General features: G+C 64.1%; 48 protein-coding genes and 1 riboswitch (1 of these 49 running past the window's edge). Of the genes, 18 read left to right on the top strand and 30 right to left on the bottom strand.

Translation table 11 applies throughout. From position 1 onward, the window contains the following. The 4 genes from chvE to araD1 form a co-directional block, all read left to right on the top strand. A protein-coding gene (gene chvE / locus ACFX5Q_RS17760; RefSeq protein ID WP_404280085.1) for a multiple monosaccharide ABC transporter substrate-binding protein crosses the window boundary here: on the top strand, positions 1-367 show its end. Its footprint begins 698 nt before the window's first position; 367 of the gene's 1065 nt are visible here — the last part of the coding sequence; the start codon falls outside the window, past its left edge; its stop codon occupies positions 365-367. A 96-nt stretch (positions 368-463) separates the two neighbouring features. Continuing rightward, on the top strand, positions 464-1996 hold the full coding sequence (gene mmsA / locus ACFX5Q_RS17755) for a multiple monosaccharide ABC transporter ATP-binding protein (RefSeq protein ID WP_404280082.1): 1533 nt from the start codon (positions 464-466) through the stop codon (positions 1994-1996). Further along, on the top strand, positions 1993-3285 hold the full coding sequence (gene mmsB, locus ACFX5Q_RS17750) for a multiple monosaccharide ABC transporter permease (protein ID WP_404280080.1): 1293 nt from the start codon (positions 1993-1995) through the stop codon (positions 3283-3285). Before mmsA ends, mmsB begins: the two co-directional genes overlap by 4 nt. A gap of 201 nt (positions 3286-3486) precedes the next feature. Continuing rightward, entirely contained in the window at positions 3487-4479 is a 993-nt protein-coding gene (gene araD1 / locus ACFX5Q_RS17745; protein WP_404280078.1) for an AraD1 family protein, read from the top strand. A 182-nt stretch (positions 4480-4661) separates the two neighbouring features. On the opposite strand, the gene ACFX5Q_RS17740 is transcribed toward araD1, so the two are convergent. Together ACFX5Q_RS17740 and ACFX5Q_RS17735 are read right to left on the bottom strand one after the other, a co-directional pair. Next, positions 4662-5435, bottom strand: coding sequence for an ABC transporter substrate-binding protein (locus ACFX5Q_RS17740; protein ID WP_404280076.1), 774 nt, complete (start codon positions 5433-5435; stop codon positions 4662-4664). A gap of 96 nt (positions 5436-5531) precedes the next feature. Next, positions 5532-6626, bottom strand: a complete 1095-nt coding sequence (locus ACFX5Q_RS17735) for a 2'-deoxycytidine 5'-triphosphate deaminase (RefSeq protein WP_404280074.1) — start codon at positions 6624-6626, stop codon at positions 5532-5534. 83 nt (positions 6627-6709) lie between these two features. After that, positions 6710-6787: riboswitch (SAM riboswitch) on the top strand. 55 nt (positions 6788-6842) lie between these two features. Here ACFX5Q_RS17735 and ACFX5Q_RS17730 point away from each other — a divergent pair. Continuing rightward, on the top strand, positions 6843-8030 hold the full coding sequence (locus tag ACFX5Q_RS17730) for an O-succinylhomoserine sulfhydrylase (protein WP_192179205.1): 1188 nt from the start codon (positions 6843-6845) through the stop codon (positions 8028-8030). Positions 8031-8070: 40 nt separating this feature from the next. On the opposite strand, the gene ACFX5Q_RS17725 is transcribed toward ACFX5Q_RS17730, so the two are convergent. Beyond that, positions 8071-9219: a ceramide glucosyltransferase gene (locus ACFX5Q_RS17725; protein WP_404280071.1), complete on the bottom strand. Its 1149-nt coding sequence runs from the start codon at positions 9217-9219 to the stop codon at positions 8071-8073. Between the two features lie 230 nt (positions 9220-9449). Here ACFX5Q_RS17725 and apaG point away from each other — a divergent pair, with 230 nt between their 5' ends. Beyond that, on the top strand, positions 9450-9842 hold the full coding sequence (apaG, locus tag ACFX5Q_RS17720) for a Co2+/Mg2+ efflux protein ApaG (RefSeq protein ID WP_006199938.1): 393 nt from the start codon (positions 9450-9452) through the stop codon (positions 9840-9842). 87 nt (positions 9843-9929) lie between these two features. Here the strand turns inward: apaG and ACFX5Q_RS17715 are convergent, their stop codons facing one another. The 3 genes from ACFX5Q_RS17715 to ACFX5Q_RS17705 form a co-directional block, all read right to left on the bottom strand. Then, positions 9930-10964: an Hsp33 family molecular chaperone gene (locus ACFX5Q_RS17715; RefSeq protein ID WP_404280068.1), complete on the bottom strand. Its 1035-nt coding sequence runs from the start codon at positions 10962-10964 to the stop codon at positions 9930-9932. 78 nt (positions 10965-11042) lie between these two features. Then, positions 11043-11954: an ornithine carbamoyltransferase gene (gene argF, locus ACFX5Q_RS17710; protein WP_404280067.1), complete on the bottom strand. Its 912-nt coding sequence runs from the start codon at positions 11952-11954 to the stop codon at positions 11043-11045. A gap of 17 nt (positions 11955-11971) precedes the next feature. Beyond that, positions 11972-13171: an aspartate aminotransferase family protein gene (locus ACFX5Q_RS17705; RefSeq protein WP_404280065.1), complete on the bottom strand. Its 1200-nt coding sequence runs from the start codon at positions 13169-13171 to the stop codon at positions 11972-11974. A 358-nt stretch (positions 13172-13529) separates the two neighbouring features. Here ACFX5Q_RS17705 and ACFX5Q_RS17700 point away from each other — a divergent pair, with 358 nt between their 5' ends. Further along, complete coding sequence (locus ACFX5Q_RS17700) at positions 13530-14048, top strand: GcrA family cell cycle regulator (RefSeq protein ID WP_192179200.1); 519 nt, start codon at positions 13530-13532, stop codon at positions 14046-14048. A 67-nt stretch (positions 14049-14115) separates the two neighbouring features. On the opposite strand, the gene ACFX5Q_RS17695 is transcribed toward ACFX5Q_RS17700, so the two are convergent. The 3 genes from ACFX5Q_RS17695 to ACFX5Q_RS17685 form a co-directional block, all read right to left on the bottom strand. Then, positions 14116-15126 (bottom strand): magnesium and cobalt transport protein CorA, encoded by a 1011-nt coding sequence (locus tag ACFX5Q_RS17695; RefSeq protein WP_404280063.1) that lies wholly within the window; start codon positions 15124-15126, stop codon positions 14116-14118. Between the two features lie 91 nt (positions 15127-15217). Further along, positions 15218-15943, bottom strand: coding sequence for a phosphate signaling complex protein PhoU (gene phoU / locus ACFX5Q_RS17690; RefSeq protein ID WP_006199951.1), 726 nt, complete (start codon positions 15941-15943; stop codon positions 15218-15220). A 114-nt stretch (positions 15944-16057) separates the two neighbouring features. After that, entirely contained in the window at positions 16058-17323 is a 1266-nt protein-coding gene (locus tag ACFX5Q_RS17685; RefSeq protein ID WP_404280061.1) for an ATP-binding protein, read from the bottom strand. A 103-nt stretch (positions 17324-17426) separates the two neighbouring features. On the opposite strand from ACFX5Q_RS17685, the gene ppk2 reads away from it, so the two are divergent. Next, a complete protein-coding gene (gene ppk2, locus ACFX5Q_RS17680; protein ID WP_404280059.1) occupies positions 17427-18332 on the top strand; it encodes a polyphosphate kinase 2 in 906 nt (301 codons plus the stop codon). A gap of 194 nt (positions 18333-18526) precedes the next feature. Here the strand turns inward: ppk2 and ACFX5Q_RS17675 are convergent, their stop codons facing one another. The 3 genes from ACFX5Q_RS17675 to ACFX5Q_RS17665 all read right to left on the bottom strand — a co-directional run bounded on the left by ACFX5Q_RS17675 (position 18527) and on the right by ACFX5Q_RS17665 (position 20760). Further along, a complete protein-coding gene (locus ACFX5Q_RS17675; protein ID WP_404280056.1) occupies positions 18527-19276 on the bottom strand; it encodes an enoyl-CoA hydratase-related protein in 750 nt (249 codons plus the stop codon). A 16-nt stretch (positions 19277-19292) separates the two neighbouring features. After that, the gene (locus tag ACFX5Q_RS17670) at positions 19293-19931 is read right to left on the bottom strand and encodes an acyl-homoserine-lactone synthase (protein WP_192179194.1); all 639 of its coding nucleotides are present in this window, start codon (positions 19929-19931) and stop codon (positions 19293-19295) included. Between the two features lie 97 nt (positions 19932-20028). Next, complete coding sequence (locus ACFX5Q_RS17665) at positions 20029-20760, bottom strand: LuxR family transcriptional regulator (protein WP_404280053.1); 732 nt, start codon at positions 20758-20760, stop codon at positions 20029-20031. A gap of 263 nt (positions 20761-21023) precedes the next feature. On the opposite strand from ACFX5Q_RS17665, the gene ACFX5Q_RS17660 reads away from it, so the two are divergent. After that, positions 21024-21869 (top strand): transporter substrate-binding domain-containing protein, encoded by an 846-nt coding sequence (locus ACFX5Q_RS17660; protein ID WP_404280260.1) that lies wholly within the window; start codon positions 21024-21026, stop codon positions 21867-21869. A gap of 16 nt (positions 21870-21885) precedes the next feature. Here ACFX5Q_RS17660 and ACFX5Q_RS17655 read toward each other — a convergent pair whose 3' ends face one another. Continuing rightward, the gene (locus ACFX5Q_RS17655; protein WP_404280050.1) at positions 21886-22299 is read right to left on the bottom strand and encodes a tellurite resistance TerB family protein; all 414 of its coding nucleotides are present in this window, start codon (positions 22297-22299) and stop codon (positions 21886-21888) included. 156 nt (positions 22300-22455) lie between these two features. Here ACFX5Q_RS17655 and ACFX5Q_RS17650 point away from each other — a divergent pair, with 156 nt between their 5' ends. After that, complete coding sequence (locus tag ACFX5Q_RS17650) at positions 22456-24105, top strand: lysine--tRNA ligase (protein WP_404280048.1); 1650 nt, start codon at positions 22456-22458, stop codon at positions 24103-24105. On the opposite strand, the gene ACFX5Q_RS17645 is transcribed toward ACFX5Q_RS17650, so the two are convergent. From ACFX5Q_RS17645 to ACFX5Q_RS17610, 8 genes are all read right to left on the bottom strand, one after another. Next, complete coding sequence (locus ACFX5Q_RS17645) at positions 24068-24913, bottom strand: thermonuclease family protein (protein ID WP_404280046.1); 846 nt, start codon at positions 24911-24913, stop codon at positions 24068-24070. The two genes, ACFX5Q_RS17650 and ACFX5Q_RS17645, sit on opposite strands and share 38 nt — an antisense overlap. Continuing rightward, positions 24914-25558, bottom strand: coding sequence for a helix-turn-helix transcriptional regulator (locus ACFX5Q_RS17640; protein WP_404280043.1), 645 nt, complete (start codon positions 25556-25558; stop codon positions 24914-24916). It lies immediately after the preceding gene. 136 nt (positions 25559-25694) lie between these two features. Beyond that, the gene (locus ACFX5Q_RS17635) at positions 25695-26240 is read right to left on the bottom strand and encodes a thioesterase family protein (RefSeq protein WP_404280040.1); all 546 of its coding nucleotides are present in this window, start codon (positions 26238-26240) and stop codon (positions 25695-25697) included. A gap of 9 nt (positions 26241-26249) precedes the next feature. Then, the gene (locus ACFX5Q_RS17630) at positions 26250-28469 is read right to left on the bottom strand and encodes a 3-hydroxyacyl-CoA dehydrogenase NAD-binding domain-containing protein (protein WP_404280037.1); all 2220 of its coding nucleotides are present in this window, start codon (positions 28467-28469) and stop codon (positions 26250-26252) included. A gap of 23 nt (positions 28470-28492) precedes the next feature. Then, positions 28493-29701, bottom strand: a complete 1209-nt coding sequence (locus ACFX5Q_RS17625; RefSeq protein ID WP_404280034.1) for an acetyl-CoA C-acetyltransferase — start codon at positions 29699-29701, stop codon at positions 28493-28495. Positions 29702-29732: 31 nt separating this feature from the next. Further along, entirely contained in the window at positions 29733-30905 is a 1173-nt protein-coding gene (locus ACFX5Q_RS17620) for an acyl-CoA dehydrogenase family protein (RefSeq protein WP_404280032.1), read from the bottom strand. Between the two features lie 51 nt (positions 30906-30956). Beyond that, positions 30957-32753: an acyl-CoA dehydrogenase gene (locus ACFX5Q_RS17615; protein ID WP_404280029.1), complete on the bottom strand. Its 1797-nt coding sequence runs from the start codon at positions 32751-32753 to the stop codon at positions 30957-30959. A gap of 279 nt (positions 32754-33032) precedes the next feature. After that, the gene (locus ACFX5Q_RS17610; protein ID WP_404280258.1) at positions 33033-33494 is read right to left on the bottom strand and encodes a MerR family DNA-binding transcriptional regulator; all 462 of its coding nucleotides are present in this window, start codon (positions 33492-33494) and stop codon (positions 33033-33035) included. Between the two features lie 458 nt (positions 33495-33952). On the opposite strand from ACFX5Q_RS17610, the gene ACFX5Q_RS17605 reads away from it, so the two are divergent. The 4 genes from ACFX5Q_RS17605 (at position 33953) to ACFX5Q_RS17590 (ending at position 41264) form a co-directional block, all read left to right on the top strand. Continuing rightward, positions 33953-37924 carry a peptidoglycan-binding protein gene (locus ACFX5Q_RS17605; protein WP_404280027.1) on the top strand — a complete coding sequence of 1324 codons (3972 nt, stop codon included), beginning with the start codon at positions 33953-33955 and terminating at the stop codon, positions 37922-37924. Between the two features lie 195 nt (positions 37925-38119). Beyond that, on the top strand, positions 38120-39043 hold the full coding sequence (locus ACFX5Q_RS17600; RefSeq protein ID WP_192179184.1) for a sulfite exporter TauE/SafE family protein: 924 nt from the start codon (positions 38120-38122) through the stop codon (positions 39041-39043). Continuing rightward, positions 39043-39834, top strand: a complete 792-nt coding sequence (locus ACFX5Q_RS17595; RefSeq protein ID WP_404280024.1) for a TIGR02186 family protein — start codon at positions 39043-39045, stop codon at positions 39832-39834. Before ACFX5Q_RS17600 ends, ACFX5Q_RS17595 begins: the two co-directional genes overlap by 1 nt. A 173-nt stretch (positions 39835-40007) precedes the next feature. Then, complete coding sequence (locus ACFX5Q_RS17590) at positions 40008-41264, top strand: Hsp70 family protein (protein ID WP_404280021.1); 1257 nt, start codon at positions 40008-40010, stop codon at positions 41262-41264. 5 nt (positions 41265-41269) lie between these two features. Here the strand turns inward: ACFX5Q_RS17590 and ACFX5Q_RS17585 are convergent, their stop codons facing one another. Then, positions 41270-42166 carry a LysR substrate-binding domain-containing protein gene (locus ACFX5Q_RS17585; RefSeq protein ID WP_404280256.1) on the bottom strand — a complete coding sequence of 299 codons (897 nt, stop codon included), beginning with the start codon at positions 42164-42166 and terminating at the stop codon, positions 41270-41272. A 280-nt stretch (positions 42167-42446) separates the two neighbouring features. On the opposite strand from ACFX5Q_RS17585, the gene ACFX5Q_RS17580 reads away from it, so the two are divergent. Genes ACFX5Q_RS17580 through ACFX5Q_RS17570 form a run of 3 tightly spaced genes read left to right on the top strand, consistent with a single transcriptional unit; the run spans position 42447 to position 47048 of the window. Further along, positions 42447-45377, top strand: a complete 2931-nt coding sequence (locus tag ACFX5Q_RS17580; RefSeq protein WP_404280018.1) for a molybdopterin oxidoreductase family protein — start codon at positions 42447-42449, stop codon at positions 45375-45377. Beyond that, on the top strand, positions 45374-46108 hold the full coding sequence (locus ACFX5Q_RS17575) for a 4Fe-4S dicluster domain-containing protein (protein ID WP_404280016.1): 735 nt from the start codon (positions 45374-45376) through the stop codon (positions 46106-46108). Before ACFX5Q_RS17580 ends, ACFX5Q_RS17575 begins: the two co-directional genes overlap by 4 nt. A 4-nt stretch (positions 46109-46112) precedes the next feature. Then, the gene (locus ACFX5Q_RS17570) at positions 46113-47048 is read left to right on the top strand and encodes a dimethyl sulfoxide reductase anchor subunit family protein (protein ID WP_404280013.1); all 936 of its coding nucleotides are present in this window, start codon (positions 46113-46115) and stop codon (positions 47046-47048) included. Positions 47049-47051: 3 nt separating this feature from the next. Here ACFX5Q_RS17570 and pdeM read toward each other — a convergent pair whose 3' ends face one another. The 5 genes from pdeM to ACFX5Q_RS17545 form a co-directional block, all read right to left on the bottom strand. Next, the gene (pdeM, locus tag ACFX5Q_RS17565) at positions 47052-47768 is read right to left on the bottom strand and encodes a ligase-associated DNA damage response endonuclease PdeM (RefSeq protein WP_404280010.1); all 717 of its coding nucleotides are present in this window, start codon (positions 47766-47768) and stop codon (positions 47052-47054) included. A 21-nt stretch (positions 47769-47789) separates the two neighbouring features. Further along, a complete protein-coding gene (locus ACFX5Q_RS17560) occupies positions 47790-50309 on the bottom strand; it encodes a ligase-associated DNA damage response DEXH box helicase (RefSeq protein WP_404280007.1) in 2520 nt (839 codons plus the stop codon). Positions 50310-50378: 69 nt separating this feature from the next. Continuing rightward, positions 50379-51239, bottom strand: a complete 861-nt coding sequence (locus tag ACFX5Q_RS17555) for an NlpC/P60 family protein (RefSeq protein ID WP_404280005.1) — start codon at positions 51237-51239, stop codon at positions 50379-50381. Positions 51240-51285: 46 nt separating this feature from the next. Then, a complete protein-coding gene (locus tag ACFX5Q_RS17550) occupies positions 51286-51636 on the bottom strand; it encodes a MarR family winged helix-turn-helix transcriptional regulator (RefSeq protein WP_404280002.1) in 351 nt (116 codons plus the stop codon). A gap of 70 nt (positions 51637-51706) precedes the next feature. Next, on the bottom strand, positions 51707-53065 hold the full coding sequence (locus ACFX5Q_RS17545; RefSeq protein WP_404280000.1) for a leucyl aminopeptidase family protein: 1359 nt from the start codon (positions 53063-53065) through the stop codon (positions 51707-51709). A gap of 125 nt (positions 53066-53190) precedes the next feature. Here ACFX5Q_RS17545 and ACFX5Q_RS17540 point away from each other — a divergent pair, with 125 nt between their 5' ends. Then, positions 53191-54012 carry a tetratricopeptide repeat protein gene (locus ACFX5Q_RS17540; RefSeq protein WP_404279997.1) on the top strand — a complete coding sequence of 274 codons (822 nt, stop codon included), beginning with the start codon at positions 53191-53193 and terminating at the stop codon, positions 54010-54012. Between the two features lie 160 nt (positions 54013-54172). Here ACFX5Q_RS17540 and ACFX5Q_RS17535 read toward each other — a convergent pair whose 3' ends face one another. The 3 genes from ACFX5Q_RS17535 to ACFX5Q_RS17525 form a co-directional block, all read right to left on the bottom strand. After that, positions 54173-55189, bottom strand: a complete 1017-nt coding sequence (locus ACFX5Q_RS17535) for a type II secretion system F family protein (RefSeq protein ID WP_404279995.1) — start codon at positions 55187-55189, stop codon at positions 54173-54175. Positions 55190-55257: 68 nt separating this feature from the next. Continuing rightward, positions 55258-56271: a type II secretion system F family protein gene (locus tag ACFX5Q_RS17530; RefSeq protein ID WP_404279992.1), complete on the bottom strand. Its 1014-nt coding sequence runs from the start codon at positions 56269-56271 to the stop codon at positions 55258-55260. A gap of 29 nt (positions 56272-56300) precedes the next feature. Beyond that, positions 56301-57671: CpaF family protein (locus tag ACFX5Q_RS17525; RefSeq protein WP_404279990.1), on the bottom strand; the 1371-nt coding region annotated here is incomplete at its 5' end.

Here is a 57671-nt window from a genome sequence, read left to right as displayed (position 1 = left end):
GTCGCCGTATGACGGCCTGTCGCGCGGCATCATCGCCTCGCTGCGCGCCGTCGGCTACGGCACCGCCGACCAGCCGTGGCCGGTCGTGACCGGCCAGGACGCCGAGACCGCTTCGGTCAAGGCGATCATCGCCGGCGAGCAGTACTCGACCGTGTTCAAGGACACCCGCGAACTGGCCAAGTCGACCGTCGAACTCGTCGACAAGGTGCTGTCGGGCGGCAAGCCGGACGGTCTCGACACCAAGACCTATAACAACGACGTCAAGGTCGTCCCCTCGATCCTCTTGACGCCGCATGAGGTCGACAAGTCGAACTACCAGGCGCTGGTCGTCGACTCCGGCTACATCAAGGCCGACGAACTGAAGTAATCTCGGTTGCAAAGACAGGGGTCCTGCGCAACGCAGGGCCCCTTTTCGTTAACCAGCGAGCCCGGTATTGTTTGCCGGCCTCGGAGGGAATTCCTGATGACCTCGACGATTTTGGAGATGCGCGACATCACCAAGACGTTCCCCGGCGTAAAGGCGCTGTCGAACGTCAACCTCAGCGTCGAGGAAGGCGAGATACATGCCGTGGTCGGAGAGAACGGCGCCGGCAAGTCAACGCTGATGAAGGTGCTGTCGGGCGTGTACGCGTCCGGCACCTATGACGGCGCGATCGTCTACCGCGGTGAGGAATGCCATTTCAAAGGCATCCACGACAGCGAGCACAAGGGCATCGTCATCATCCACCAGGAACTTGCGCTGGTGCCGATGCTGTCGATCGCAGAGAACATTTTCCTTGGCAACGAGCACGCCAAATTCGGCGTCATCGACTGGAATGCCAACGAGACGCGCACCAGCGCCCTGCTCAAGAAGGTGGGCCTCAAGGAGGACCCCAAGACGCTGATCACCAATATCGGTGTCGGCAAGCAGCAATTGGTCGAGATCGCCAAGGCGCTGAGCAAGGAAGTGAAGCTGCTGATCCTGGACGAGCCGACGGCGTCGCTCAGCGAAAAGGACAGCCAGGCGCTGCTCGACCTTTTGCTTGAATTCAAGCGCCAAGGCATGACCTCGATCCTGATCTCGCACAAGCTCAACGAGGTGAACCGGGTCGCCGACAAGGTCACGGTCATCCGCGACGGGCGCACGATCGAGACGCTTGCCAAGAAGGATATCAGCGAAGACCGCATCATCACCTCGATGGTCGGCCGCTCGCTCGACGACCGTTATCCGCCGCGCGAGCCCAAGATCGGCGAGACCGTGCTCCAGGTGAAGAACTGGTCGGTCTATCACCCGCTCCATGCCGAGCGGCAGGTGATCAAGGGTATCGATATCGACGTCCGCAAGGGCGAGGTGGTCGGCATTGCCGGGCTGATGGGCGCCGGACGCACCGAATTCGCCATGAGCCTGTTCGGCCGCTCCTACGGCCGCCGCATCACCGGCGAGGTGATGCTCAAGGGCAAGCCGATCGACGTCTCCTCGGTGAGCAAGGCGGTTGAACACGGCATCGCCTATGTCACCGAGGACCGCAAGACCTACGGCCTCAACCTGATCGACCATATCAAGCACAATATCACGCTGGCCAATCTCAGCGGCGTGTCGCGTCATAGCGTGATCGACGATATGCGCGAGCTGGCCGTCGCCAACGACTACAAGGCCAAGACCAACATCCGCTCGTCCAGCGTCTATCAGATGACGGGCAATCTGTCGGGTGGCAACCAGCAGAAGGTGGTGCTGTCGAAATGGCTGTTCGCCAATCCGGAGGTGCTGATCCTCGATGAGCCGACGCGCGGCATCGACGTCGGCGCCAAGTATGAAATCTACACCATCATCGCGCGTCTCGCCTCCGAGGGTAAGGCGATCATCGTCATCTCATCGGAGATGCCCGAACTGCTCGGCATCACCGACCGCATCTACGTCATGAACGAAGGGCGCATCGTAGGCGAAATGGCGGCAAGCGACGCAAGCCAGGAAAAGATAATGCGTGCCATCGTCCGGGGAGAAGGAAAAGCATCATGAGCACCGAAAGCGCTCCCGCGCCGAAAAGCGGCGTCGCCGAAGATGTGCAGCAGGGGCCCCGCGTGGCCGTCTCTGCGCTAATCACCAATTTGCGCGAGTACGGCCTGATCCTGGCGCTGATCGCCATCATGGTGTTCTTCCAGTTCACCACGTCCGGAACACTGTTCAAGCCGGTGAACCTGAGCAACCTGGTCCAGCAGAACTCCTTCATCATCGTGATGGCGCTGGGCATGCTGCTGGTGATCGTCTCCGGCCATATCGACCTCAGCGTCGGCTCCGTCGCCGGCTTCATCGGCGCGCTGGCGGCGATGATGATGGTCATCTGGCCGCTTGGCCCCTTAAGCAATCCGCTGGTGGTGTCGATCGTCTGCCTGATCATCGGCGGCCTGATCGGCGCGGGGCAAGGCTACTGGATCGCCTATCACCGAATACCGAGCTTCATCGTCACGCTGGCGGGCATGCTGATCTTCCGCGGCATCTGCCAGGCGCTGCTGGGTGGCGGATCGTCCGTGGGGCCGCTTCCGGCTGGCTTCAAGGCGCTCAGCTCCGGCTTCATCCCGGATTTGATCGGCCCCTTGGTGCTGATCCCGCCGACGGTGAACGCCGCCGGCAAGACCATCGTCGGCAGCGGCCTGACGCTGCACATGACGACGATCGTGATCGGTCTCATCGCCGTGCTCGCCTATGCCTATTTCGGGCTCAAGGCACGGCGCACGCGCGAGCAGCACGGCTATGAAGCCGAGCCCTTCACGCTGTTCGTCGTCAAGACCCTGGTGACCAGCGCGCTCGCGCTGCTCCTGGTCTACCAGTTCGCCACCTACAAGGGCCTGCCAATCGTTCTCATGGTTATGGGCGTGCTGATCGCACTGTTCGTCTTCGTCACCAAACGCATGACGATCGGCCGCCGCATCTATGCGATGGGCGGCAATGCCAAGGCAGCACAGCTGTCGGGCATCAAGACCGAACGGCTGACGCTGATGGTGTTCGTCAATATGGGCGTATTGTCGGCGCTTGGCGGCCTGATCATCGCGGCGCGGCTCGGACAAGCGGTTCCGGCGGCGGGCCTCGGCAGCGAGCTCGACGTCATCGCAGCGGTGTTCATCGGCGGCGCTTCAGCCATGGGCGGCGTCGGCCAGGTGATCGGCGCGGTGGTCGGCGGCTTCATCATGGGCGTCATGAACAACGGCATGTCGATCATGGGCGTTAATGTCGACTGGCAGCAGGTCGTGAAAGGCCTGGTGCTGCTCGGCGCCGTGGTCTTCGACGTCTACAACAAGAACAAGGGTTAAGGGCGAGGCAAGCAGGAAGGCATACGGGTCACATCGCGGCCGTCGGCAACCCGCCGATGCACAGAAGTCCCCCGAGGGACCAGGCCTGCGAGCGCAATCCGGACGAAGAATTTCACCCGCGGCGCGGATTGGTCCCGAGCCGTGCAGGTCAGGGTTTGCCATGCAGGCGGCCGGGCCAAGGCACCAGAGAGAGGGTATATCATGCTGATCTCCCAGATCCTCGACGACGCAGAGACGATCCGCGTCGTCGCCCGCAAAGGCGGCAAGACCCGGATCATCAACGGCGCCCGCAGCGTCTATTCGCTGGCCATGGAAGCCGCGCGCACGGGCACCGGGCTCGCCGCGCTGATCGAGCGCAAGGGTTTTGGCGAGGCCGTCGACCTCGACGCCGCCTACAAGAAGGGGCGCCTGCTGTCGCCGATCAACCATCCCGATCCCGCGCATCTCCACCTCACCGGCACGGGGCTCACCCATCTTGGCTCGGCGGCGACGCGCGATTCCATGCACAAGAAGCTCAGCACCGACGGCGAGGAGCAGCTCACTGATTCCATGAAGATGTTCCGCATGGGGCTGGAGGGCGGCAAGCCGGCGAAGGGCCAGACCGGCGTGCAGCCGGAATGGTTCTACAAGGGCAACGGCACGATGGCGGTAGCGCCGGGCGCGGCACTGATGTCGCCGGCGTTTGCCCAGGATGCCGGCGAGGAGCCGGAGATCGCCGGCATCTACGTCATCGGCGACGACGGCGCGCCGTTCCGTGTCGGCTTCACGCTGTCGAACGAGTTTTCAGACCATGTCACCGAGCGTGTGAACTATCTTTTCCTGGCGCATTCGAAGCTGCGCAACGCCTCGTTCGGGCCAGAGATCCTGATCGGTGACCTGCCGTCCGACGTCAGGGGCTCATCGCGCATCGTTCGCGACGGCAAGCTGCTTTGGGAAAAGCCGTTCCTGTCGGGCGAGGCGAACATGTCGCACACCATCGCCAATCTCGAGCACCACCATTTCAAATATTCGGCCTTCCGCCAGCCCGGCGACGTGCATGTGCACATGTTCGGCACGGCAACATTGTCCTTCGCCGACGGCATCAGGACCGAGGCCGGCGATATTTTCGAGATCGAAGCCGGGGATTTCGGCCTGCCGCTGCGCAACCCGCTCGAGATCGAAAAGCCGGTGAAGGTGGCGGTGAAGGCGCTGTGAAGGCGTGATCTCCCCCCTCGTGGGGGAGATGGCCGGCAGGCCAGAGGGGGGCGCTGTCCCTCCAGCGTCTCAATCGAGAGCACCTGCCCTTCAGCTGTCGTGGGCGAGGGCGATCCTTCGCGCCCCCCTCTGCCCTGCCGGGCATCTCCCCCACGAGGGGGGAGATTGGCAGTTTCAACCTCTCAATAAATATCGAAGTCGAAATACTTGGCCTGGATCTTCTTGTAGGTGCCGTCGGCGACGATGGCGTCTATGGCCGCGTTGAGCTTGTCGCGCAGTGCGGTGTCGTCGAGGCGCACGGCGATGCCGGCCTGCGTCTCGGTGCCCTTGACGTCGCCGACCATCTTGCAGCAGCCGTCGCTCGCCTTCTTCATCCAGTCGACCAGCACAAACTTGTCAGAGATCACCGCGTCGAGGCGGCCGTTCTGCAGGTCGGTGATCGCCTCTTCCTGGGTCGGGTAGAGCTTGGCTTCGGCGCCGGCCTTGCCGTAGACATCCTGGGCGAAATCGGCCTGGGTGGTCGATGCCTGGGCGCCCACCGTCTTGCCGGCAAGGGCTGCCGGGTCGGTCGAGGTCAGCTCGCTGTCCTTCGGCGCGACCAGCGCAAGCGGCGTCGTATAGTATTTGTTGGTGAAGGCGACCTGCTTCTTGCGTTCCTCGGTGATGCTCATAGAGGCGATGATGGCGTCGAACTTCTTGGCCTGGAGGGCGGGAATGATGCCGTCCCAGTCCTGGGTGACGATTTCGCATTCGACCTTCATCTGCGCGCACAGCGCATCGGCGATGTCGACGTCGAAGCCGACGACCTTGCCGTCCGGAGTGATGGTGTTGAACGGCGGATAGGCGCCCTCGGTGCCGATCTTCAGTTTCTCCGCTGCCTGCACCGGCAACGAACCGGCGCCGAGCGTCAGCAGGGCAGTTGCGGCTGCCGACAGGATCCATCTCGAGATTTGCATGGTCTTCCCCTTTATTTCCGTCACCTCGACGGGCTGAGGCACAGCCAAGCATGGCACGCCCGGTCAGGCAAGCACGGTCTGGCGGTGGCGGAAAGATCAGCGCGCGGCGCGGAAATGCTTGGATAGTTTCAGGCCCTGGGCCTGGTAATTCGAGCCGAGATCGGTGCCGTAGAGCGCCTGCGGCCGTTTCAGCATGTGCTCGTAGACCAGCCGCCCGACGATCTGGCCGTGATCGAGGATGAAGGGCACTTCATGGCTGCGCACTTCGAGCACCGCCCGGCTGCCGGTGCCGCCGGCCGCCGAATGGCCGAAGCCCGGATCGAAGAAGCCGGCATAGTGGACGCGAAATTCGCCGACCAGCGGGTCGAAAGGCGTCATCTCGGCGGCATAGAGAGGCGGCACATGCACCGCCTCGCGCGACACGAGGATGTAGAACTCGTCCGGATCGAGCACAAGTTCGCCGGCGCCGCTCTTGTAGAGCGGCTCCCAGAAATCGACGACGTCCTGCGCGGCACGCTTGTCGACATCGATCAGGCCGGTGTGGTGCTTGCCGCGATAGCCGACCAACCCGTCCTTGTCGCCATCGAGATCGATCGACAGTGCAATGCCGCCGCCGGAAATGTTGGGCGGCTCGGTGGCCACCAGCATCTCGGCATGATGCAGGTCGCGCAATTCGCTTTCCGACAGCAGCGCGTTGCCGGTGCGGAAACGGATCTGCGACAGCCGCGAGCCGGCGCGTACGACGATCGGAAAGGTGCGCGGACTGACCTCGAGATAGAGCGGACCATGATAGCCGGCGGCGATCTTGTCGAACTCGTGGCCGCGATCGGTCATCACTCGGGTGAAGATATCGAGCCGTCCGGTCGAGCTCTTCGGATTGGCGGAAGCAGAAATGTCCGACGGCAGCGCCAGGCTTTCCAGCAGCGGCACGATGTAGACGCAGCCCGTTTCCAGCACCGCGCCCTCAGCGAGGCTGATCTCGTGCAGCTGCAGCCGCGCGAGCTTGTCGGCGACCTGATGATCGGGGCCGGGTAGGAAGGAGGCGCGCACGCGCCAGGCCTTATCGCCGAGCCTGAGATCGAGGCTGGCCGGCTGGATCTGGTCCGCGTCGAGAGCGCGCGGCGACTTCAGCGCGCCTGACTGGAAGAGCGCGGAAATGTCCTGATCGGGAAGAATGCCTGTTCGCCGCAAAGGCTGGCTCCGCTGCAACACCGCTGGTACAAACCTCTTAATCAAGCCGGCAATTGACGCAAGCGCGGTGCGGGTCTAAAGGGTCGTTATCCCGTGGTGATTTGGCCGGTCGGCTTGCAGCCACGTTAAACAAGTCGCTAAAGGACCGTTGGCCGCAAGGCCGTATGGACCGGTTGCGACTTTCGCGGCCGGTTTTTTTGTGTTTGGGACAGAGCAATGACCAAGAAGCGCGACTGGAAACCTCAGACGGCACTCGTGCATGGCGGGACCTTGCGTTCCGGCTTCGGCGAGACCTCCGAGGCGATGTACCTCACCCAGGGCTATGTCTACGAGACGGCACAGGCGGCGGAAGCCCGCTTCAAGGGCGAGGAACCCGGCTTCATTTATTCGCGCTATGCCAATCCGACCGTCGACATGTTCGAAAAGCGCATGTGCGCGCTGGAAGGTGCGGAGGACGCGCGCGCCACCGCCTCCGGCATGGCGGCGGTGACGGCAGCCCTTCTGTGCAGCGCCAGGGCCGGCGACCATATCGTGGCGGCGCGTGCCTTGTTCGGCTCCTGCCGCTGGGTGGTCGAGACGCTGGCGCCGAAATACGGCATCGAGGCGACGCTGGTCGACGGCACCGACATCGCCAACTGGGAAAAGGCGGTCAAGCCGAACACCAAACTTTTCTTCCTCGAAAGCCCGACCAACCCGACGCTGGAAGTGGTCGACATCGCCGCCGTCGCTGCGCTCGCCAATTCGATCGGCGCCAGGCTGATCGTCGACAACGTCTTCGCCACGCCCTTGCAGCAGAAGCCGCTGCAGCTCGGCGCCCACATTGTCGTCTATTCGGCGACCAAGCATATTGACGGCCAGGGCCGCTGCCTCGGCGGCGTCATCCTGTCGGACAAGAAGTGGATCGATGAGAATCTGCACGACTATTTCCGCCACACCGGCCCCAGCCTGTCGCCGTTCAATGCCTGGACGCTGCTCAAGGGCCTGGAGACGCTGCCGCTGCGCGTGCGCCAGCAGACGGAAAGCGCCGGCAAGATCGCCGATTTCCTCGCGGAACGCCCGGAAATCGCCCGTGTGATTTATCCGGGCCGTGCCGACCATCCGCAGGCCGATATCGTCAGGAAGCAGATGACGGGCGGCTCGACGCTGATCTGCCTTGATGTCAAGGGCGGCAAGCAGGCGGCGTTCGCCTTCCAGAACGCTTTGGACATCGTGCTGATCTCCAACAATCTCGGCGACGCCAAGAGCCTGATAACCCATCCGGCGACGACGACGCACAAGAACCTCAGCGACGAGGCGCGCGCCGAACTCGGCATCGGCCCGGGCACGCTGAGGCTTTCGGTCGGGCTTGAGGATGCGGACGATCTGCTCGCCGATGTCGAGCAGGCGCTCAAATCAGCCAAGTAAAGGGTTCAGACTGCGATTTGGACAAACGCCTGAGCGTTGCTCAGGCGCCCTCTTCCAGTTCGGTCATCGCCTTGGTGCGGATGGTCATCGCATTGCCGCGCCAGTCGACGGCGCCGCCGAGCCAGCCGCGCGCCCAGATCGCCGGCAGCATCACGTCGCGCACCATCATCGCCGGGATGGTGCGCGGCGACAGGTACCAGCCCTTGGCCCAGGCCAACGCGCATTCCGGCACATAGGCGAGCGCCAGGACGCAGAGCGCGGTGAGCGGCAGACTGATGCCGGCACCGGCGGCCGCGACCAGCGCCAGCACCAATGGCACGGCCACGCCGGTCAGGATTTCGGGGGCGAAGAACAGCGGAAAGGTGACGCGGCGCAGGCGCGCCCAACGGGCCTGGCGCGACCAGATTTCGCCGAGACGGCGCTCACCCAGCGGCTGCTCGAAAGGCGAAGCGACAAGATTGACGCGCAGCCCCAGCCCGTTGACCAGCTTGGTCGCGGCGGCGTCCTCGGCGATCTCGGCGGCCAGCGCGCGGATGCCGCCATTGGCGTCGAGCACAGGCTTCTTCCACAGCATGCTCTTGCCCTGGGCGAAGCCGAGGCCGAGCGCCTCGCCGGTATACTGCCAGCGCGCCTGCAGCGTGTTGAGGAAGGCGCATTCGACCTCGGCCCAGAAGCCGTCCGGCCGTGAGCCGACCGGCGTCGAGCAGACAAGGCCGGTGTCGGGCCGCCACGCCGCCATCAAGTGCTGGATATAGTCCCTGGGCATCAGCACGTTGGAATCGGCAAGGATGACCCAGTGGTGGCGCGCCGCTTCCCAACCCTTGACGCAATTGTTGAGCTTGGGATTGGCGCTGATGCGGTCGTCACCGACCAGCAGCCGGGCCGGCACCTTCGAAAACCGGACGATCGCCCTGTTTATCAGCTTGACCACCGGATCGTCGGCGTGGGCGACGCAGAAGATCAGCTCGTAGCGCGGCCAGTCGAGCGAGAAGGCGCGCTGAAGCGTTTCTTCGGTGAACGGCTCGACGCCGCGCGAGGGGATGACGATCGACACCGGCGGCGCCTTGCCGGGTGGCCGCGCAAGCGTGCGCGGCCACTTCAGCCTGAAGGCCGCAAGCAGGATGCCGGCGAGATTTGAAAGAATGAGGGCTGTCGAAAGCACGGCGGCGGCGATGACGATCAGTTCCATCGAGATCTGGTCACTCCGGAAAAGCCGGCCGGAAGATGGCCGTTTTGAACAGGTCGACAGAGCGCTTGAGTCGCCCGGCACGGTCCGTGCACACCATCATTGTCATGTGTCACTCAAATGACATTGTTTGGCGGCAGGTGCGCACAAAGACGGAAGAGACAGGCGCCGCGCTCCGTTGACCTAGTCAAAGAGTGCACCGAGACTTCCGCCAGGACTGTTTGGAGTAGCTCATGTACCGCGCCATTACGCGCAACATCGAAGTGCAGGTCAGGCCGTTCTATCTCGAGGATCGCTCGGATCCGTCGGAGAACCGCTATGTCTGGGGCTACCACGTGACCATCGACAACCAGTCGGACGAGTTCGTGCAGCTGATGTCGCGCTATTGGCACATCACCGATGGCACTGGCCGGGTCGAGGAGGTACGCGGCGCCGGCGTCGTCGGCGATCAGCCCGAACTCAACCCCGGCGACAGCTACCAATATACGTCCGGCTGCCCGCTCTCAACGCCGTCCGGCATCATGGTCGGCCATTACACGATGCGCAACAAGCGGGGAGAGACGTTCGACATCGCCATCCCCGCCTTCTCGCTCGATCTGCCGGGCACGCGCAGGACGGTGAATTAAGGGAGCAAGCGGTCTAAAGTTCGCGCCGCCCCTCATCCGCCTGCCCGGCACCTTCTCCCCGTATAGTGACGGGGAGAAGGAGTTACGTCACTGAGCCGCCGCGAATTCCGCCGGGTCGAAGTCGTACTGCGTCGAGCAGAACTCGCAGGCGACATGGATGCCGCCATCCTCGGTGCTGTCCTTGATCTCCTGCGCCGAGAAGCCTTCGAGGATGCCGCGGATCTTCTCGCGCGAGCAGGAGCATTGGTCGGCCACCGGCACGCCGCCGAAGACACGTACGCCATGCTCGTGGAACAGCCGGTAAAGCAGCCGCTCGGCGCCGACCGTCGGATCGATAAGCTCGGTCGGCTCGATGGTGCCGAGCAGGGCCAGCAGCTCCTGCCAGGAATTATCGACCGGGTCATGGACCTCGTCGCGCGGATCGCCGTCGCCGCCGGAAATGTCCGGCACGCGCATGCGCTCCGGCGACTGCGGCAGGAATTGCGCCAACAGACCGCCGGCGCGCCATTGCTCGCGGGGACCACCGATGCCCGGCGTCACCAGCTTGGCAACCGAAAGCCTGAGATCGGTCGGGATCTGCTCCGACTGGCGGAAATAGGTGCGCGCGGCCTCTTCCAGCGTCTCGCCGTCGAGCTGGACGATGCCCTGATAGCGCTGCGTGTGTGCGCCCTGATCGATGGTCAGCGCCAGCACGCCGTTGCCGAGCAGCGTCTGTTGCGAGATTTCGCCGGCAGCCGTCAGCGCCTCGAGCCTATCGGGGTCGAAGCGTGCATAGGCCCGCAACGCGGATGGCGTCGAAAAATCCGCCACCAGCATGTCGACCGGCCCGTCGGTGCGGGTCTGCAGGATGAACTTGCCCTCGAATTTGAGCGAGGTGCCGAACAGCACCGTCAGCACGCAGGCTTCCGCCAGCAGGCGGGCGACCGGCTCGGGATATTCGTGGCGTCCAAGGATGGCGTCGAGCATCGGCCCGAGCTGGACGGTCCGGCCGCGCACGTCGAGCGGGGCGACCTCGAACGGCACGACGTGATCGTCGCCGGCATAGCCGAATTCGCCGAGTTGAGGGTGGTGTTCAGTCACTTGACGGGTTTCCAACATGACAAAGCTCCGGCGGGCGGCCATGCGGCCCGGAGGGGCACATGCACCGAAACGCGCTCAATTTGCGTGATGGCCCGCAGATAGGCATCACACCTCCGGAGATCAAGCGCCCAGGCACCAGGCCAAAACCGCCTTCTGGGCGTGCAGCCGGTTCTCGGCTTCGTCGAACACCACCGAATGCGGCCCGTCGATCACCTCGTCGGTGACCTCCTCGCCGCGATGCGCCGGCAGGCAGTGCATGAACAGCGCGTCGGGCTTCGCCTTGGCCATCAGCGCCGCATTGACCTGATAGGGCAGGAAGACGTTGTGGCCACGGGCACGGTGCTCCTGACCCATCGACACCCAGCAGTCGGTGACGATGCAATCGGCCTGATCGACGGCTTCCTCGGGCGAGCGGGTGAAGGTCAGCTTGCCGCCATTGGCCTTCGACCAGTCGACATGCTTTTCGTCGGGCTCGCTGCCTTCCGGCACCGCGACATTGAGGTTGAAGCGGAAGCGTGCGGAGGCTTCGAGCAGCGAATGCAGCACGTTGTTGCCGTCGCCGGTCCAGGCGATGGTCTTGCCGGCGACCGGACCGCGATGCTCCTCGAAGGTCATGATGTCGGCCATCAGCTGGCAGGGATGGGTGTCGTCGGTCAGCCCATTGATGACTGGAACGGTGGCGTTCTCGGTCAGTTCGAGCAGGCGCTCATGCGATGTGGTGCGGATCATGATGGCGTCGACATAGCGCGACAGAACCTTGGCCGTGTCGGCGATGGTCTCGGAACGGCCGAGCTGCATCTCGGTGCCGGTCAGCATGATGGTTTCGCCGCCGAGCTGGCGCATGCCGACGTCGAAGGATACGCGCGTGCGCGTCGACGGCTTGTCGAAGATCATCGCCAGCACCTTGCCCTCGAGCGGCTTAGTCCGCTCGCCGGCCTTGAGCCTGGCCTTTCGCACCACCGCATCGTCCAGCATGAAGCGCAGATCGCCTTCGGAAACGGCGGACAGGTCGGTGAAGTGGCGAACGCTCATCGGGAATGGTTCCAGGATTACTTCGCGGCGGCCGCGGCGATGGCATCGGCCAGGCCCTTGGCGCCGGCGCGGATGCGGTCGAGCGCCTCGCTGATCTCGGCGTCGGTGACGGTGAGCGGCGGCAAAAGGCGGATGACGTTGTCGCCGGCCGGAACCGCCAGGAAATGCTGGTCGCGCAGCGCCATGTTGACCTTGGTGTTGGGCATCACGCATTTCAGGCCGAGCATCAGCCCGGTTCCCCGGATGCCCTCGATGACATCGGGGAATTCGTCGGCGACGCCGGCCAGCCCCTGTTTCAGCAGCAGCGCCTTGCGTTGCACATCCTCGAGGAAACCGCCTTCCAGCACCACGTCGAGCACGGCGTTGCCGACCGCCATCGCCAGCGGATTGCCACCGAAGGTGGTGCCGTGAACGCCGGCGGTCATGCCGACCGCGGCTTCGTCGGTGGCGAGGCAGGCGCCCATCGGGAACCCGCCGCCGATGCCCTTGGCGATCGCCATGATGTCGGGTGTCACACCCGTCCATTCATGCGCGAACAGCTTTCCGGTACGGCCGATGCCGCATTGGACCTCGTCGAAGATCAACAGCAGGCCGTGCTGGTCGCAAAGCTGCCGCAACCGCTTCAGGGATTGCGTCGGCACCGGGCGGATGCCGCCTTCGCCCTGCACCGGCTCGATCAGGATGGCTGCGGTCTCCGATGTGATCGCCTTTTCCGCCGCGTCAATGTCGTCGAAACCGACCTGGTCGAAACCCTCGACCTTGGGGCCGAAGCCTTCGAGGTATTTGTACTGGCCGCCGGCGGCGATGGTCGCCAGCGTGCGGCCGTGGAAGGCGCCTTCGAAGGTGATGACGCGGAAGCGCTCGGGATGACCCTTGACGAACTGGTAGCGCCGCGCCGTCTTGATGGCGCATTCCAGCGCCTCGGCGCCGGAATTGGTGAAGAACACCTTGTCGGCGAAAGTGGCGTCCGCCAGCCGTTCGCCCAGCCGCCTCTGCTGCGGAATCTCATAGAGATTGGAGACGTGCCACAGCTTGCCCGCCTGCTCGGTGAGCGCGGCGACCAAATGCGGATGGCTGTGGCCTAGCGAATTGACCGCGATGCCGCCGGCAAAATCGAGATATCGCTCGCCCTTGTCGGTGACCAGCCATGTCCCCTCCCCGTGGTCGAAGGCCAAGGGTGCGCGAGCAAAGGTCTCGAAAAGCGCCGAACCGCTCATTCTATGCGTCTCCGGTACCGGAAAATCAAAAAAGCCGCCAAAGCGGCGGCCTTCGCGGCTTATCGTGTTTTTCGGCCATGAAGTCAACGAAAACGTCGCGCATAGGCGCGCGGCACGCCCCCCGACAGGACGCCGGCTCATCAGCGACCGGGCAAGTTGGGGAAAACCGTAAAAACTGATTCGTGTTGCCTTTGGGACTCTTGTCACAGAGTCAGCGCATGAGGTATTTGTAGTCGAGAAATAACTAGATTTCGTGCGGCGGACCCAATCACCCGGTATATGTGGTGTTGTCTGCCCGGCGGGAGCCGGGACGGGAAAGGATTCCGATCGCCGCACTTTGCAGCAGGAGCGCGGTCACATGAACTGGACTGACGAGCGGGTCGAACTTCTCAGGAAACTGTGGTCGGAGGGGCTGAGCGCCAGCCAGATTGCCGCACAGCTCGGAGGCGTCAGCCGCAATGCGGTCATCGGCAAGGTGCACCGCCTGAAGCTGTCGGGCCGCGGACGCGCGACGGCCAGCCCGGCGCGCCAGAAGAAGGCAGTGCAAGGATCATCCGTCCAGAAATCGGTGTCACGCGCAGCAAGCACGCAGCGCCACGTCACTACGTCGATCGGTGCAAACGCGCTGCAAGTGCAGTTCGATGCCGAACCGGTGGCGCGCCACTACATCCGCCCGGTCGAGAACGTCGTCGTGCCGATCTCGCGGCACCTGCAGCTGGTCGAACTGACCGAGCGCACCTGCAAATGGCCGAATGGCGACCCACTTTCGGAAGACTTCAACTTCTGCGGCAACGATGCCGCCGAAACCGGCCCCTACTGCAAGTATCACGCGAGGGTGGCGTTCCAGCCGGCGTCGGAGCGGCGGCGTAGTCGGTGAGTAGTGAGGGAATAGGCGGCGAGCGCCGCTGCCACCAATCACTACTGACTACTCGCTACTCACTCCTTCACAGCCAGCCATTCTTGCGAAACCGCCAGTACAGGAACGAGCAGATCAGCGCGATCGTCACCAGCACGACCGGATAGCCGTATACCATCTTAAGTTCCGGCATATCGTCGAAATTCATGCCATAGATGCCGGCGAGCGCCGTCGGAACCGCCAGGATGGCAGCCCATGAGGCGAGCTTCTTGGTGTTCGCCGTTTCCTGGCTCTGGCCGACCAGAAGGCTGGCCTCGAAGGCAAAGGCGAGCACCTCGCGCAGGCTGTCGATCTTCTCCTGGACGGTGCGGATATGATCGGTGACGTCGCGAAACAGCGGGTGCATTGCGGCATGGATCTGCGGCAGCTCGGCGCTGGTCAGCCGGCGGCAAACCTCCACCAGCGGAAGAGCTGCATTGCGCAGGCGCAACAGATCACGGCGCAGCATATAGAGCCGTTCGATGTCGGGGCCGGTCATCGGCTGCAGCAGCACCTTGTCCTCGATCGCCTCGACCTCGTCCTCGATCTGCTCGAGCACCGGCATGTAATTGTCGACGATGAAATCGAGAATGGCATAGAGGACGAAATCCTCGCCCTTGGCCAATGAATGCGGGCAGCTTTCCCAGTGCTGGCGAACGGCGGCATAGGAGGTCGAAGGGCCGTGCCTGACGCTGACGATGTAGCCGGCGCCGACGAACAGATGCGTCTCGCCGAAGGTGACGCGGCCGTCGATCAGCTGCGCGGTGCGGGCGACGATGAACAGGGCGTCGCCATATTGCTCGATCTTTGGCCGCTGGTGCGGATGTTCGGCATCCTCGATGGCCAGTTCATGCAAATGGAATTGCGCCTGGACGCGCAGCAAAAGGTTGCGGTCCGGTTCCAGGAGCCCGATCCAGACGACGTGGCCGGGCTTGGCCGCCCATTCGCCGGCCTCCTCGATCGGAATGTCGGCGATGCGCCGGCCGGCCGTATAGACGCTGGACGCGATAATGCCGGATGTCGGCGGCGGGGCCGGAGTCAGGTTCCGAACGTTTTCCATCGCTACCTCCTCAAGGCATGGCCTCGGGTCAGGACCAGGTACGTTCGGGGAAGCTTAGCCTAAATTAGCCAAGGGTTCGAGGGGACGTCGTTCACTTAGCCGGAACGGTACCGGGAAGGACGATCTTGTCGGTCTTGTCGCCCTTCGGGCGCTCGGCCGGCATCTGGTCGCCGGTGACGATGTAATAGATCGTCTCGGCGATGTTGGTGGCGTGGTCGCCGATGCGCTCGATGTTCTTGGCGCAGAACAGGAGATGCGTGCAGGGCGTGATGTTGCGCGGATCTTCCATCATGTAGGTCAGGAGCTCGCGAAAAAGCGAGGTGTACATGGCGTCGATCTGGTCGTCGCGGTCGCGCACGAAGCCGATCTTCTCGACCGAGCGCGAGGCATAGACGTCGAGCACTTCCTTGAGCTGCGTCAGCGCCAAATTGGCCAAGGCCTCAAGACCGCGAAACAGGCTGGTCGGCTGGCGCCCGTCGGTGACGGCCGCCACCCGCTTGGCGACGTTCTTGCCGAGGTCGCCGACGCGCTCGATGTCGGCCGAGATACGGATCGCGCCGACGATCTCGCGCAGGTCCGTCGCCATCGGCTGGCGCTTGGCGATGATGACGATCGCCTTGTCGTCGATCTCGCGCTGGCCCTCATCGAGGACGATATCGTCGTGGATGACCTTCTGGGCGAGACCGGGATCGGCATTGACCAGGGCGGTGATCGCCTGCTCGACCATGCGCTCGGCATGGCCACCCATCGCAGCGATCCGCTTCGACAGGTATTTCAGCTCTTCGTCATAGGCACTGACGATGTGAACGGACTGCATGGGACGAAATGCCTTCCCCGGATCTTCTGGCCCGAGTCGTTTCCTCGAATCCTGTGCTGATACGCCAGCCGGATGACAGAAAGAAGAAACGGCCAGTTGGTAAATAGTACAGCCCTAGCGCGCCGGCAAATGGACCGAGAACGTCGCGCCCTTGCCGACTTCCGACTTGATCGACAGCCTGGCGTTGTGGCGTGTCAGGATGTGTTTGACGATCGACAGTCCCAGGCCCGTGCCTTTCTGAGTGCGGCTGTTCTCGACATCGACGCGGTAGAAGCGCTCGGTGATGCGCGGGATATGCTCTTCGGGAATACCGGGGCCATAGTCCCTGATGGTGACGTCGATGCCGGCTTCAGGCTCAGCTTCGGTGCGGGCGATCGACACCGTGACGCGCCCGCCCGACTGGCCGTATTTGCAGGCGTTTTCCAACAGGTTCTCGAAGACCTGAAAGAGTTCGTCGCGGTCTCCCGGCACCTCGAGCGCTCCCTCGACGAAATCGCGTTCGATGACGACGCCGGTTTCCCGGGCCAGCGGTCCAAGCGAGTCGATGACACTGTCTATGGTCTGGCGCAGATCGACCTCGGTTCCCGGCATCAGATAAGGCTTCATCTCCAGCCGCGACAATGACAGGAGGTCGTCGATCAGACGTGCCATGCGGCCGGTCTGGTTCTGCATGATCTGCAAGAACTGGTCGCGCGCCGCCGGATCGCCACGGGCCGGTCCTCTCAACGTTTCGATGAAGCCGGATATCGAGGCAAGCGGGGTGCGCAGCTCGTGGCTGGCATTGGCGATGAAGTCTGCGCGCATCCTGTCGATCCGGCGCGCCTCGCTCTGGTCCTTGAACACCAACACGTAGAGATCGGTGGCATGGCCGACGGAGGATGCGCTGACCCGGTAGGCCCGTTCGACCGGCAGCTTTTCGATGTAGTCGACCACATCCGAAGCGACCGTTCCGGACAGCACGCTGTCCAGCAAGGCCTGCATTTCGGGTGCGCGGAATTTCAGCGACAGCGACATGCCGGGCGCGATGCCGCCGAAGGCAGCGAAAGCGGCGGCATTGGCATGGACGATGGTGGCGGTGCGATCGAATATGATAAGCGGATCGGCAACCGCCGCGGCGAGATATTCGCCGGAAAGTCTCTGCAGCCCGCTCGCCTCGATCGCCGCCGCATCCTCGGCGGACTGGCGCGAGGCACCGGACGGCAGCAGCGCCGCCGCAAGCAGTAGCGCCAAGGCGGCCAGGACGACATAGGCGGACATGCCGGCAAAGCCATAGACGGCAAGGACCGCGACGATGCCGGCGGCCAGCAGCCAGCGGCTCTCCCACAGCCGTGCCGCGACAGCTTGCGCCCTGGTTTGCCGCTCTGCGCCGATGTCAGCCATTCGCGCGTCCCGTGCCCTTGCTCCGGTCGGTTGGAAAACTTCCGCTGGACCGGATTTGAGGCTCCCCATAGCATGAGTCCGCAAGCTGAAAAGGTTCGTCTCGATGAAAAAACCGAAGGAAAGTCCCGCTCCGGCACCAGCACAGGGCCCGCTGAAGATCAGGATCGGAGGCAAGGAGCGGGAGTTCGACATCGAGGACCCCGTGCTCCCGGACTGGATCGAGGACAACAAGCTGACCGCCGGCGGCTATCCCTACGACAAGAAAATGAAGGGCGCCGAATATGACGAGATGCTCGAGCGGCTGCAGATCGAGCTGGTCAAGGCGCAGGCCTGGCTGCAGGCCTCCGGCAAGCGGGTGATGGCGCTGTTCGAGGGACGCGATGCCGCCGGCAAGGGCGGCACGATCTTCGTGCTGCGCCAGTACATGAACCCGCGCACGGCGCGCAACGTAGCCCTGACCAAGCCGACGCCGACCGAGGTTGGACAGTGGTACTACCAGCGCTATGTCGACCACTTCCCGACGGCGGGAGAGTTCGTCACCTTCGACCGCTCCTGGTACAACCGCGCCGGTGTCGAGCCGATCATGGGCTTCTGCACCCCCGAGCAGCACGAGAAATTCCTCGACGAGACGCCGCATTTCGAGCGGATGATCTGCAATGAGGGCATCCATTTCTTCAAATTCTGGCTCGACATCGGCCGGGAAACCCAGCTCGAACGGTTCCACGACCGCCGCTACAGTCCCCTGAAGAACTGGAAGTTCTCGCCGATCGATATCGCCGGCATCAGCAAATGGGACGACTACACCAAGGCGCGCGACCTCATGGTCGAACGCACGCACAAGGCGTTCGCGCCCTGGATCATCGTGCGGGCCAACGACAAGCGGCGGGCGCGGCTGGCCATCATCCGCCGCATTCTTTTGTCGCTGCCCTATGACGGTCGCGATCTCGATGTTGTCGGCAAGGAAGACAAGAAGATCATCGGCGAAGGGCCATCATTCCTGGAAAAATGACTGACCTGGAAAAATAGCGGGTCTGGAAAACGCACCTAGAGCGGTTCAGCTTTTGACGGAATCGCCGACCCGCTCTAAGTAGTTGTTTTTACGCAATTCCGGACGGAAAACCGCTACGCACTTTTCCTGGATTGCTCTAGCCTTTCTCCGGATCGGCCCATTTCGCCGACGATCAACTTACCGGCGAGGCGGCTTTATGCCGCCAGCCGGGCAATCCGCTGCAGCCGCTTCAGGGTGGTGTCATCCTGCAGCGCCTGCTGGAACAGCGATATCTCCTGATCAATGCGGTCGCAGAGCGCGTTGGTGTCGCCTTTGAGCAGGCCGCGCGTCTGCAGGAGTGCCGCGACCGGTTTTTTGGCGAGTTGCCTCGCCCGGCCGAGAGCCGCTTCCTCGGCACCGCCGTCCGCCACAATCTCGCCGACCAGGCCGAGCGCTCTGGCATCTTCGGCATGAAGCGTGTCACCGAGGCAGAAGAAGCGGAAGGCGCCGGCATAGCCCAGCTTCTGCGGCGCCAGGATGCTGGTTGCCGCGTCCGGCACCAGGCCGAAATCGACAAACGGCACCCGGAACGTGCTGCCGCGCGAAGCGATCACCATGTCGCAATGGAACAAGATGGTGCAGCCGACGCCGACGGCATCGCCATCCACGCAGGCAAGGACCGGTTTGGGAAAGGTCGCCAGCGTGCGGAACATGTCGGTGACCGCGGCGATAAGCTGCTGATGCTTGGTGGCGTCCAGAAATTCGGAAAAGTCGCCGCCGAGGCAGAAGCAGCCTGCCAGGCCGCGCAGCACCACGACGCGGACGTCGTCGTCGACGGCGGCCTCATGGAAGGTCTTTGCCAGGCTCGCATAGGCGCGCCTGTCGAGGACGGGCCGGCCGTCGTCCGAGGAAACCGTGACGATCAGCGTATGGCCACGCAATTCGGGTTGCGGGTGGGTATTCATGGCGGGTCTCCAAATCTCACGAGGCCTGTTTCATTCCGAGCCTGTCGGGGTATCCCCTGGCCAGCACCGGCGCATGATGATTGCGGCGCGAACGCACGACATCGAGTGTATGTTCGTTGAAGGTGAGCAGCGTGGCGACGACCTGCTGGTTGCCGTAGGTGCGCTGGTAGCCTAGCGGCGTTGCCAGGAAGTGCAGCTGCAGCGCCCGGAGGACCCACATCGGCTCGAATTCGATGATGACCTGGTTGATGCTGCGCGGCAGCCCCCACTCGACGAAACCGGCGATCAGCTCGGTGCCGACCGTCGACACGCCGCGCTTGCCGTCACGAAAGCCCGGCGCCACAGCATAGCGGGTCAGTTCCCAGACATTCGGCCCCGAGGGCGGCGTCCCTTCATAGAGGTCCGCCAGCACTTCGGTCAGAAGATGTGCCCGCGTCGTCGGCAGCATCCGCTGATAGCCGGCGACCTCCCCGTTGCGGATGACGATCTGGTGCACCGCCTCGTCATGGTCGAACTGGTCGATCTCGAGGCCATCGGGGCGCTGAAGATCGGTCCACCCCATTTCCTCGACGAAGATCTTGTAGCGCAAACGATGGACGGCCTCCCAGAGGTCGGGACGATCCATCAATTCCTGTGTGGTAAGGGAAAAAAGCATTAGCCGTCTCCTGGTTTCAAGAGGAAGATACGGCCGGGCTTTCCCGAAAAAATTACGCGATCACGTAGGCAAGAATTTCTAGGCCGGCACGGCCGACCTAACTAATATAGCCGCGCCTAATGGCTTCCGCGACCGCCTGCACCCGATTGACGGCACCAAGTTTGCTTTTGGCGTTAAGGAGATGTTTCTCGGACGTGTGCTCCGAGATGCCTAGAATTTGAGATATCTCCCACTCGGACTTGCCGACGGCGGCCCACTGCAGGCATTCGCGCTCGCGCGGCGTCAATTCGATGTGATCGATGGTCTTGCCCGCCATCGTGTGGATTTGCATGGCGCGGCCGATCGCATAGGTCGACACCAGCGACACGATTCCGAACTCGGCCTCCGAAAGTTCAACGGCCTCGCCGCCCAGCGACACCATGACGATCAGGCCGTCGAGGGTGATCAGCGGGAAGGCCAGGCCGTCGCGCAGCTTGAACTCCCTGGCGTCGCCCATGACTTCGCCGCTGCTCTTGTCGACGCGGATGCTTTCGGACGCTTCGCGCCATTGGAACGGCGCCTGAAGCTGCTTCATGTGGCTGACGACGGGGTCATGATCGACATAGTTGCGCGCCACGTAGCGCTCCAGCCATTCGCCCGGCCAGTCGCACAGCAGCACATGGTCCTTCTGCTGGCCGCGCGGCGTGCCTGGCTGCGGAACGGTTCCCGCCATCAGCGCCGTCAGGCCGAAATCCGACGTGACCCCAAGCAGCCTTTCACAGACCGCCGCAGCCGTGTTGGCGTGCTGCAGCTGATCGATGTATTCCAGCGTGCGATCGAAATGTCCCATCGCAACATCTACCCTATGTTGCCTGCCGCCTCAGAGATCGATGGTAGATGCCCGAGACGCGCCTCGCCATCAACCCCGGATTGCAAAGCTGCACCGCTTTCGTGACGCTGGCGAATGCCTCCCTTTCGGCCGGCGCCGCGCTGCTACTTGCAAACCCGCTAAACCATACGCCTAAATCGGTAAGTTGAAATCAAAAACCATTGTGCCTGCGCCATTTTCGTACGAAAAGCCGAAAGCATGACGGGCGGAGCTCTATTGTGACATTGCGGTGGATACTCCTCGCTCTGGTATCGATACTGGTCGGGGCGCAGTCGTTTGCCGGCATCGCCGCCGCCGCCCAGCCGCAGGTGCCGGTGCTGTGGGACGCCAAGGAGCGGCTGCCGAAGCCCGATCTTTCCGCGCTGCCGCGGTTGAGATTCCTCACCACCACCGATTTTCCGCCGTTCAACTTTCTCGACGGCGCCGGCCGGTTGTCCGGTTTCCACGTCGATCTGGCACGGGCGATCTGCGCCGAACTCGGCATCGCCGAAAAGTGCCAGATCCAGGCGCTGCCCTGGGGCGAGCTCGACGCGGCGCTTCAGAAGGGCGAAGGCGAAGCCATCATTGCCGGCATCGCCGCCACGCCGGAGAGCCGATCCAAATATGCCTTCTCGCGCTCCTATCTGCAGTTTCCGGCGCGCTTCATCATGCCGAAAACAACGGCCTTCGCGGAACCGATCTTCGACAAGTTGCGCAGCAAGCGCGTCGGCGTCATCGCCGGCTCGGCGCATGAGCGCATGCTGCGCGCCTATTTCGGCGCCGTTCAGGTCGTCCCTCTCGACAGCCCGGAAAAGCTCTACGGCGACCTCAAGGCCGGCAAGATAGACGCCGCCTTCGGCGACGGGATGCGCTTCGCCTTCTGGCTGGGCGGCACGGACGCGGCGGGCTGCTGCCGTTTCGCCGGGGGGCCGTATCTGGCGCCGGAATATCTGGGATCGGGCATGGCCATCGCCACCAGGGCCGGCGATCCGGCACTGGCCGCGGCCATGGACTACGCGCTGCAGGAGATCTCGGTGAAAGGTACGTTTGCCGAATTCTATCTGCGCTATTTCCCGGTCAGTTTCTTCTGATGCGCAGAACCTCTCGCTAAGTGAGGGTCCTAAGCCGGGCCTTCGCCGCACGCGCGATGGCTGCGACGGTCAGCGTGTCGAGATCGAGCTTCAGGCGGATAAGCTGCAGCACCCGCACTTCCTCCAGGCGCATTTCGAGATCGACGGCGGCGACCTCGAAGGCGGCGGCATAGGCGGTGTCGCGCAGCCTTTCGGGCAGCGCTTCGGCGACACGCGCGAGAACACCTTCCAGGCCGCCCTTTTCGTGCAGGCTCTTCTGGCAATCCTGGGCGATGCCGACAAGCCTGTCGTGGCTGAAATCCTCGAACACGGGCCAGGTGCGGACGACGTCGCCGATGCGCGCCAGTTCGACATCGGTCATGTCGCGATCGGAAGCCGAGGTGATGACCATCAGGTAGATCAGCGCTTCATGCGGGGACGGCAACGGCATTCGGTAACTCCTTGAAAGGGCCTCGTAGTTAGGAACAGGATATCGGTGCCGCAAGGAAAAACAGCCGCCATCGTTGACGCCCAAGGCAGGCACGCCTAGAGACCGGTTGAAAAACTCCCTTCCGGCGGCGCCGGCGAACGACTTGGAAACAGTGACATGGCGGGATCAAACATCATCGATCTCAATCCCGAGATGCTTGTGGCGGCGGCCGAAAGCAAGGCCTGGCCGTTCGAGGAAGCCAAAAAGATCATCGAGCGCTACAAGAACACGGACTTTCCGGAAACCGTCCTGTTCGAGACCGGCTACGGGCCGTCCGGCCTGCCGCATATCGGCACCTTCGGCGAAGTCGCGCGCACCTCGATGGTGCGCCACGCCTTTCGCGTGCTGACCAGGGACGCGGTCAAGACCAAGCTGCTGTGCTTCTCCGACGACATGGACGGCATGCGCAAGATCCCCGACAGCGTGCCGGATCGCGCCGCGCTCGAGCCGTATCTGCATATGCCGCTGTCGTCGGTGCCCAATCCGTTCGGCGGCGACTTTGCGAGCTTCGCGGACCACAACAACGTGATGCTTTGCCGCTTCCTGGACACGTTCGGGTTCGACTACGAGTTCGCCAGCGCGACCGAGTATTACAAGGCCGGCCGTTTCGACGCGGTGCTGCTGCGCGCGGCCGAACGCTATGACGAGATCATGGCGGTGATGCTGCCGACGCTTGGGCCGGAGCGCCAGGCCACCTACAGCCCGTTCCTGCCGATCTCGCCGAAGAGCGGCCGCGTGCTCTACGTCCCGATGAAGCATGTCGACGCCAAGGCCGGCACCATCACCTTCGACGACGAAGGCACCGAGACCACGCTTTCGATCAGGGGCGGCAAGGTGAAGCTGCAGTGGAAGCCTGACTTCGGCATGCGCTGGGCGGCGCTGGGCGTCGATTTCGAAATGTTCGGCAAGGACCACCAGACGAACGCGGTGGTCTACGACCGCATCTGCAACATTCTGGGCGGACGGGCGCCGGAGCATTTCGTCTACGAACTGTTCCTGGATGAGAACGGCCAGAAGATCTCGAAGTCGAAGGGCAACGGCATCACCATCGATCAGTGGCTGGCCTATGCGCCGACGGAAAGCCTCGGGCTCTACATGTACCAGCGGCCGCGGCAGGCCAAGAAGCTCTATTTCGACGTCATCCCGCGGGCCGTGGACGAGTATTACACCTTCCTTGCCGCCTATCCCCGGCAGGACTGGAAGGAGCGGCTGGGCAACCCGGTCTGGCATATGCATTACGGCAACCCTCCGGCAATCGACCTGCCGGTGCCGTTCTCACTGCTGCTCAACCTGGTCAGCGCCTCCAACGCGCAGAACAAGGATGTGCTGTGGGGCTTCATCTCGCGCCACGCGCCGGGCGTGACCCCGAAGACGCATCCCGAGCTCGACAGGCTGACGGGCTATGCGATCCGCTACTTCGACGATTTCGTGAAGCCGGCCAAGGTCTACCGGGCCGCCGACGCGGTGGAGCGCGAAGCGCTGGGCAAGCTCTCGGAGGCGCTGGCCTCGCTTCCCGCCGCAGCCGATGGCGAGGCGATCCAGAACGCGGCCCTCAACGTTGCGCGCCGGATCGAGCGCTACCAGGACCATTCCAAGCAGAGCCCGGAAGGTGGTCCCGGCGTTTCCGTTGCCTTCTTCCAGATGATCTACCAGGTGCTGATCGGGCAGGAGCGCGGGCCGCGCTTCGGGTCGTTCGCCGCGCTCTACGGCATTGCCGAAACGCGCGCGCTCATTGAGCGGGCGCTGGCTGGTCAACTGGCGGCGTAAGAACGCCGTCCTCTTCCTGCAATATGGAGCCCGGCGCCTGAGGCGCGGAGCTCGGTGCCGGCGGAACCGGCGGCAGGCCGGTAAGGATCGGCGCTGATCCGAAGATGCCCTTTTTCGCCGCGCGCGCCTTCTCGCCGGCCTCGACATAGGGGCCGCCCTCGGCGGCGCGGGCCCAGCCGTTCTCGACCAGCCATTGCCCCACATCCTGCTTGCCGATGCGGCATTCGGCGGTGATCACGTCGCGGCCGCCCTCGGGCGGCACCGTGCAGACCACCGCCCGGCCGCGCAGGAAAGCCCGGAACGCCGTGCGCGCCCGGATGCCGCAGGCCCAGTCCTTGCCGTCATCGGTGCAGGTCTCGTCCTGCCCGACGACATCGACGCCCGAAAGCGCGACCGAATAGCCCTTCGCCTCGATCACGCCGGCGGCTGACGCCACCGGCTGGAACAGTTTTGTGCCGTTCCAGTCGTCGGGCATCTTCAGCTTGGGCGGCTTGGGCGGGCCGGCCAGCGCAAGGTCGCTCAACGGCGCGCGCGGTTCGACCCGCTGAAGCTCTTCGGGGGTGAGCGGGGGCGGCGCCACCATTTCGGGATCGATCGACCTGGAATGGGGTGCCGGCTTTATCGGCTGCGGCCCGGGAATGGCCGAGGTGGCCGGCTCTTGGGGCGCAGCGTCGACGTCTGCCTGGATCTGGTCGACAGTGACAGTACCGCTGCCTTCGCCACGCTGCACGGTGCGACCGCCGGCGACGACCAGGGCCGCCATCGCCGGGACCGCCAGGGCGGCTATGGCGAGATGGAACAGCCGCACCTACTGGCTTGCCCAGACGATCCGCGCCACCCATTCGACATCGCGCATCGGGATATCGCGATCCGGATGCTCGGGATTGAGCGAGATCAGCACGATCGACTTCGTCGTCTGGCGATCCAACACCTTGGCCATCACCTCGCCGGCGTTGGTCTTCACGACGACGCGGTCGCCCTTGCGGGTGGCGGCGCCCGGCTCGACGATCAGCACGTCGCCATTGCGGTAGAGCGGCAGCATGGAATCGCCCTGGACCTGCAGCGCATAGGAGGTTTCGGTCGCCTGGGCAGGCAGCTCGATCAGATCCCAGCCCTGCCCCGCCGGAAAGCCGGCATCGTCGAAGAAGCCACCGGCGCCGGCCTGGGCGAAGCCGAGCAGCGGCACCGAAGACCGCTGCGCCGGCGCATGGCCGGTCTTGTCGCGGCCTTCGACCAGGCCGGTGAATTCGTCGAGCGAAGCACCAGTCGCCTCGATGATCTTGGCCAGCGATTCGGTCGAGGGCCAGCGCGGCCGCCCATCCGAAGACAGTCGCTTTGACTTGTTGAAGGCGGTCGAATCGAGCCCTGCACGCCTTGCCAGGCCCGAAGCCGACAGCGAATAGCGCTCGGCGAGAGCATCGATGGCGGCCCAGACACGGTCATGCGAGAGCACTTCGCTCTCCCCCGGAACAGGAAAAAATACCTTTCCTTTCTAGTCCGCAACCGCTCGATTGTCCACCCGCGAGGTGGCGGATCGTCAACAAAGCGGCAGCGCCGCGCGTCGCTCGCCACACGCGCGGCCAGCCTGATCAGGCCGGTCCCTTGGCCAGGCCGCGCAGGCCCTGATGGGAGGCCATGAACTTCCGCTCGGCCTCGGTGGGTGGGCGTGGTTGAGCAGAACGGCCAAGCGCAGCCACAACCTCGTCAATGTCGAGAAAGCGGCGACCGCGACGATCGTAAACGCCGCCCGTGGTCATGATAAGCGCAGCCGTTTCGCCATTGTCGAGCACGAAACGATGCTTGCCGATGACCTGCGTGCCTTCCCAGGTCTCGATCGAGGACACCACTTCGAAGTGCCGCCACAGCCGGATCTCGCGTACATAGGTCGATTGCAGCCCGCCGATCATCGGCGCCCAGCCATTCTTGCGCGCCAGTGCGATCAGGCCGGCGCGCAGGAATATGTCGATGCGGCCGAGGTCGGCCAGCATCATGTAGCGCGCATTGTTGAGATGGTTGTTGAAGTCGATATCGGTCGGCAGGCAGCGAAAGGCCAGCCGGCTCTCGCCACCTATCCGGTAAGGGCCACGGCCAGACGCCGTGGCCATCATGCGCGCCATACGCGCCCAGACATACATATCCGCGGATCAGGCGGCCTTCTTTACCTCGCCCTTGGCATAGGGGTCGAAGCGGCCGTAGAAGGTCTCGCCTTTCTCGGCCATGTCGAGCAGCAGCTTGGGCGCCTTGAACTCGGCGCCGTATTTCTTCTGCAGACCCTTGGCGATCTTGACGAACTGCCTGGCGCCGATGCCGTCGATATAGGACAGCGCGCCGCCGGTGAAGGGCGCGAAGCCGAAGGCGAGGATCGATCCGACATCGGCCTCGCGCGGATCGGTGACGATGCCCTCTTCCATCACCCTTGCGGCTTCCAGGGCGATGGTGACCAGCAGGCGCTGCTGCAGCTCCTCATAATCGACCTTTTCCGGCTTGAGCTGCGGATAGAGGTCCTTCAGGCCAGGCCATAGCTTCTTCTTGGCTGGCTTCGCCGGATAGTCGTAGAAGCCCTTGCCATTCTTGCGACCGGCGCGGCCATGGGTATCGACCATGGTGTTGATGAGCGCCATCTGCCTGGGATCGACGGCCTTGTCGCCGAGATCCCTGATGGTCTGCTTCATGATCTTCTGGGCAAGGTCGATGGCCGTCTCGTCGGTCAGCGCCAGCGGGCCGACCGGCATGCCGGCCGCCTTGGCGGCATTCTCGATCATCGGCGCCGGGACGCCCTCGATCAGCATCTTGTAGGCTTCCGACATGTAGCGGAGCACGCAGCGGTTGACGTAGAAGCCGCGCGTGTCGTTGACGACGATCGGCGTCTTCTTGATGGCGCGCACGAAGTCGATCGCGGTGGCCAAAGCCTTGTCGCCGGTCTTCTTGCCGAGGATGATCTCGACCAGCATCATCTTGTCGACCGGCGAGAAGAAGTGGATGCCGATGAAGTTCTTCGCCCGTCCCGAGTTCTTGGCCAGCGCGGTGATCGGAATGGTCGAGGTGTTCGAAGCGAAGATCGCAGCCGGCTTCAGCACGGCTTCCGCCTGTTCGGTGGCGGCCTTCTTGACGGCCGAATCCTCGAACACCGCCTCGACGACGAGGTCGCAGCCGGCAAGGTCGGCATAGTCGGCCGTCGGCGTGATCAGCGACAGGAGCTTGTCCTTCTCCTCGGGCTTGGCGCGGCCCTTCTTCACCTGGTCCGACACCAGGCTCTCGGAATGCGCCTTGCCCTTGGCGGCCGACTCCATGTCGCGGTCGAGCAGCACCACCGGAATGCCGGCCTTGGCTGTGACATAGGCGATGCCGGCGCCCATGAAACCGGCGCCGAGAATGCCGATCTTCTTGAACTTCGTCTCCGGCACGCCGGCCGGGCGGCGGGCGCCCTTGTTCAGCTCCTGCAGCGACACGAACAGCGAGCGGATCATCGCCGCCGCTTCCTTGCTCTGCATGATCTCGGTGAAATAGCGCTGCTCGATGCGCAGGCCGGTATCAAACGGCACCAGCAGACCTTCATAGACGCATTTCAGGATGGCGGCCGCGGCCGGATAATTGCCATAGGTCTCGCGGCGCAGGATGGCGATGGCCGGCGGCCACAGGTTGAAGCCGGCGGGCGAGTAGATCTGGCCGCCGGGCAGCTTGAAACCCTTCTCGTCCCAGGGCTGGACGGCCTTCAGGCCGTTCCTGATCATCGCCTTGGCGGTCTCGACCAGCTTCTTGGGTTCGGCGATCTCATGGATCAGGCCCATCGACTTCGCCTTCTGCGGCGAAAGCGTCTGGCCAGTGGTGAGCATCTGCAGCGCCTGCTGCTGGTCAGTCAGCCGCGGCACGCGCTGCGTACCGCCGGCGCCTGGGAAGATGCCGACCTTGACTTCCGGCAGGGCCATCTTGACCTTGTCCGAGTCGGCGGCAACGCGGCCATGGCAGGCAAGTGACAGCTCGAAGGCGCCACCCATGCAGGTGCCGTTGATCGCCGAAACCCAGGGCTTGCCCGACATTTCCAGCTTGCGGAACAGGCCGGTCATGCGGCCGGCACTGTCGAACAGCAGCCTGGCCGCCTTCTCCGGATCCTTGGACTTCTCCTTGGCAAAGACCGTCAGCATCTTCTGCAGCATGGTCAGGTCGGCGCCGCCCGAGAAACTGTCCTTGCCCGAGGTGATCACCGCGCCCTTGATACCGGCATCGGCCACCACCTGGTCGATGATCTTGTCGAGTTCGTTCATCACCTCTTCGGTGAAGACGTTCATCGAGCGGTCGGGCATATTCCAGGTGACCAGCGCGATGCCGTCGGCGTCGGTGTCGACCGTGAAGTTTGTGTAGGTCATGTCTTTCTCCTTCCGGCCGAAAATCAGACGCGTTCGATGATCGTTGCGGTGCCCATGCCGGCACCGATGCACAGCGTCACCAGCGCGGTGTTGAGGTCGCGGCGCTCCAGCTCGTCCAGGACGGTGCCGAAGATCATCGCGCCGGTGGCACCAAGCGGATGGCCCATGGCGATCGCCCCGCCATTGACGTTGATCTTGTCGTGCGGGATGTCGAAAGCCTGCATGTAGCGCAGCACCACCGAGGCGAAGGCCTCGTTGAGCTCGAACAGGTCGATGTCCGACAGCTTCATCTTGGCGCGCTGCAAAAGCTTCTCGGTGACGTCGACCGGGCCGGTCAGCATCAGCACCGGCTCGGAGCCGATATTGGCGAAGGCGCGGATGCGGGCGCGCGGCTTCAGCCCCATCGCCTTGCCGGCCTTCTTGGAACCGAGCAGCACGGCGGCGGCGCCGTCGACGATGCCGGACGAATTGCCGGCATGGTGGACGTGGTTGACCTCTTCGACCTCGGGGTGCTTCTGCACCGCGACGGCATCGAAGCCGCCCATTTCGCCGGGCATGACGAAGGACGGGTTGAGCGAGGCCAGCGACTGCATGTCGGTCGAGGGCCGCATGTGCTCGTCATGGTCGAGGATGGTGAGGCCGTTCTGGTCCTTGATCGGGATCACCGAATTCTTGAAGCGGCCGTCGGCCCAGGACTTGGCGGCGCGCTTCTGGCTCTCGACCGCATAGGCGTCGACGTCATCGCGCGAAAAACCGTATTTGGTGGCGATCAGGTCGGCCGAGATGCCTTGCGGCACGAACCAGCCGGGCAGCCCGACCGAAGGGTCCATGAACCAGGCGCCGCCTGACGCGCCCATGCCGACGCGCGACATCGATTCGACGCCCCCGGCAATGACGATCTCGTCGGCGCCCTGCGCGATCTTGGCGGCGCCGAAATTGATGGCGTCAAGGCCGGACGCGCAGAAGCGCGAGAGCTGCATGCCGGGTGCCTTGGTGTCGTAGCCGGCCTCGAAAGCGGCGGCGCGCGGAATGACGGAACCGGCCTCGCCGACCGGGTCGACGCAGCCGAAGATGATGTCGTCGACGGCGCCGGTGTCGAGCCCGTTGCGGTCGCGTAACGCCTCCAGCACCTTGGCGCCCAGCCTTACCGCCGGCACCTCGTGCAGCGAGCCATCCTTCTTGCCCTTGCCGCGCGGCGTGCGCACGGCGTCGTAGACATAAGCTTCGGCCATTTTCATGCTCCTTGGGTTCGCTGAAAGCTGCTCAGAGAGAGCGTCCGATCAGCAATTTCATGATCTCGTTGGTGCCGCCGTAGATGCGCTGGACGCGGGCGTCGCGGTACATGCGGGCGATCGGGTATTCATTCATGTAGCCATAGCCGCCATGCAATTGAAGGCATTCGTCGACGACTTTGCCCTGCAGGTCGGACAGCCAGTATTTGGCCATCGAGGCGGTCACCGGGTCGAGGCCGCCATCGATGTGGCGGGCAACGCAGTCATTGTAGAAGACGCGGCCGATGGTCGCCTCGGTCTTCAGCTCGGCCAGCTTGAACTGGGTGTTCTGGAAGTCGATGATCGCCTTGCCGAAGGCCTTGCGCTCCTTGACGTAGTCGATGGTCAGCGCCAGCGCGCGCTCGATCATGGCAATCGCCCCGGTGCCGATCTGCAGCCGCTCCTGCGGCAATTGCTGCATCAGCTGGATGAAGCCCTGCCCTTCCTCATGGCCGAGAAGGTTGGCGGTCGGCACGCGCATGTCGTTGAAGAACAGCTCCGACGTGTCGTTGGCCTTGAGCCCGATCTTGTCGAGGTTGCGGCCGCGCTCGAAGCCATCGACCTCGTCGGTCTCGACGACGATCAGCGACGTGCCCTTGGCGCCCTTGGCCGGATCGGTCTTGGTGACGACGATGACGAAATTGGCGAGCTGGCCGTTGGTGATGAAGGTCTTCGAACCGTTGATCCTGTACTGGTTGCCGTCCTTTTCGGCGCGCGTCTTGACGCCCTGCAGGTCGGAGCCGGCGCCCGGCTCGGTCATGGCGATGGCGCCGATCAACTCGCCGGTCGCCAGCTTCGGCAGCCACTTCTTCTTCTGCTCCTCCGAGCCGTAGTGGAGGATGTAGGGGGCGACGATCGAATTGTGCAGGCCGATGCCGAAGCCGTCGACGCCGACATGGCCGATCGCCTCGATGATGGCGCTCTCATGCGCAAAGGTGCCGCCGGAGCCGCCATATTCCTCCGGCATCGAGGCACAGAGCAGGCCGGCGGAACCGGCCTTCAGCCAGCTCTCGCGGTCGACCATCTCGTTCTTCTCGAACTCGTCGTAGCGCGGCGCGATTTCTTCCGACATGAAGCGATGCGCCATGTCGTAGAGCATGCCGACCTCGTCCGCCGCCCAGGCGGGCTTCGGCAGGCCAAGAACTTCGGCTGGATTTGTCGCCACGATTTCCTCCGCGTTCCGACAATTGTGGGCCGGCGTACCGGCCCGCCAAACCTAGAACGCTTCCGCCGGCAGCGCCATTAGCGTGTCCGCGCCACTGGAAATGCGGGCGAGATGTGCCGAGGTCTCCGGCATGATCCGCTCCATGAAGAAGCGCGCCGTCACCGGCTTGTTGTCGTAGAAGGACGCCGGACCGTTGGCGCCGTCGGCCAGTTTCACCCCGGCCGCCTTGGCCATCTGCGCCCACATATAGCCCAGCGCCACCAGGCCGAAGAGATGCATGTAGTCGGTCGAGGCGGCACCGGCATTGTCGGGCTTGGCCATGCCGTTCTGCACCAGCCACATGGTCGCCGCCTGCAGATCGTTGAGGCCCTTTTTCAGCGCCTTGGTGAGGGGCGCCATCTTCTCGTCGGCGCGGTTTTCCTCGCAGAACTCGCCGACCTCCTTGAAGAAGGCCTGCACGGCGCGGCCGCCGTTGAGCGCGAGCTTGCGGCCGACGAGGTCGAGCGCCTGGATGCCGTTGGCGCCTTCATAGATCATGGCGATGCGGGCATCGCGCACGAACTGGCTCATGCCGTGCTCTTCGATATAGCCGTGGCCGCCGAACACCTGCTGCGCCATGACGGCATGGTCGAAGCCCTTGTCGGTGAGCACGCCCTTGACCACCGGCGTCAGCAGGCTTGTGTAGTCGTCCGCCGACTGGCGATCCTTGTCGTCGCCCGAGCGGTGGGCGATGTCGGACTTGATCGCAGTCCACAGCGCCAGCGCGCGGCCGGCCTCGTTGAAGGCCTTCATGGTCATCAGCGCACGGCGGATGTCGGGATGGACGATGATCGGGTCGGCCTTCTTGTCCGGCGCCTTGGCGCCTGACAGCGAACGGCCCTGCAGGCGGTCCTTGGCGTAGGACACGGCGTTCTGGTAGGCGATCTCCGACAGCGAAAGCCCTTGCAGGCCGACGCCGAGACGGGCCTCGTTCATCATCGTGAACATCGCCTTCAGCCCGCCATTGGCCTCGCCGAGCAACGTGCCTTCGGCCTCGTCATAGTTCATGACGCAGGTCGAATTGCCGTGGATGCCCATCTTCTCCTCGATCGAACCGCAGGAGAGCGTGTTCTTCTCGCCGGGATTGCCCGAGCCATCGAGCTTGAGCTTCGGCACGATGAACAGCGAAATGCCCTTCACCCCCTCCGGCGCGCCTTCGATACGGGCCAGCACCAGATGGACGATGTTATCCGCCATGTCGTGCTCGCCAGCCGAGATGAAGATCTTCTGGCCGGAAATCTTGTAGCTACCGTCGCCGTTGGGCACGGCCTTGGTGCGCAGCAGGCCTAGATCGGTGCCGCAATGCGGCTCGGTCAGGTTCATGGTGCCGGTCCAGGCGCCCTCGACCATTTTCGGCAGCCATGTCGCCTTCTGCGCGTCGGTGCCGTGGGTGATGATGGCCGCGATCGCGCCTTGCGTCAGGCCGGGGTACATCATCAGCGCCATGTTGGCGGAGACCATATATTCGGCAACCGCGGTGTGCACCGCATAGGGAAGGCCCTGGCCGCCGAACTCGACCGGTGCGGCCAGCCCCATCCAGCCACCTTCGCGATACTGGTCGAAGGCTTCCTTGAAGCCCTTCGGCGTCGTCACCGAGCCGTCGTCATGGCGCACGCAGCCTTCCATGTCGCCGACACGGTTCAACGGGTGCATGACGTTCTCTGCGAGCTTGGCGCCTTCGGCGAGGATCGCCTCGACTACATCGGGCGTCGCGTCGGAGAATCCGGGAAGATTGGAATAGCGCTGGTAGCCCAGTACGTCGTTGAGAACGAACAGCGTGTCCTGGACCGGGGCCCTGTAGATCGGCATGCGTTTCCTCCACCATGCGGTCTTGGCCCAAAATCGTGCCGTGCGCGGCAGACGGACCAATGTTGAAGCCCGGATAGCAAAAATTGACGTTTGCGTAAACGTCAATTTTTGCCGTTGCGACAAATTTTCCCTGGCATCGTGCATCGGGACGGTAGCGGTCCGGCGTCAAGGACGCCAGCGCAGCGGACGCATCTCTTCGTGAGGAAAGTAATGCAAAGAGCCGCGCGGCACGGGCCGCGCGGCTCTCATTGGTCAGGCGGTTTGCCTAATGCCGGCGGATCAGCTGGCCGCGCTGGCTTGCGGCGCCGAACGCTCGGCGAGCATCTGCCGCACGGCGGCCATCGAGCCGCTGAGCTCGTTGATGGCATCCTCGATGAGCGCTCGCTGCTTCTGCAGGCGGGTAAGCTGCTTCTCGGACTTGTCCAGCGCTAGCCGCAACTGCTTGGTGTTGGAACCGGTCGGATCGTAGAGATCCATCATCTGCTTGACGTCGCGCAGCGAGAACCCGACCTTGCGGCCGAGCAGGATCAGCTTCAGCCTTGCTCTGTCGCGGCGCGTATAGAGACGGGTCGAACCGTCGCGCTGCGGATTGAGAAGGCCCTTATCCTCGTAGAAGCGCAAGGTGCGCAGCGTGACGCCGTATTTTTTGGCCATCTCGCCGATGCGGACAAGATCCTCGCCGGCATTGCTCGGTATGTCATTGGTATTGGCCGCGGCTTCGCCGGGCGAAACAAGTTTCATGGTCACTGGCTTTCCCCGTCTGGTGGCATCGCGGTCCGGGACCTTGCGTCGCCTGAGTGGAAGCGGGGGCATGCTTCCAGTCGTGGTTTCAACAAACAAATCGCAAAAGGCGGGATCTGCGCACCGTTTACGTTTACGTCAATGCTATACCGATAGCCGTCTCATGACGCAAGGGCGTTCTCGGGCCAGAACTTTATGCCGCACCCGACAGGCAGCCCGTCAAGGATGTTGCAACTTCTTAAGCTTGGTTAACGCGTTGTTTACCACGTTGGGTGAAATGTGCGCATGTCGGTCACCCGTGTTTATCCTGTAGCGAATTTTTCACGGTTTTTCGAAGCGCGGGTGAAAACCCGGGAGGCTCGTCTTCCACCGCAGCAGAACCGCGCGGTCGTCTTCGTTCCCGGCAGGACTTTGGGGAATCCGGTCACGAGCCGGCCATTCTGAACACGGGCGCATCGATGAACAGCAAGCGGTCCTATCTCGATACACTCAATGCCGGCAGGCAGCGCAAGCCGACCACCACGCTCGAGCAGCTGAACCGCTCCCTCGAAACGCTGGAACAGCGGCTGGAGCGGACGCGCGAGGATACCGCCGAACGTTTCGAACCGCGCCGGCCTGCAGCCGAACCGCGTTACGCCAGCGCCCAGCCCTATAACCAGCAGCGCTGGTACGAGGACCCACAGCCCGCGCCGCGGCCGAAGAGCCCGGCGCCGTCAGCACCTGCCTTCGACCAGAACTATCAGGCGATCGCACGCGACATCGACCGCGTGCGCGGCCAGGAGGACAGCGTCGCCGTGGTCGGCAAGATCGCCGGCGAATTGCGAGGCCTGCGCGAGGAACTGCGCCACCAGATGACCGCCGGGCTCAAGCGCGAATTCGACGCGCTGCGCAAGGACATCGAGCGGGCCTTCCAGGCAAGCGGGCAATCGGGCGGCCAGGCGGGCAAGAGCAGCGCCGAACTCGGCGTCGAATTCGAGCGACTTTCGGGCGCCATCCAGACGCTGGCCGAAAAGAGCGACGACAGAAGCGTCAACATGCTGCGGCTCGAGGTGGAGCAGGTCAAGGCGGCACTCGACACGTTGGCGCGCGAGGAGAGCGTGCAGGCGGTCGATCGCCGCTGGGACGACTTCGACCGCCGCTGGAGCGCTTTCGAGGACCGCGTCGACGCCGATCAGCGCAAGCGCTCCGACGGTGCCGGCCTTTCGGCGCTGACCGAGCGGCTCGAGCAGATCAGCAGTGCGGTCAACAATCTGCCGGAATCGCTGTCGCTGCGGTCGCTGGAGGAAAAGGTCCGCACACTTGCCGGCGCCGTCGACCATTTCGTCAGCCAGCAGAGCAATCGCAGCAGCGACACGTTCGGCATGATCGACGAGCGGCTGGACGAGATTTCACGCGCCATCGTCGCCTCGACCGTCGCCGCGCAGGCCAACGCCTTCGATGCCGAGCCCTTCGAGCGCATCGAGAGGCGGATCGCCTCGCTGGCGCAGCAGATCGAAGAGGTCACGCAGGCTCAGCCAAGCGGTGAAGTCATCGACCGCCTCAACATGCTGTCGAGCCGTGTCGACGAACTGGCCGGCCGCGCCAACCTGCCGGAACAGGCGATGGAGCGACTCGGCAAGCAGATCGCGCTGATCGCCGACAGAATAGACCGCGCGCCGGCCATGCCGGACGCCGACTATATCTTCCAGGGTCTGGAACAGCGCTTCGACGCGCTGTCCGGGATCATGGAACGCCGCCAGGGCGACGCGATCGAACAGGGCAACATGCTGTTTCGCGATCTCGAGCGGCGGCTGGAGGAAGTTGCCGACAGGCTGGACCAGCGCATGCCGCAGGCCGACAGCGCCGGCATCATGGACGCCATCGACGCCCGCCTCACCGCTTTGGCAAAGCGCCTGGAGACACGGGTTCCCGATCCCGCCAATGAAGCGGCGATCCGTGGCCTGGAGAGCCGACTCGAAGACATTTCAAGCCGGCTGGAATCGTCGGCCGCGCAGGTCGCCGGCATCGACCCGGCACTCATCCGCAGCCTGGAGGCGCAGGTTTCCGGCCTTTCGGCGCATCTGACCAAGCCCGGCACGCCGCTGCCGGAATTCGAGGATATCAGCCCGCGCCTCAACGAGATCGAGAAGTCGCTGGCCGGAACCCGCGATTCCATCCTCAGCGCCGCGCGCGAGGCGGCCGAGAGCGCGGTGCGCTCGATGGCCGATACGAGTGCCAACACGGCGGCCGTCAGCGGCCTCGCCCAGGACCTGAAGACGCTCGAATCCCTGACACGCCGCTCGGACGAGCGCAATTCGCGCACCTTCGAGGCCATCCACGACACGCTGCTCAAGATCGTCGATCGTCTGGGCTCGCTGGAAACCAGCGAACCGATTGAGGCCGTCAGCGAACTCGTGGATCCGCAGCCAACAGCCAAGCGGAGTGCACGCGGCTCCAAGATCGCGGTGCAGGACGCACCGTCGATGGATATCGACCAGCCGCTGCCGCTGACCGGAGACATGGCCGACCTCGATGGCCGCGCCGCCGCCATCCTGCGCAACGAACCGGCTACGCGTGGCGAACCGGTCATGCGTGGCGAACCTGCGCCGCGCTCGCCGGCTGAAGCGGCTGCCGCGGCCGCCATGGCGGCGCTCGGCTCGGACACGATCGCCGACAAGAAAGACACGACCGGCCGCAAGAAATCGATGTTCGGCGGACTGGCCCGCGCCTTCAGGGGCAAGAAGGACACGGATATGCCGCCGCTTGCCGGCTCGGCGCCCGATACCGACATACCGAGCGTCGATCTCGACGAGCCGCTCGACCCGAAGCTTGCCAACCGGCCGCTGGAGCCAGGCTCCGGCGCACCCGACCTCAACGCCATCATGAAGCGCGTGCGCGACGAGCGCGGCCAGCCGGTCAAGCGCAGCGAGGGCGACGCGGCAAAGTCGGATTTCATCGCCGCTGCCAGGCGCGCCGCGCAAGCCGCCGCCGCCGAAGCCGACGCTTTGAAGCGCCAGTCGACGATGAGTGGACCGGTCAAGGCGCTCAGGATCGGCGACCTGCTCAAGGCGCGGCGTAAGCCGATCCTGATGGCGGCGGCCGCGATCATGCTGGCGCTGGCCGGCCTGCAGCTGGGCAAAGCCTTCTTCTCCGACCCTGCCCCGGTGGCCAGCAACGACATTGCACCGATCATCGCCCCGCAGCCGGTGGAAACCGCATCGGTCAATGCCGCAAGCGAGCCGAAGGCAGAGCCCATGGCGCAGGACGCGCCGGCCCGTGCCGTCAGACAAGCGGAGCCGTCCGAGCCGACAGTCAAGGACGACATGCTGGCGCAACCCGCCTCCGCCCCGCCATCAGGCGCCGATATGCCCATGGATGGCGTTTCCGAGCCGGCGCCGGCCCCCATGGAATCAGCGGCACCTTCCGATGCGACGGAGCCAACTGCTGCGGCCTCAGCACCTGCGGCCGCGGAACCGGCGGCGGCGGATGCGGACAGCCAGCCAATGGCTGCCACGCCGGTCGCACCGACCCCGGCCCAGGACACCACGGGTGCCGTTCCTCCCGCCAATACCGCCACGGCAGCAGCCGCGGCCAAGATCGACATTCCGGCCGATGCCGGCCCGCAGGCGCTGCGCGATGCGGCCGTCGGCGGCGACGCCAAGGCGCTGTTCGAGGTCGGCTCGCGCTTTGCCGAGTCACGCGGCGTCAAGGAAGACATGGCGGCAGCCGCCAAATGGTACGAGAAATCGGCTGACCTCGGCTTCGCGCCGGCGGAATACCGTATCGGCAATTTCTACGAAAAGGGCATCGGCGTCGCGCGCGACATCAAGAAAGCCAAGACCTGGTACCAGATGGCGGCAGCGCAGGGCAACGCCAGCGCCATGCACAATCTGGCCGTGCTGTTAGCCATGGCCGCGGACGGCGTGACCGACAATGAATCGGCGGCGCACTGGTTCCAGGCGGCGGCCGACCTCGGCGTCAAGGACAGCCAGTTCAATCTCGGCATCCTCGCCGCCAAGGGCGTCGGCATGAAGCAGAACCTGGAGGAATCCTACAAATGGTTCGCGCTCGTCGCCAAGACCGGCGACAAGGATGCGGCGGCCAAGCGCGACGAGATCGCCAATGCGCTGCGGCCCGAGCAGTTGGAGCGGGCGCGCTCCGCCACCGAGCTGTGGAAGGCCAAGCCGCTCGACCAGGCGGCCAATTCGGCCGACATCCCCGAATCCTGGCAGGAAGGCACGCCGCAGACGACCGCCAGCATCGACATGAAGAAGGCGGTCAAAAACATCCAGCTCATCCTCAACAAGAACGGCTACGAGGCCGGCGGCGCCGACGGTGTGATGGGCCAGAAGACCAAAGATGCGATCATAGCCTTCCAGACCGATAACAAGATGAAGGCGACCGGCGAAATCGACGCGGATCTGGTAAAGGCGCTGCTGGCGCGCAAATAACGGCATATGCGTCGCTTCCGCGACGCCCTTGCCACACATTTGCCTGTTAACTGATTGAGATGATTTTTTGTTTCGGCGGCGCGGCATGGGTTTCCACCCCGGCCGCGCCGTCGGCGCAAGAAAAAATTGGCTTTTCGGTGCGACACTGCCGCAACGGCTGCAATCGCCGACAGGCAAACTGATCGAGACTGACGGGTGGGCATCTATCTCCCGATCGCGGAAATTTCCGTCAACGTCTTCGTACTGCTGGCCATGGGGGCGGCGGTTGGCTTCCTGTCGGGCATGTTCGGGGTGGGTGGCGGCTTTCTCATCACCCCGCTGCTGATCTTCTACAACATCCCGCCGGCGATCGCGGTCGCCACCGGCGCCAACCAGGTCATCGCCTCCTCGTTTTCGGGCGCGCTGTCGCACATGAAGCGCGGCACGCTCGACTTTAAACTCGGCGGGGTGCTGCTCGCCGGCGGCATTGTCGGTTCAACCGGCGGCATCTTTGTCTTTGCGCTTTTGCGCCGGCTGGGGCAGCTCGACCTGTTCATCTCGCTGCTCTATGTCGTGCTGCTCGGCACGGTCGGCGGTCTGATGCTGGTCGAAAGCGTGAACGCGCTGCGCGCCACCCGCAGCGGTGCCGCTCCTGTGCTGAAGAAATCCGGCCAGCACAACTGGATCCACCGGCTGCCGCTGAAGATGCGCTTCAGGGCCTCGAAACTGTTCGTCAGTGTCATCCCGGTGCTAGGGCTTGGCGCCGGCATCGGCTTCCTGTCGTCGATCATGGGCGTCGGCGGCGGCTTCATCATGGTGCCGGCACTGATCTATCTGCTGAAGGTGCCGACCAATGTCGTCATCGGCACCTCGCTGTTCCAGATCATCTTCACCTCGGCCTACACGACGCTGGTCCACGCCACCACCAACCAGACTGTCGATGTCATGCTTGCCTTCCTGCTGATGGCGGGCGGCGTCGCCGGCGCGCAATATGGCGCCAAGGCCGGCCAGAAGCTGCGCGGCGAACAGTTGCGGGCGCTGCTGGCGATGCTGGTGCTGGCGGTCGCCATCCGGCTTGCCATCGATCTGTTCGTCACCCCGCCCAATCTTTATTCGCTGTCCGCCGCGGGCCTGAACTGATGGCGGGCCTGAAAGCGTTCGCAGCCGCTGCTTTCCTGTCGCTCGTCGCCGCCGCATTGCCTGCGGTAGCGCAGACGCCGCCGGCCGAAAGCATCCAGATCGGGCTGTCCACGGATGCCGTGTCGATCACCGCCGGATTTTCCGGCGCCGACCTCACCATCTTCGGTTCGCTGGAAAATGCCGATCCGCTCGTCGCGCGCCAAGGGCGCTACGACGTGATCGTCGTGCTCGAAGGCCCGCCACGGCCGGTGGTCGTGCGGCGCAAGGACAGGGTGCTTGGCGTCTGGATCAATCTGGAGTCGGAAACGTTCGAGAACGTGCCGGTCTCCTATTCGGTGGCAACCACGCGCCCGCTGCAGGATGTCACCGATCCGAACAGCTACAAGCAGCTCTCGCTCGGTGCCTCCAATCTCTACATGAAGCCAGCTGACGTGACCGACAGCCCGGCGACGATCGAGGAGTTCACCGCCGCGCTGAGGGACCGCAAGACCGCGACCGGCCTCTACAGCGAGAATGTCGGCGGCGTGCAGTTCCTGTCGCAGAACCTGTTTCGCGCCACCGTCAGGCTGGCGCCCAATGTCCCGGTCGGCACCCACAAGGCCCGCGCCTTCCTGTTCAAGAGCGGCATGTTCATCAAGGAGAGCTCGGCCCAGCTCGAAATCCGCAAATCCGGTTTCGAACAGTCGATCTTCCGCGTCGCGCACGACTATTCGTTCCTCTACGGCGTCTTCGCCGTATCGCTCGCCATGCTCACTGGCTGGCTTGGAAGGCTGATCTTCCGCAAAGACTAGATTTCCTCGCGAAAGCCTGTTCCCCTTTGCGGGCTCATGCGCTAGACCGCCGCCTCCCGGCGCAACAAGCGCACATCACAATCCGGTTCGGCAGAAAGGTCCGGTCACCCGGACATTGGCGCGGCTGACAAGGCTCCGTCCCGCTGCCCCAGAAAAAACGACAGGAAACTGCGATGCGACCAGCATTCGGCGGTATCGATTTCGGCACGTCCAATTCCACCGTCGGCGTGATCCGCAACGGGCAGCCACGCCTGGTGGCGCTGGAGGACGGCCAGGTGACGCTGCCAAGTGCTGTGTTCTTCAACTTCGACGACAACCACACCTATTTCGGGCGCCGGGCCATCGCCGACTATACCGACAGCATCGAAGGCCGCCTGATGCGTTCGCTGAAGAGCGTGCTCGGCAGCTCGCTGGTGCATGAGAAGACGCGCATCAAGGCGCGCTCGATCGGCTTCATGGAGATCGTCGGGCTGTTCGTCGGCCACTTGAAAAGGAGGCTGGAGGAAGATGCCAAGGCGCCCGTCGAAAACGTGGTGCTTGGGCGTCCGGTGCAGTTCGTCGACGACGACACGGAAGCCGATGCGAAGGCGCAAGGCGAGCTCGAGAACGCAGCGCGCATCCAGGGCTTCAAGCACATTGCCTTCCAGTTCGAGCCGATCGCCGCGGCGCTCGACTACGAACAGAAGGTCACGCGCGAGGAACTGGCGCTGATCGTCGACATGGGCGGCGGCACGTCGGACTTTTCGATCGTGCGCGTCTCGCCCGAGCGAGCCCGCTCGACCGATCGCAAGGACGACATCCTGGCCAACCGGGGCATCCATATCGGCGGCACCGATTTCGACCGGCTGCTCAGCATCGCCCATGTGATGCCGCAGCTCGGCTATCTGACGCCGACCAAGGACGGCAAGCGCAATTTGCCGGCCAGTTATTTCATCGACCTGGCGACATGGCAGCGCATCAACCTCGTCTACACCGCCAGGGCGATGACGCATCTGAGACAAATCCGCTTCGAGGCTGAACGCGCCGACCTCGTCGACCGCTTCATCCATATCGTCGAACATCGCTACGGACATGCGCTGGCAGGTTTGGTCGAGAAGGCCAAGATCGCACTGACGGACCAACCCTCGGCCGGCGTGCAGGTCCCGCTTCCCGACGCGCGCTTCGCCGCAGAAATCACGCGGGCAGGCCTCGAAGCGACGATCGGCGGCGATATCGACAGAGTGACCGCGACGGTCGGCCAGACCATCAGCGACGCTGGTGTAAAGGCTTCCGACATCACCGCCGTGTTCCTGACCGGCGGATCGACGGCAATCCCGCTGGCGAGGCGGCATATCCTGGAACTGGTGCCGCAGGCCTCCGTCATCGAAGGCGACATGTTCGGTTCGGTCGGGCTCGGCCTGGCGCTCGATGCCCAGCGGAAGTTCGGCTGATCCAGCTAGGCTGAAGCCATCGCCTTCTCGCTCAGATGCGCCTTCAATGCCATCTGAGCGAGGCTGGCCTGCCGGTCGCGGTGGGTGATGATGGCGAAGTCGCGCTTCGGCAGGGCGATCGGCACCGAGCGCAGGCTGCCTTCGGCAATCGCGCCGGCGACGACGAGTTCGGAAATGATGGTGGCGCCGGCGCCGGCCTCGACCGCCTGACGGATTGCCTCGTTGCTCGGCAGCACCAGGAATATCTGCAGTTCGGCGAGTGAAATCCCCTCGCGGCGCGCCAGATCCTCCAGCACCTCGCGCGTGCCGGAACCGCCCTCGCGGATGATCCAGCGCAGTTCCCTGATGTCGGGGCGGCCCGGCGCGATGTCGGCAATCTCCGGATGCGAGGTGGCGACGACAAGCTTCAGCCTGTCGATGTCGACCTTGGCGCGCCGCAAGATGTCGGATTCGGTGCGCCCCTCGACGAGGCCGAAATCCGCCGTGCCGTCCAAAACATGGGTCTCGACCTGCCTGGTGTTGCCGATGGTGACGCTCAGCCTGACGGCAGGGTACGCCTCATGGAAGGAAGCCAGCCGGCGCGGCAGCCAATAGCTGGCGATGGTCTGGCTGGCGGCGATCGAAAGCGAGCCGGTGACGGTCTGCGAGACATCCTCGAGCACGTTGCTTGCGGCGGCCGCTCGTTCGAGCACGGCCTTGGCCTCTGGCAGGAACCGGCGACCGGTCTGCGCCAGCTCGATGTTGCGGCCGACCCGGTTGAACAGCTGCACACCATGCTGCTGTTCAAGCGCGCGGATGGCGGCCGATGCCGCCGACTGGGAGATGCCCAAAAGCGCTGCCGCCTTGGTCATGTGGCCGCGCTCGGCGACGGCGACGAAGATACGCAACTGGTCCAGAGTCATGATCAACTAAGAAGCAAATTCGATCGGAATTACAAGAGCTGTTTGTTAGACAGATCAATCGCTTTGTTCTAAGTTTTTGCGGAAAGTTGGAAAAAATTGGCGGTACCGCCGCAAAGGTTGGGAAATTGATCGGGCGCTTCAAATCGCTGTTCGCGCACTGGACCCGCCGGGTAAGGCGGCAGTTCGCCGGCGAGCGCTACCACCCTGAACAGCACTACATGCGCGGCCCCGGACCGAAGACGAAAGCCAGGACGGCGAGCGGCAAAAGCGTTCGCGGATCATGAGCCACGGAGCGCCGCTCGGCGCCAATTCCGCACCGTCGCAACGGCCGCTGCCCGACACGCGCGCACCCGACGAAGGCGACGGAGTCGACACCTCGCCGAGCGTTTCCGACAGGATCGCCAAGACCACCTGCTACATGTGCGCCTGCCGCTGCGGCATCGACGTCCACATCAAGGACGGCAAGGTCCGTTACATCAACGGCAACAAGGACCATCCGGTCAATCGCGGCGTGATCTGCGGCAAGGGCAGTTCCGGCATCATGCAGCATTACAGCCCGGCGCGGCTGAAGAAGCCGCTGCTGCGCACCGGTCCGCGCGGCTCGGGAGAATTCCGCGAGATCGAGTGGGAGGAAGCCTTTTCGATTGCTACGGAGCGGCTTTCGGCGATCCGCCGGACCGATCCGAAGAGGCTTGCCTTCTTCACCGGTCGCGACCAGTCGCAGTCGCTGACCGGCTGGTGGGCGAGCCAGTTCGGCACGCCGAACTTCGCCGCCCATGGCGGCTTCTGCTCGGTCAACATGGCGGCCGGCGGGCTCTACACGATCGGCGGCTCATTCTGGGAGTTCGGCGAGCCCGACTGGGACAACACCAAGTACTTCATGCTGTTCGGCGTCGCCGAGGACCATGATTCCAACCCGATCAAGATCGGCCTGGGCAAGCTCAAGGCGCGCGGCGCCAAGGTGGTCTCGATCAATCCGTGCCGCACCGGCTACAATGCGATTGCCGACGACTGGATCGGCATCCGGCCCGGCACGGACGGCCTGTTCGTGTTCGCACTCATCCACGAGCTGCTCAAGGCCGGCCGCGTCGACCTCGATTATCTGCTGCGCTACACCAACGCGCATGTGCTTGTCGTGCAGGAGCCTGGCGCCGCCGATGACGGCCTGTTCGTGCGCGACGGCGCCGGCAATCCGCTGGCCTGGGACAGGGTGGCCAAGACGCCTGTCGGCGCAGCCGACCCAAATGCGAAGCCGGCGCTGACCGGCAGTTTCACCTTCGATGGCCGCCGCAGTGTGCCGGTTTTCCAGCTCGTTGCCGACCGCTACATGGATGTGAGCTATTCGCCCGATGCCGTCGCCGAACGCTGCGGCGTTGCTGCCGACACGATCCGCAAGATCGCCGCCGAGCTGGCGCATGTCGCCTTCGAACAGACGATCGAGTTGCCGGTGGCCTGGACCGACTGGGCCGGCCGTCGGCATGAGACGATCAAGGGCCGGCCGGTGTCGATGCATGCGATGCGTGGCATCTCGGCCCATTCGAACGGTTTTCACTCCTGCCGCGCCATTCATCTGTTGCAGGTGCTGCTCGGCACGGTGGACGTGCCGGGCGGCTTCCGCTTCAAGCCGCCCTATCCCCGCCCGGCGCCGCCGGGGCCGAAGCCGGCGGGCAGGAATGTGCAGCCGATGACGCCGCTGGAAGGCATGCCGCTCGGCTTCGTCTGCGGGCCGGACGATCTCTTGGTCGATGAGACCGGCACGCCCATCCGCATCGACAAGGCCTATTCCTGGGACGCGCCACTGGCCGCGCACGGCCTCATGCACACCGTCATCCGCAATGCCTGGGCGGGCGATCCTTACCGGATCGACACGCTGATGATGTACATGTCGAACATGGCCTGGAATTCCTCGATGAACACCGTCGAGACGATCGCCATGTTGACCGACGCAGACGAGGAGGGCCGCTACAAGATCCCCTTCATCATCTATTCCGACGCCTATTATTCCGAGACGGTGCCGTTCGCCGATCTGGTGCTGCCCGATACGACCTATCTCGAAAGACACGACTGCATCAGCCTGCTCGACAGGCCGATCAGCCACGCCGACGGGCCGGGCGATGCCATCCGTCATCCGGTGGTCGAGCCGGACCGCGACGTCAGGCCGTTCCAGTCGGTGCTGATCGAGCTCGGTGCGCGGCTCGGCCTGCCCGGCTTCATTAACGACGACGGCTCGGCCAAATACCGCGACTATGCCGACTACATCGTCAATCACGAGCGCACACCCGGCATCGGGCCGCTGGCCGGCTGGCGCGGCAGGGACGGGGCGGCGATCGGCAGCGGCGCGGTCAATCCGGACCAGTTGCAGCGCTACATCGAAAATGGCGGCTTCTGGCACCACGATTTTTCCGCCGACCAGCGCTACTACAAGATGGCCAACCGCTCCTATCTCGACTTCGCGGTTGAGATGGGCTTCATCCCGAAGGCCGAGCCAATCGTCTTCCAGCTCTATTCCGAGCCGATGCAGCGCTTCCGCCTCGCCGCGCGCGGCCATGGGCGGGTGCGGCCGCCGGAAGCCGAGCGGACCCGCATCGAGACCTATATGGACCCGCTGCCGTTCTGGTACGCGCCGTTCGAGGAAGCGGTTGTCGACCTGCAAAAATATCCGCTGCATGCGCTGACGCAGCGGCCGATGCACATGTACCATTCCTGGGGCTCACAGAATGCGTGGCTGAGGCAGATCACCAGCCAGAACCGGCTGTTCGTGCACCACCAGACCGCAGCCGGGCTTGGCCTTGCCGATGATGACTGGGCGTGGATCGAGAGCATCAATGGCCGGGTGAAGGGACAGATCAAGCTGGTCGACGGCGTCAACCCGGACACGGTGTGGACCTGGAACGCCATCGGCAAGCGCCGCGGCAGCTGGGGGCTGAAGGACGATGCCGCAGAGAGCAATCGCGGCTTCCTGCTCAACCACATCATCGGCGACCAGACATCCGTCGATGCGAACGGCAAGCGCTATTCGAATTCGGACCCTGTCACAGGACAGGCGGCATGGTTCGACCTGCGCGTCCGCATCGTCAAATGCACCGCGGAAGAAGCCGGCTTCACCGAACCGCAGTTCGAACGCTTCCGGCAGCCGCCGCGTTTCGAACCTGCACCCGACACACTCCGCTTCGGCGCCGAATTCCGCATGAACAGGGAAGCCGCCGAATGACCTGCCTTCCCGCGCACACCGACAAAAGGCTAGGCCTGGTCATCGACCTCGACACCTGCGTCGGCTGCCAGGCCTGCGTCACCGCCTGCAAGGAGTGGAACACGGGCGGCCACATGGCACCGCTGACCGACATCGACCCCTATGGCGGCAATGTCGATGGCGTCTGGTTCAACCGCGTGCACAGCTATGAGCACACGACCGAGATGGGCGGGCGGACGGTCAACTTCCCGCGCTCCTGCCTGCATTGCGAGACGCCCGCCTGCGTCACTGTCTGCCCGACGGGCGCGTCCTACAAACGGGCCTCGGACGGCATTGTGCTGATCGACGAGGACAAGTGCATCGGCTGCAAATTGTGCAGTTGGGCCTGCCCCTATGGGGCGCGTGAATTCGACACCGATGTCGGCGTCATGAAGAAATGCACGCTCTGCGTCGACCGCATCTACAACGACAATCTGGCCGAGGAAGACCGTGTGCCGGCCTGCGTCGCCGCCTGCCCGACCAGCGCGCGGCATTTCGGCGACCTCGGCGACCCCGCCTCGGCGGTTTCTCAGTTGGTGGCGGATCGCGGCGGCGTCGACCTGATGCCCGAGATGGGTTATCACCCGACCAACAAGTACCTGCCGCCGCGTGCCCACACCCAACGCGCCGCTTCGGTGGCCGCACCCGCGCTGGAGCCGGTGCGAGCCGAAGGCGGTTTCCTCGGCTGGGTCGACCGCATGCTTTCGAACTGACCCGATGCATCCAGCCTTTTCCGTCGTCTTCTTCACAACTGCCACAGGAGCAGGCTACGGCCTGCTGGCGCTGCTTGGTGTGCTCGGCGGATTGGGGTTAATCCCACCTGATTTCTGGCTCGGGTTCATCGGCATGGGGTTGGCGTTGGGTCTGATCGTCGCCGGCCTGCTGTCGTCGACCGGCCATCTCGGCCGGCCGGAAAGGGCATGGCGCGCCTTCTCGCAGTGGCGCAGCTCCTGGCTGTCGCGCGAGGGCGTGTCGTCGGTCCTGACCTTCATTCCGGCCAGCCTGTTCGGCATCGGCTGGGTGTTTTTCGGCCGCACTGGTGCCTGGGTCACCTTGGCCGGATTGCTGGCGGCCGTCGGCGCGATCGTCACTGTCTGCACCACAGGCATGATCTATGCCTCGCTGAAGCCGATCGCCCAGTGGCATAGCCGCTTCACTCTGCCTGGCTATCTGATCTTCTCTGCGATGACCGGCAGCCTGCTGTTGAACGCACTGCTGCAAGGCTTCGGCATCGACTCGAACACCCTTCTGGCAACTTGCTTGCTGCTGATCGTTCTCGGGTGGGGGTGGAAGCTGGCGACCTGGCGCTACAATGACCGGCTGGAAATCCCAACCACCGCCAACACCGCGACCGGACTTGCCGGCGGCACGGTGCGGTCGCTCGAATGGCCGCACACCGAGGAAAACTATCTGCTCAAGGAAATGGGTTTTCGCATCGCGCGCAAGCACGGCGCAAAGCTGCGGCTGATCGCGCAGATTTTGGCCTTCGCCTTGCCCGTCTTGCTGTTGCTCGCGGCGATCTTTCTGCCTTGGCCGTTGGCGGCGATCGCATCGGTACTCGCAGCCTTCGCCCAGTTCGCAGGCATGCTGGTCGAGCGCTGGCTGTTCTTCGCCGAGGCCAAGCACACGGTCACTTTGTACTATGGCAGATAGGTTTTACCCTGGCCTAAGCATCGACCCGGAAATGGCAAAAATGCGTTCGGCGCCGAGCATGTAGGCCATCAGCGTCTCGCGGCGGAACAGGCCGGCATAGGCGCGGTCGAGCACGTTGAGCGAGCCGGTATAGGCACCGAAGGCCGGCATGATCATGCGGCCGCCATCCGCGGCAAAGCAGCGCCGGCGCACCGAGCGGCCGCGCTGGACGATGCGGGCGCATGGGTGCAGATGTCCCGCGATCTCGCCCTCCACCCTTAATTTTGACGGCTCATGCCGGAACAGCAGCGAGCCGATGGCCAGTTCCCGCACGGTGTCGCCGGGCAGGTCGGCGGGCGCTTCCGGATCATGGTTGCCGGCGACCCAGAACCAGTCGCGGCCAGCCATCAGCGCCTCCAAGCGCTCGCGGAAGCTTTGATGCATGCGCTCGGCGCCGCCGCCGTCGTGGAAACTGTCGCCGAGGCTGATGACGATCGCCGGCTGATAGTCGGCGATCACCGCCTGCAGCCGGAGCAAGGTGGCGCCTGTGTCGTAAGGCGGGATCAGCGCGCCGCGCCGGGCAAAGGACGAGCCTTTTTCGAGATGCAGGTCGGACACCGCCAGCAGCCGAAGCTTGGGGAAATAGAGCACGCCGCGCGGATCGCAGACAGCACGCTCACCGGCGATGCCGACCAGATCGGCCTCTGCCATCAGCGACGTGCGCGCCGGCGAGAAATTCATGCCCTCGTCACTCTCAGTTTGTCACCTTCGGCCCATGGCCTCCTCGACCAGATCGGCGGCTTCCGTCAGCAGCGTCTCGTTGGCGCCGCCATTGACCGATTCCTTGCCGATCTCGAGCATCACCGGTATCGCCAGCGGCGAGATCTGGTCGAGATGCTTATGCACGATTCGGCCGCGCACACGCGAGAGCATCTCGGCAAGTCTGCTGACATCAAGCAGGCCGGCGGAGGCGTCGGTGCGCGTCGCCTGCAGCAGAATATGGTCCGGCTCGTGGCTGCGCAGCACGTCGTAGATCAGGTCGGCTGACACGGTCACCTGCCGGCCGCTCTTCTCCTGCCCAGGATAGCGCTTCTCGATCAGCCCGGCGATGACCGCGCAGGTGCGGAAGGTGCGCTTCAGCATCCAGCTGTCGTTCAGCCAAGCCTCGAGATCGTCGCCCAGCATGTCCTCGTCGAACAGCGCCGCCAGCGACGGTTTCTTCGTCTTGAACAGTGCCGCCATGTCGTCCAGCGCCCAGACGGCCAGCGAATAGTCGGTGGCGACGAAGCCGAGTGGCCGGGCGCCTGCCCGCTCCAGCCGTCGCGTCAAGAGCATGCCGAGCGTTTGATGCGCCAGCCGGCCCTCGAACGGATAGGCGACCATGTAGTGCCGGTTGCCGCGTGGAAAGGTTTCGACCAGAAGGTCGCCGCGCTTCGGCAGCACCGACTTTTCCTTCTGCAGCCGCAGCCAATCGGCGACCTGTTCCGGCAGTGCCTGCCAGCGGTTGCTGTCGGCCAGTATGCCACGCACCTGTTCGGCGAGATAGGTCGACAGCGGAAACTTGCCGCCGGCATAGCTTGGCACGATGATGTTGGCGCCGGCGCCGCTGGAGACGACGCATTCGTTCTCGCGGATTCCTTCGAAGCGCAGCACCTTGCCGGCGAATAGGAAATTATCGCCAGGGCGCAGCGTCTCGGCGAAATACTCCTCGATCTTGCCGAGCACCGGCCCGCCGCGGCCAGCCATGCCGCGCCCCTGCCTGACATAGCGGACATTGAGCTCCGGCATCTCGACGATGGTGCCGACGTTCAGCCGGTATTGCTGGGCGACGCGCGGATGCGAGACGCGCCACAGCCCGTCGACCGTCTTGCGGATGCGGGCGTAGCGCTCGTAGTTCTTCAGCGCATAGCCGCCGGTGGCGACGAAGTCGACGACGCGGTCAAAAGTCTCGCGCTCCAGGGCCGCATAGGGTGCCGCGCTACGCACCTCCTCGAACAGACGATCGGCATCGAAGGGCGCACCGCAAGCGACACCCAGCACATGCTGCGACAGCACGTCGAGCGCGCCCTTGATCAGTGGCGGTGTGTCCTGCGCGCCGAGATAATTGGCGTCAAGCGCTGCCCGGCATTCCAGCACTTCGAAGCGATTGGCCGGAATGAGGATCGCCTTCGACGGTTCGTCCATGCGGTGGTTGGCGCGGCCGATGCGCTGCGCCAGCCGGCTGGCGCCCTTCGGGGCACCGACATGGACGACCAGATCGACATCGCCCCAGTCGATGCCGAGATCGAGCGTCGAAGTGGCGACGATGGCGCGCAGTGCATTCTCACCCATCGCCTTTTCGACGCGCCGGCGCTGGCCGACATCGAGCGAGCCGTGGTGGAGCGCGATCGGCAGCGAATCCTCGTTCGCCCGCCAGAGTTCCTGGAACAGCAGTTCGGCCTGGCTGCGGGTGTTGACGAACAAAAGCGTCGTGCGGTGCTTTTTGATCGCCTCGTAGATCTCGGGGATGGCGTAGCGGGCCGAATGGCCTGACCACGGCACACGTTCTTGTGAATCGAGAATGGAGATGTCGGGCTTGGCACCGCCGACGATGGCGATCAGCCCAGCCATCGCGCCGGGTGGGTTCTGCGCGACCAGCCAGCGCCGCAACTCGTCGGGCTCGGCGACGGTGGCTGACAGACCTATGGTCTGCAGCTTGGGCACATAGTTGCGCAGCCGTGCCAGACCGAGCGCCAGCAGGTGCCCGCGCTTCGAGATCACCAACGAGTGCAGCTCGTCGAGCACCACGTAGCGCAGATCCTCGAAGAAGCGCCTGGCGTCGGGTGCCGCGATCAGCAGCGCCAGTTGTTCGGGCGTCGTCAGCAGGATGTCGGGCGGCACCAGCTTCTGCCGCTGGCGCTTGTGCGAGGGCGTGTCGCCGGTGCGGGTCTCTATGGTGACGGGCAGGCCGATCTCTTCCACCGGCTTGCCGAGATTGCGCTCGATGTCGACGGCCAAAGCCTTCAGCGGCGAGATGTAGAGCGTGTGGATGCCGCGATGCGCCTGGCCCGGTTTTCGCCTGGGACGATCGGCGAGTTCCGTCAGGGACGGCATGAAGCCGGCCAGCGTCTTGCCGGCGCCGGTCGGAGCGATCAGCAGCACGGACTGCCCGGCCCGGGCCCGCGCCAACAATTCGATCTGATGGGCACGCGGCGCCCAGCCTTTTTGCGCGAACCATCTGATGAACGGTTCGGGCAGGACGACGGCGGCATTCCGGTCAGCGAGGCGAGGCTGTTCTGTCACGCGCCAGAGGTAGCGCGACCGCGCGAGAACGCCAAGCAGAATCGGAACAAAAGGTGATCGACGGTCCTGCTACGGCCTTCGAAACCCCGTCGGGCCGCCATAGAGATAGCCGATGCGGGCGATGGCGTCCTTCAGCCCTTCGCGCGACACCAGCATGGTGTGGCCATTGGCGTGGATCATGGTGTCGGCGTCGGTCATGACGGCGACGTGGCCCTTCCAGAAGACGAGGTCGCCACGACGCAGCTCGTTGAAATCCGGGCCGGGTTCGAGCGGCTCGCCGATGGTCGCCGCCTGCATGTCGGAATCGCGGAGCACGTCCTGGCCTGCCATGCGCATCGCCAGTTGCACGAGGCCGGAACAGTCGATGCCGAAGCCCGAGGCACCGCCCCAGAGATAGGGTGTACCGAGAAAGGTCTCCGCGACCGATACATAGTCGGCAGACTTATCCGCGATCGGCCTGAGATGGCCTGCAATGACCGCCTGACCGGAGGGCAGCAGTCCATAGTGCGTGCCGCGGGTTTCCGCGGCACCCGTCACCGTCACCGCCGACCCCATCGACAACTGCCCGCTGATCGGAAAGCGAAGGTCGGGACCGGGATAGAGGAAGGTGCGCGGCACCGAGACAGTATGGGTCGGCGGATGGTCCCTCGCTCCCAGCACGGTGTCGGTGACATAGCCGACATAGCCGTCGCGCTCAGCCTGGATCCAGGCCCAGCCTTCCTTCTCCTCGAAGACGAGGATATCTTCGCCGAACAGGGCCTGGGTGTTGACCCCGGCATCCCAGCTCGGCGCCTTGCGGATATCGGCCACGGAAACCGAAATCCGCGCCGGCTGGCCGGCGACGAAGCGGTCGGCGGAAACTTCGCCTTTCAATCGCGCATCGGCGAGATCGCTGCGAAAAGCGTGAAGGCGGGCATCCCTGGCGGTCAAATCGGCAACTCGTCTTAATCGGTAAGGTGGGCAAATCGACAATTGGTCAGATGGGCAGTTCGTGGGCCCTGGCAACGATACCATCGCCGAAGCGCTCGACAAAGAGCGCGCCCTCGACCGTACGCCTGATCAGGACGTTGCGCTTGTCGAGTTCGTCGCGATGGCGCGACACCAGTTTCAGCGCGCCCATCGTATCGAGCGCGCGGGTGATGACCGGCTTGGTGACGTTGAGCCTTGCGGCCAGCCCGCGCACCGTGTGCGGCGGCGGATCGAGATAGATGGTGAACAGGATCGCCGTCTGGCGCATGGTGAGATCGGGTGCGCCGTCGCGCACCTGCGACAGCATCACTTGCTGCCACAATCGCATGGCCTGGCTTGGGCGCATCAAGATCGACATCCGCCCAGCATGACGCCAAATTGTTTCGGTTCCGTTTCAGTTTCGGAGTTTTGCCGGCTGCTCTGGATGGTCAGCCGTAACGTGTCGAGATGATCCGCTCCAGCGCGCGAATGCCTTGCGCCTCGCCGCCGGCGACGCCGTGCGGGCGATCGGACGGGTTCCAGGCGAAGATGTCGAAATGCGCCCAGCTGTGAGTCTTCTCGACGAAGCGCTTGAGGAACAGAGCAGCGGTAATCGAGCCGGCAAAGCCATCCGCGGTGACATTGTTGATGTCGGCGATCTTGGACGACAGTTTTGCGTCGTAGGGCCGCCACAGCGGCATGCGCCACAGCGGGTCCTCGACCACGACGGAAGCTGCTGCGAGATCGTCGGCCAGCGCCTCGTCGCCGGTGTAGAAGGGCGGCAGGTCGGGGCCAAGCGCGACGCGGGCCGCTCCGGTCAGCGTCGCCATGTCGACCAGCAGTTGGGGTTCGTCGTCGTCGGCCAGCGCCAAGGCATCGGCCAGCACCAGCCGCCCCTCGGCGTCGGTGTTACCGATCTCGACGGTGATGCCCTTGCGGCTCGTCAGCACGTCGCCTGGCCGGAACGCATTTCCCGCAATCGAATTCTCGACCGCGGGGACGAGCACGCGCAGCCGCACGTACAAGCCAGCGGCCATGATCATCGAAGCGAGGCCCAGCACATTGGCGGCGCCGCCCATGTCCTTCTTCATCAGCAGCATGCCCGACGACGGCTTGATGTCGAGACCACCCGTATCGAAGCAAACGCCCTTGCCGACCAGCGTTACCTTCGGCGCCCCCTCCGGTCCCCATCTCATGTCGATCAGGCGGGGCGCATCGGATGATGCGCGACCGACCGCATGGATCATGGGGAAGTTCTCCGCAAGCAGGTCGTCGCCCCTCGTCACCGACACCTCGGCCTGATGCTCAGCGGCCAGCATCCGAACAGCCACCTCCAAATGGTCGGGGCCCATGTCGCTGGTCGGCGTATTGACCAGATCGCGCGTCAGGAAAACGCCGTCGACGATGCGGCCGACACGCGCCGCATCGGCGCCGGATGGCAGGGTAAAGCGCAGCGCCTTGCCTGGCTTCTTGCCGTAACGCGTAAAGACATAGCCGCCGAGCGCCAGCGCAATGGCCGCGAGTTCGGGCTCCGCGGGGTCGGAGGCAAAATGCCAGTCGCCTTCCGGCAAGGCTCGCGCCAAGGCACCGACGGCAAGCATGCCCTCGCCGTCGCCGATGCCGAACAGCGCGCCGGCAAGCGCGCCGCTCTCGCCGGGAACGACAAGCGTCCTGCCGGCTTCACCGGAGAAGCCGTTGGCCTTGGCCCAGGCGATCGACGATGGCGCGAGACCGGCTGCTTCCAGATCGCCCTTTGCCACCAGATGAACCGGCAAGGCGGCCTGCAGTTCGACAAGTTCGACAGGCATTCGATGATCTCCGGCCGGTCGCATCGCGAGTCGGCGTTTCTTAACTGTCCGTTAGGGTTAACAGAATATTTCTGCGGGAGGGAAGACGGCCAGGCAATGGCCGCGTGAATGGAGACCGGGTGCCAATGCCGATCAAAGTGTCGAACATCACAGGCAAGCGTCTGATCACCACGGCATTCTTGGCGGCGTTGGCGGCGAGCGTAGCGGGTTGCGGCACCACCAGCAAGTTCACGACCGGCTCGATTTCCCGCTCCAGCAGCAAACCACTGGAGACCATGGCCGCCGGCGAACTGCACAACGCGACGATAGCGCTAGGCGAATCCTACGCCAAGAATCCCAACGACAAACGCATCGCCACGAACTATGCGGCGGCACTGCAGATGGACGGCGATGCCGACCAGTCGCTCGCCGTCATGCGCAAGCTAGCGATTGCCTACCCCAAGGACCGCGACGTGCTTGCCGCCTATGGCAAGGCGCTGGCCGCCAACGGGCAGTTCGAGCCGGCGCTCGATGCGGTGCGCCGCGCGCAGACACCGGAATATCCGGACTGGCGGCTGGTTTCTGCGGAAGCGGCCATTCTCGACCAGTTGGGGCAGAAGGACGAAGCGCGCCAGGATTACCGCAAGGCGCTCGACCTCAAGCCGAACGAACCATCGATCCTGTCCAATCTCGGCATGTCCTACGTGCTGGAAGGCGATCTGCGCACGGCAGAAACCTATATGCGCTCGGCCGCCGAGCAGCCCAACGCCGACAGCCGGGTCCGGCAGAACCTGGCTTTGGTCGTCGGCCTGCAGGGCCGCTTCGACGAGGCCGAGAAGATCGCCTCGCAGGAGCTCTCGCCCGAGCAGGCACAGGCCAATGTGGCCTATCTGCGCCAGATGCTTGCGCAGCAGAACGCCTGGAGCCAGCTCAAGGACCAGGACAAGGACAAGCCCGCCACCAACTGAAGGGACGGCTGGAGCAATTCCTGGAAAAGTGCTTAGCGGTTTTCCGTTCGGAATTGCGCTGATCCGCGCTAGCGCATCCATCCTGCAATCCCGCCAAAGACAAAAGCCGCGCGGCATAGCCAGCGCGGCTTTTCGTGTATGCGTGAGCCGGATCTCGGTGCTACTCGCTGCTCGACTTCTGCTGATCGCCGAAGATGCCGCGCTGGCTGACCTGGATGCCGGCCGGGCCGAGGATGATGGCGAACAGTACCGGCAGGAAGAACAGGATCATCGGCACGGTGAGCTTGGGCGGCAGCGCGGCGGCCTTCTTCTCGGCAGCGTTCATGCGCATGTCACGACTTTCACTGGCCAGCACGCGTAGCGCATGGGCGACCGGCGTGCCGTAGCGCTCCGCCTGGACCAGCGCCTGCGTCACCGACTTGACTGATTCCAGGCCGGTGCGGCTGGCGAGGTTCTCATAGGCCACCTTGCGCTCCTGCAGGTAGGAGAGCTCGGCGTTGGTCAGGACGAATTCTTCCGCCAATGCCACCGATTGCGCGCCGATCTCGTCGGCGACCTTGCGAAGGGCGGCCTCAACGGACATGCCGGACTCGACGCAGATCAGCATCAGGTCGAGTGCGTCCGGCCATGCCATCTGGATCGACTGCTTGCGTTTGGCGGCGCGGTTGTTGACGTAAAGTATCGGCGCATAGAAGCCGCCATAGGCGACGACGACGCAGACGAACAGCTTGATGAAAGTCGGCTGCAGGGGCAGTCCGCCGAGCATGAAAACGTATAAGGCCGCCAGCGCGAAACCGACGAAGGGCAGGACAAGGCGGAAGAACAGAAAGCGCGTCAGCGGGTTCTGGCCGCGAAAACCCGCCACCTTGAGCTTCTGCAATGTGCTCTCATCGGCCAGCGCGCGCTTCAGATCCAGCCGATCGACGATGTTGCGCATGCCGATCGACTGTTCCTCGCGCAGGCCCTTGCGGCGGCGATCGGCTTCGTTGGCAAGCCGCGTGCGCTGTTTGGCGCGCAATTCGTCACGCTCGAGCGCCACCGATTTCATGCGCGACTTGAGCTGGTTGCCGCCAAGGGCAGGCAAGACCGTGAAGACGGTCGCAAACACCGCGATGCCGACCAGGAGCGCGATCAGGAAAGCGGGGTCGGTAAGGGATTTGACGACCTGGTCTGTCATTGGTTTCTATCTTTTTGTTCGAGCATGATCTTCTCCGAAAACCGGGACCCACTCCTCGGGATCATGCTCTAGACATCGAAGTTCATCATCTTGCGCATCACCATGATGCCGATCGACATCCAGACCAGTGAGCAGCCGATGATCAGGTGGCCGGTGCTGGTGGTGAAGAGCGGCATGATGTAGTTCGGGCTCGACAGGTAGACGAGAAAGGCTACGACGAAAGGCAGGGCGCCGATGATGACCGCGGAGGCCTTGGCCTCCATCGAAAGCGCCTGCACCTTGGCCTTCATCTTCTTGCGGTCGCGCAGCACGCGCGAAAGATTGCCAAGCGCTTCGGAAAGATTGCCGCCGGCCTGCGACTGTATCTGGATCACGATGCCGAAGAAGCCCGCCTCAGGGCAAGGCATGGTTTCGGCCATGCGGATCGCCGCATCGGGGATCGACATGCCCATCTGCTGTGAATCGATGATACGGCGAAACTCGGTCTTTACCGGTTCCGGAGATTCGTTGGCGATCAGGCGGATTGAGTCATTCAGCGGCAGGCCCGACTTGACCGCCCGCACGATGATGTCGAGGGCGTTCGGAAACTCGGCGAGAAATGCCTTGACGCGTCGGCCGCGGCGAAACAGGACGAACCAGCGCGGCAGACCAAGGGCGCCGGCCAGCAACGCACCCGGAAGGATCAGCAAAGGCGCACCGGCCATATAGGCGAGAGCCGTGAGAACGATGCCGCAGACGGCCGAGTAGATGTAGAAGCGCTCAATGGAAACCGTCATGCCGGCTTGACGGATCAACGCCTTCAGCGGCGGCTTCTTGACGTTGCGATCGTTGGATTTCTGCTTTTCGTCGAGCTGCTTCAGCGAATCCTGGACGGATTTTCGCCGCTTGGTTGCTTCGGCGACACGATCACGCGAGGCCTTGACGACGGAACGATCGGTTTCGGCCGTCTTGATGGTCTCGAGCCGCTTGCCGACCTGCTTCTCGTTGCTTATCCGGGTGAACAGGAAAGCGTAGGCGACCGCGCCGGCGCTGAAGCCGGCCAGCACGACAAACACCAGTACCGTGGTGTCAATTCCGAACATCGACCAGGACCCCTACGCCTCCAGATGCGTCAGTCAGCGCGTTTCTCCATGGCCTCGAGCGCCGTGGCGAGGCGCTGTTCCTCGCCATAGTAGCGGGCGCGATCCCAAAAATGCGGCCGGCCGATGCCGGTCGACACGTGCTCGCCCAGCAGCCTGCCGTTCGAGTCCTCGCCCTTGATGTTGTAGAGGACGAGGTCCTGCGTGATGATGACGTCACCTTCCATGCCGATCACCTCGGTGATGTGGGTGATGCGGCGCGATCCGTCGCGCAGGCGGGCCGCCTGTATGATCACGTCGATGGAGCCGACGACGATCTCGCGCACGGTCTTCTGCGGCAGCGAGTAGCCGCCCATGGCGATCATCGATTCGATACGGTTCAGGCATTCGCGCGGGCTGTTAGAGTGGATGGTTCCCATCGAGCCGTCGTGACCGGTGTTCATCGCCTGCAGCAGGTCGAAGACCTCCGGTCCGCGCACTTCGCCGACGATGATCCGCTCCGGCCGCATGCGCAGGCAATTCTTGACCAGATCGCGCATGGTCACCTCGCCCTCACCCTCGAGATTGGGCGGGCGGGTTTCGAGGCGAACAACATGCGGCTGCTGCAGCTGCAACTCGGCCGAATCTTCGCAGGTGATGACGCGTTCCTCGCGGTCGATGTAGTTGGTCAGGCAATTGAGCAGCGTCGTCTTGCCCGAGCCGGTGCCGCCCGAGATGACGATATTGCAGCGGACCCGGCCGATGATCTTGAGAACATCGGCGCCTTGCGGCGAGATCGCGCCGAACTTGACCAGCTGGTCGAGCGTCAGCTTGTCCTTCTTGAACTTGCGGATGGTGAGCGCGGTCCCGTCGATGGAGAGCGGCGGCGCGATGACGTTGACGCGGGAACCGTCGGGCAGGCGGGCGTCGCAGATCGGGCTGGACTCGTCGACACGGCGGCCAACCTGGCTGACGATGCGCTGGCAGATGTTGAGCAGCTGCTGGTTGTCGCGGAAACGAATGCCGGTCTGTTCGACCTTGCCGTTGACTTCGATATAGACGTTCTTGGAGCCGTTGACCATGATGTCGGCGATGTCGTCGCGGGCGAGCAAGGGTTCCAGCGGGCCGTAGCCGAGCACGTCGTTGCAGATGTCCTCGAGCAGTTCCTCCTGCTCGGCGATCGACATCGCGAAATTCTTGATCGCAATGATGTCGTTGACGATGTCGCGGATTTCCTCGCGCGCACTTTCGGGATCGAGCTTGGCAAGCTGCGACAGGTCGATCGTGTCGATGAGCGCGGAAAAGACCTGGCTCTTGGTGTCGTAGTAGCTTTCGCTGCGCTCGCGCTGGACCTTCTTCGGCGGCGGCGGCGCGAGCGGCGGCGGCTCGACCGGGCGTCGGGCGGGTGGGGCAACGGCGGCACC

Origin of the sequence: Mesorhizobium sp. IMUNJ 23033, from assembly GCF_044778005.1 — a bacterium.
GTDB classification, from domain to species: domain Bacteria; phylum Pseudomonadota; class Alphaproteobacteria; order Rhizobiales; family Rhizobiaceae; genus Mesorhizobium; species Mesorhizobium amorphae_A.
This window is presented reverse-complemented; position numbering and strand designations above follow the sequence as displayed.

Bases quoted from the DNA above. Each gene is read 5' to 3' on its own strand.
- mmsA (WP_404280082.1), top strand. From the start codon at position 464: ATGACCTCGACGATTTTGGAGATGCGCGACATCACCAAGACGTTCCCC.
- mmsB (WP_404280080.1), top strand. From the start codon at position 1,993: ATGAGCACCGAAAGCGCTCCCGCGCCGAAAAGCGGCGTCGCCGAAGAT.
- araD1 (WP_404280078.1), top strand. From the start codon at position 3,487: ATGCTGATCTCCCAGATCCTCGACGACGCAGAGACGATCCGCGTCGTC.
- ACFX5Q_RS17740 (WP_404280076.1), bottom strand. From the start codon at position 5,435: ATGCAAATCTCGAGATGGATCCTGTCGGCAGCCGCAACTGCCCTGCTG.
- ACFX5Q_RS17730 (WP_192179205.1), top strand. From the start codon at position 6,843: ATGACCAAGAAGCGCGACTGGAAACCTCAGACGGCACTCGTGCATGGC.
- ACFX5Q_RS17725 (WP_404280071.1), bottom strand. From the start codon at position 9,219: ATGGAACTGATCGTCATCGCCGCCGCCGTGCTTTCGACAGCCCTCATT.
- apaG (WP_006199938.1), top strand. From the start codon at position 9,450: ATGTACCGCGCCATTACGCGCAACATCGAAGTGCAGGTCAGGCCGTTC.
- ACFX5Q_RS17715 (WP_404280068.1), bottom strand. From the start codon at position 10,964: ATGGCCGCCCGCCGGAGCTTTGTCATGTTGGAAACCCGTCAAGTGACT.
- argF (WP_404280067.1), bottom strand. From the start codon at position 11,954: ATGAGCGTTCGCCACTTCACCGACCTGTCCGCCGTTTCCGAAGGCGAT.
- ACFX5Q_RS17705 (WP_404280065.1), bottom strand. From the start codon at position 13,171: ATGAGCGGTTCGGCGCTTTTCGAGACCTTTGCTCGCGCACCCTTGGCC.
- ACFX5Q_RS17700 (WP_192179200.1), top strand. From the start codon at position 13,530: ATGAACTGGACTGACGAGCGGGTCGAACTTCTCAGGAAACTGTGGTCG.
- ACFX5Q_RS17695 (WP_404280063.1), bottom strand. From the start codon at position 15,126: ATGGAAAACGTTCGGAACCTGACTCCGGCCCCGCCGCCGACATCCGGC.
- phoU (WP_006199951.1), bottom strand. From the start codon at position 15,943: ATGCAGTCCGTTCACATCGTCAGTGCCTATGACGAAGAGCTGAAATAC.
- ACFX5Q_RS17685 (WP_404280061.1), bottom strand. From the start codon at position 17,323: ATGGCTGACATCGGCGCAGAGCGGCAAACCAGGGCGCAAGCTGTCGCG.
- ppk2 (WP_404280059.1), top strand. From the start codon at position 17,427: ATGAAAAAACCGAAGGAAAGTCCCGCTCCGGCACCAGCACAGGGCCCG.
- ACFX5Q_RS17675 (WP_404280056.1), bottom strand. From the start codon at position 19,276: ATGAATACCCACCCGCAACCCGAATTGCGTGGCCATACGCTGATCGTC.
- ACFX5Q_RS17670 (WP_192179194.1), bottom strand. From the start codon at position 19,931: ATGCTTTTTTCCCTTACCACACAGGAATTGATGGATCGTCCCGACCTC.
- ACFX5Q_RS17665 (WP_404280053.1), bottom strand. From the start codon at position 20,760: ATGGGACATTTCGATCGCACGCTGGAATACATCGATCAGCTGCAGCAC.
- ACFX5Q_RS17655 (WP_404280050.1), bottom strand. From the start codon at position 22,299: ATGCCGTTGCCGTCCCCGCATGAAGCGCTGATCTACCTGATGGTCATC.
- ACFX5Q_RS17650 (WP_404280048.1), top strand. From the start codon at position 22,456: ATGGCGGGATCAAACATCATCGATCTCAATCCCGAGATGCTTGTGGCG.
- ACFX5Q_RS17635 (WP_404280040.1), bottom strand. From the start codon at position 26,240: ATGTATGTCTGGGCGCGTATGGCGCGCATGATGGCCACGGCGTCTGGC.
- ACFX5Q_RS17630 (WP_404280037.1), bottom strand. From the start codon at position 28,469: ATGACCTACACAAACTTCACGGTCGACACCGACGCCGACGGCATCGCG.
- ACFX5Q_RS17625 (WP_404280034.1), bottom strand. From the start codon at position 29,701: ATGGCCGAAGCTTATGTCTACGACGCCGTGCGCACGCCGCGCGGCAAG.
- ACFX5Q_RS17615 (WP_404280029.1), bottom strand. From the start codon at position 32,753: ATGCCGATCTACAGGGCCCCGGTCCAGGACACGCTGTTCGTTCTCAAC.
- ACFX5Q_RS17610 (WP_404280258.1), bottom strand. From the start codon at position 33,494: ATGAAACTTGTTTCGCCCGGCGAAGCCGCGGCCAATACCAATGACATA.
- ACFX5Q_RS17605 (WP_404280027.1), top strand. From the start codon at position 33,953: ATGAACAGCAAGCGGTCCTATCTCGATACACTCAATGCCGGCAGGCAG.
- ACFX5Q_RS17595 (WP_404280024.1), top strand. From the start codon at position 39,043: ATGGCGGGCCTGAAAGCGTTCGCAGCCGCTGCTTTCCTGTCGCTCGTC.
- ACFX5Q_RS17590 (WP_404280021.1), top strand. From the start codon at position 40,008: ATGCGACCAGCATTCGGCGGTATCGATTTCGGCACGTCCAATTCCACC.
- ACFX5Q_RS17585 (WP_404280256.1), bottom strand. From the start codon at position 42,166: ATGACTCTGGACCAGTTGCGTATCTTCGTCGCCGTCGCCGAGCGCGGC.
- ACFX5Q_RS17580 (WP_404280018.1), top strand. From the start codon at position 42,447: ATGAGCCACGGAGCGCCGCTCGGCGCCAATTCCGCACCGTCGCAACGG.
- ACFX5Q_RS17575 (WP_404280016.1), top strand. From the start codon at position 45,374: ATGACCTGCCTTCCCGCGCACACCGACAAAAGGCTAGGCCTGGTCATC.
- ACFX5Q_RS17570 (WP_404280013.1), top strand. From the start codon at position 46,113: ATGCATCCAGCCTTTTCCGTCGTCTTCTTCACAACTGCCACAGGAGCA.
- pdeM (WP_404280010.1), bottom strand. From the start codon at position 47,768: ATGAATTTCTCGCCGGCGCGCACGTCGCTGATGGCAGAGGCCGATCTG.
- ACFX5Q_RS17550 (WP_404280002.1), bottom strand. From the start codon at position 51,636: ATGTCGATCTTGATGCGCCCAAGCCAGGCCATGCGATTGTGGCAGCAA.
- ACFX5Q_RS17545 (WP_404280000.1), bottom strand. From the start codon at position 53,065: ATGCCTGTCGAACTTGTCGAACTGCAGGCCGCCTTGCCGGTTCATCTG.
- ACFX5Q_RS17540 (WP_404279997.1), top strand. From the start codon at position 53,191: ATGCCGATCAAAGTGTCGAACATCACAGGCAAGCGTCTGATCACCACG.
- ACFX5Q_RS17535 (WP_404279995.1), bottom strand. From the start codon at position 55,189: ATGACAGACCAGGTCGTCAAATCCCTTACCGACCCCGCTTTCCTGATC.
- ACFX5Q_RS17530 (WP_404279992.1), bottom strand. From the start codon at position 56,271: ATGTTCGGAATTGACACCACGGTACTGGTGTTTGTCGTGCTGGCCGGC.